This is a genomic window from Rhodovastum atsumiense (genome assembly GCF_937425535.1).
GTDB classification, from domain to species: Bacteria; Pseudomonadota; Alphaproteobacteria; order Acetobacterales; family Acetobacteraceae; genus Rhodovastum; species Rhodovastum atsumiense.
On record NZ_OW485605.1, the window covers coordinates 54,969 to 107,406 of the forward strand.

General features: G+C 68.3%; 67 protein-coding genes and 1 tRNA gene (1 of these 68 running past the window's edge). 21 read left to right on the plus strand and 47 right to left on the minus strand.

From position 1 onward, the window contains the following. Window positions 1–289 precede the first annotated feature (289 nt). The 4 genes from NBY65_RS31910 (at window position 290) to NBY65_RS31925 (ending at window position 6,845) form a co-directional block, all read left to right on the plus strand. Complete coding sequence (locus NBY65_RS31910) at window positions 290–1,741, plus strand: ATP-binding protein (protein ID WP_150041201.1); 1,452 nt, start codon at window positions 290–292, stop codon at window positions 1,739–1,741. A 241-nt stretch (window positions 1,742–1,982) separates the two neighbouring features. After that, window positions 1,983–4,982, plus strand: a complete 3,000-nt coding sequence (locus tag NBY65_RS31915) for a DEAD/DEAH box helicase (protein WP_150041200.1) — start codon at window positions 1,983–1,985, stop codon at window positions 4,980–4,982. A 432-nt stretch (window positions 4,983–5,414) separates the two neighbouring features. Next, entirely contained in the window at window positions 5,415–5,867 is a 453-nt protein-coding gene (locus NBY65_RS31920; RefSeq protein WP_150041198.1) for a GIY-YIG nuclease family protein, read from the plus strand. A gap of 192 nt (window positions 5,868–6,059) precedes the next feature. Then, on the plus strand, window positions 6,060–6,845 hold the full coding sequence (locus tag NBY65_RS31925; protein WP_150041196.1) for a hypothetical protein: 786 nt from the start codon (window positions 6,060–6,062) through the stop codon (window positions 6,843–6,845). 50 nt (window positions 6,846–6,895) lie between these two features. Here NBY65_RS31925 and NBY65_RS31930 read toward each other — a convergent pair whose 3' ends face one another. The 34 genes from NBY65_RS31930 to NBY65_RS32095 form a co-directional block, all read right to left on the minus strand. Then, a complete protein-coding gene (locus NBY65_RS31930) occupies window positions 6,896–7,114 on the minus strand; it encodes a hypothetical protein (RefSeq protein ID WP_150041194.1) in 219 nt (72 codons plus the stop codon). A gap of 10 nt (window positions 7,115–7,124) precedes the next feature. Then, window positions 7,125–7,529: a hypothetical protein gene (locus NBY65_RS31935; RefSeq protein ID WP_150041192.1), complete on the minus strand. Its 405-nt coding sequence runs from the start codon at window positions 7,527–7,529 to the stop codon at window positions 7,125–7,127. Further along, window positions 7,526–7,750, minus strand: coding sequence for a hypothetical protein (locus NBY65_RS31940; protein WP_150041190.1), 225 nt, complete (start codon window positions 7,748–7,750; stop codon window positions 7,526–7,528). The genes NBY65_RS31935 and NBY65_RS31940 overlap by 4 nt, the downstream gene beginning before the upstream one ends. 135 nt (window positions 7,751–7,885) lie before the next feature. Continuing rightward, a complete protein-coding gene (locus NBY65_RS31945) occupies window positions 7,886–8,617 on the minus strand; it encodes a lysozyme family protein (RefSeq protein WP_250266043.1) in 732 nt (243 codons plus the stop codon). A 35-nt stretch (window positions 8,618–8,652) separates the two neighbouring features. Continuing rightward, window positions 8,653–8,886, minus strand: coding sequence for a hypothetical protein (locus NBY65_RS31950; RefSeq protein ID WP_250266044.1), 234 nt, complete (start codon window positions 8,884–8,886; stop codon window positions 8,653–8,655). 99 nt (window positions 8,887–8,985) lie between these two features. Continuing rightward, window positions 8,986–10,740, minus strand: a complete 1,755-nt coding sequence (locus tag NBY65_RS31955) for a hypothetical protein (RefSeq protein ID WP_150041187.1) — start codon at window positions 10,738–10,740, stop codon at window positions 8,986–8,988. A 104-nt stretch (window positions 10,741–10,844) separates the two neighbouring features. Beyond that, window positions 10,845–11,102: an ABC transporter C-terminal domain-containing protein gene (locus NBY65_RS31960; protein WP_150041185.1), complete on the minus strand. Its 258-nt coding sequence runs from the start codon at window positions 11,100–11,102 to the stop codon at window positions 10,845–10,847. Between the two features lie 159 nt (window positions 11,103–11,261). Continuing rightward, entirely contained in the window at window positions 11,262–12,605 is a 1,344-nt protein-coding gene (locus NBY65_RS31965; protein WP_150041184.1) for a phage tail protein, read from the minus strand. A gap of 81 nt (window positions 12,606–12,686) precedes the next feature. Beyond that, the gene (locus NBY65_RS31970; protein ID WP_150041182.1) at window positions 12,687–12,971 is read right to left on the minus strand and encodes a hypothetical protein; all 285 of its coding nucleotides are present in this window, start codon (window positions 12,969–12,971) and stop codon (window positions 12,687–12,689) included. Beyond that, window positions 12,971–13,411, minus strand: coding sequence for a hypothetical protein (locus NBY65_RS31975; RefSeq protein WP_150041180.1), 441 nt, complete (start codon window positions 13,409–13,411; stop codon window positions 12,971–12,973). Before NBY65_RS31975 ends, NBY65_RS31970 begins: the two co-directional genes overlap by 1 nt. Window positions 13,412–13,415: 4 nt before the next feature. Continuing rightward, window positions 13,416–14,642, minus strand: coding sequence for a hypothetical protein (locus tag NBY65_RS31980; protein WP_150041178.1), 1,227 nt, complete (start codon window positions 14,640–14,642; stop codon window positions 13,416–13,418). Beyond that, window positions 14,639–15,391: a hypothetical protein gene (locus NBY65_RS31985; RefSeq protein WP_150041176.1), complete on the minus strand. Its 753-nt coding sequence runs from the start codon at window positions 15,389–15,391 to the stop codon at window positions 14,639–14,641. The genes NBY65_RS31980 and NBY65_RS31985 overlap by 4 nt, the downstream gene beginning before the upstream one ends. A gap of 4 nt (window positions 15,392–15,395) precedes the next feature. Further along, window positions 15,396–16,553 carry a baseplate J/gp47 family protein gene (locus NBY65_RS31990; RefSeq protein ID WP_150041174.1) on the minus strand — a complete coding sequence of 386 codons (1,158 nt, stop codon included), beginning with the start codon at window positions 16,551–16,553 and terminating at the stop codon, window positions 15,396–15,398. A gap of 3 nt (window positions 16,554–16,556) precedes the next feature. After that, window positions 16,557–16,934, minus strand: a complete 378-nt coding sequence (locus NBY65_RS31995) for a hypothetical protein (protein ID WP_150041172.1) — start codon at window positions 16,932–16,934, stop codon at window positions 16,557–16,559. A 2-nt stretch (window positions 16,935–16,936) separates the two neighbouring features. Then, window positions 16,937–17,542 carry a phage baseplate assembly protein V gene (locus tag NBY65_RS32000; protein WP_150041170.1) on the minus strand — a complete coding sequence of 202 codons (606 nt, stop codon included), beginning with the start codon at window positions 17,540–17,542 and terminating at the stop codon, window positions 16,937–16,939. A 27-nt stretch (window positions 17,543–17,569) separates the two neighbouring features. Continuing rightward, window positions 17,570–19,015 carry a hypothetical protein gene (locus NBY65_RS32005; RefSeq protein WP_150041168.1) on the minus strand — a complete coding sequence of 482 codons (1,446 nt, stop codon included), beginning with the start codon at window positions 19,013–19,015 and terminating at the stop codon, window positions 17,570–17,572. A 15-nt stretch (window positions 19,016–19,030) separates the two neighbouring features. After that, entirely contained in the window at window positions 19,031–19,222 is a 192-nt protein-coding gene (locus NBY65_RS32010) for a hypothetical protein (RefSeq protein ID WP_150041166.1), read from the minus strand. 2 nt (window positions 19,223–19,224) lie between these two features. After that, a complete protein-coding gene (locus NBY65_RS32015; RefSeq protein WP_150041164.1) occupies window positions 19,225–20,058 on the minus strand; it encodes a hypothetical protein in 834 nt (277 codons plus the stop codon). 16 nt (window positions 20,059–20,074) lie between these two features. Then, window positions 20,075–22,168 carry a phage tail tape measure protein gene (locus NBY65_RS32020; RefSeq protein ID WP_150041163.1) on the minus strand — a complete coding sequence of 698 codons (2,094 nt, stop codon included), beginning with the start codon at window positions 22,166–22,168 and terminating at the stop codon, window positions 20,075–20,077. Further along, window positions 22,165–22,623, minus strand: coding sequence for a phage virion morphogenesis protein (locus NBY65_RS32025; RefSeq protein ID WP_150041161.1), 459 nt, complete (start codon window positions 22,621–22,623; stop codon window positions 22,165–22,167). Before NBY65_RS32025 ends, NBY65_RS32020 begins: the two co-directional genes overlap by 4 nt. Window positions 22,624–22,819: 196 nt before the next feature. Beyond that, on the minus strand, window positions 22,820–23,167 hold the full coding sequence (locus NBY65_RS32030) for a hypothetical protein (RefSeq protein WP_203330496.1): 348 nt from the start codon (window positions 23,165–23,167) through the stop codon (window positions 22,820–22,822). An 11-nt stretch (window positions 23,168–23,178) separates the two neighbouring features. Beyond that, window positions 23,179–23,619 (minus strand): hypothetical protein, encoded by a 441-nt coding sequence (locus NBY65_RS32035; protein ID WP_150041159.1) that lies wholly within the window; start codon window positions 23,617–23,619, stop codon window positions 23,179–23,181. A gap of 51 nt (window positions 23,620–23,670) precedes the next feature. Continuing rightward, window positions 23,671–25,218, minus strand: coding sequence for a phage tail sheath protein (locus NBY65_RS32040; RefSeq protein WP_150041158.1), 1,548 nt, complete (start codon window positions 25,216–25,218; stop codon window positions 23,671–23,673). Window positions 25,219–25,286: 68 nt separating this feature from the next. Then, a complete protein-coding gene (locus NBY65_RS32045) occupies window positions 25,287–26,093 on the minus strand; it encodes a hypothetical protein (protein ID WP_150041156.1) in 807 nt (268 codons plus the stop codon). Window positions 26,094–26,111: 18 nt separating this feature from the next. Next, window positions 26,112–26,771, minus strand: a complete 660-nt coding sequence (locus tag NBY65_RS32050) for a hypothetical protein (protein ID WP_150041154.1) — start codon at window positions 26,769–26,771, stop codon at window positions 26,112–26,114. 267 nt (window positions 26,772–27,038) lie between these two features. Continuing rightward, a complete protein-coding gene (locus NBY65_RS32055) occupies window positions 27,039–27,419 on the minus strand; it encodes a hypothetical protein (RefSeq protein ID WP_150041153.1) in 381 nt (126 codons plus the stop codon). A gap of 6 nt (window positions 27,420–27,425) precedes the next feature. Next, the gene (locus NBY65_RS32060; protein WP_150041151.1) at window positions 27,426–27,800 is read right to left on the minus strand and encodes a hypothetical protein; all 375 of its coding nucleotides are present in this window, start codon (window positions 27,798–27,800) and stop codon (window positions 27,426–27,428) included. A gap of 2 nt (window positions 27,801–27,802) precedes the next feature. Next, on the minus strand, window positions 27,803–28,798 hold the full coding sequence (locus NBY65_RS32065) for a DUF2184 domain-containing protein (RefSeq protein ID WP_150041149.1): 996 nt from the start codon (window positions 28,796–28,798) through the stop codon (window positions 27,803–27,805). A 14-nt stretch (window positions 28,799–28,812) separates the two neighbouring features. After that, the gene (locus tag NBY65_RS32070) at window positions 28,813–29,262 is read right to left on the minus strand and encodes a structural cement protein Gp24 (protein WP_150041147.1); all 450 of its coding nucleotides are present in this window, start codon (window positions 29,260–29,262) and stop codon (window positions 28,813–28,815) included. After that, on the minus strand, window positions 29,262–30,449 hold the full coding sequence (locus NBY65_RS32075) for a DUF2213 domain-containing protein (protein WP_150041145.1): 1,188 nt from the start codon (window positions 30,447–30,449) through the stop codon (window positions 29,262–29,264). The genes NBY65_RS32070 and NBY65_RS32075 overlap by 1 nt, the downstream gene beginning before the upstream one ends. Window positions 30,450–30,460: 11 nt before the next feature. Further along, window positions 30,461–32,380, minus strand: a complete 1,920-nt coding sequence (locus NBY65_RS32080) for a phage portal protein (protein ID WP_150041143.1) — start codon at window positions 32,378–32,380, stop codon at window positions 30,461–30,463. 7 nt (window positions 32,381–32,387) lie between these two features. After that, a complete protein-coding gene (locus NBY65_RS32085) occupies window positions 32,388–33,641 on the minus strand; it encodes a PBSX family phage terminase large subunit (protein WP_150041141.1) in 1,254 nt (417 codons plus the stop codon). Next, complete coding sequence (locus NBY65_RS32090) at window positions 33,619–34,161, minus strand: terminase small subunit (RefSeq protein WP_150041139.1); 543 nt, start codon at window positions 34,159–34,161, stop codon at window positions 33,619–33,621. Before NBY65_RS32090 ends, NBY65_RS32085 begins: the two co-directional genes overlap by 23 nt. 146 nt (window positions 34,162–34,307) lie before the next feature. Continuing rightward, on the minus strand, window positions 34,308–34,733 hold the full coding sequence (locus tag NBY65_RS32095; protein ID WP_150041138.1) for a hypothetical protein: 426 nt from the start codon (window positions 34,731–34,733) through the stop codon (window positions 34,308–34,310). A 437-nt stretch (window positions 34,734–35,170) separates the two neighbouring features. On the opposite strand from NBY65_RS32095, the gene NBY65_RS32100 reads away from it, so the two are divergent. Then, complete coding sequence (locus tag NBY65_RS32100) at window positions 35,171–35,425, plus strand: hypothetical protein (RefSeq protein WP_150041136.1); 255 nt, start codon at window positions 35,171–35,173, stop codon at window positions 35,423–35,425. A gap of 64 nt (window positions 35,426–35,489) precedes the next feature. On the opposite strand, the gene NBY65_RS32105 is transcribed toward NBY65_RS32100, so the two are convergent. Next, window positions 35,490–36,365, minus strand: coding sequence for a hypothetical protein (locus NBY65_RS32105; RefSeq protein ID WP_150041125.1), 876 nt, complete (start codon window positions 36,363–36,365; stop codon window positions 35,490–35,492). A 206-nt stretch (window positions 36,366–36,571) separates the two neighbouring features. On the opposite strand from NBY65_RS32105, the gene NBY65_RS32110 reads away from it, so the two are divergent. The 15 genes from NBY65_RS32110 to NBY65_RS32180 all read left to right on the plus strand — a co-directional run bounded on the left by NBY65_RS32110 (window position 36,572) and on the right by NBY65_RS32180 (window position 45,309). Next, window positions 36,572–38,539 (plus strand): AAA family ATPase, encoded by a 1,968-nt coding sequence (locus NBY65_RS32110; RefSeq protein ID WP_150041123.1) that lies wholly within the window; start codon window positions 36,572–36,574, stop codon window positions 38,537–38,539. After that, window positions 38,536–39,096, plus strand: a complete 561-nt coding sequence (locus NBY65_RS32115) for a 3'-5' exonuclease family protein (protein WP_150041121.1) — start codon at window positions 38,536–38,538, stop codon at window positions 39,094–39,096. Before NBY65_RS32110 ends, NBY65_RS32115 begins: the two co-directional genes overlap by 4 nt. A gap of 13 nt (window positions 39,097–39,109) precedes the next feature. Further along, window positions 39,110–39,184: transfer RNA gene (locus NBY65_RS32120), tRNA-Ile, on the plus strand. 132 nt (window positions 39,185–39,316) lie between these two features. After that, complete coding sequence (locus NBY65_RS32125; RefSeq protein ID WP_150041119.1) at window positions 39,317–39,727, plus strand: hypothetical protein; 411 nt, start codon at window positions 39,317–39,319, stop codon at window positions 39,725–39,727. Continuing rightward, the gene (locus NBY65_RS32130; protein ID WP_150041117.1) at window positions 39,724–40,404 is read left to right on the plus strand and encodes a hypothetical protein; all 681 of its coding nucleotides are present in this window, start codon (window positions 39,724–39,726) and stop codon (window positions 40,402–40,404) included. Before NBY65_RS32125 ends, NBY65_RS32130 begins: the two co-directional genes overlap by 4 nt. 11 nt (window positions 40,405–40,415) lie before the next feature. After that, window positions 40,416–40,748, plus strand: coding sequence for a hypothetical protein (locus NBY65_RS32135; protein ID WP_150041116.1), 333 nt, complete (start codon window positions 40,416–40,418; stop codon window positions 40,746–40,748). 257 nt (window positions 40,749–41,005) lie between these two features. Then, window positions 41,006–41,560 carry a helix-turn-helix transcriptional regulator gene (locus NBY65_RS32140; RefSeq protein ID WP_162530566.1) on the plus strand — a complete coding sequence of 185 codons (555 nt, stop codon included), beginning with the start codon at window positions 41,006–41,008 and terminating at the stop codon, window positions 41,558–41,560. 41 nt (window positions 41,561–41,601) lie between these two features. Beyond that, window positions 41,602–41,865 (plus strand): hypothetical protein, encoded by a 264-nt coding sequence (locus NBY65_RS32145; RefSeq protein WP_150041113.1) that lies wholly within the window; start codon window positions 41,602–41,604, stop codon window positions 41,863–41,865. Between the two features lie 126 nt (window positions 41,866–41,991). Next, complete coding sequence (locus tag NBY65_RS32150) at window positions 41,992–42,438, plus strand: hypothetical protein (protein ID WP_150041111.1); 447 nt, start codon at window positions 41,992–41,994, stop codon at window positions 42,436–42,438. A gap of 84 nt (window positions 42,439–42,522) precedes the next feature. Further along, on the plus strand, window positions 42,523–42,717 hold the full coding sequence (locus NBY65_RS32155; RefSeq protein WP_150041110.1) for a hypothetical protein: 195 nt from the start codon (window positions 42,523–42,525) through the stop codon (window positions 42,715–42,717). A gap of 153 nt (window positions 42,718–42,870) precedes the next feature. After that, on the plus strand, window positions 42,871–43,233 hold the full coding sequence (locus NBY65_RS32160; protein WP_150041108.1) for a hypothetical protein: 363 nt from the start codon (window positions 42,871–42,873) through the stop codon (window positions 43,231–43,233). A gap of 476 nt (window positions 43,234–43,709) precedes the next feature. Continuing rightward, a complete protein-coding gene (locus NBY65_RS32165; RefSeq protein WP_150041106.1) occupies window positions 43,710–44,330 on the plus strand; it encodes a hypothetical protein in 621 nt (206 codons plus the stop codon). A gap of 91 nt (window positions 44,331–44,421) precedes the next feature. After that, the gene (locus NBY65_RS32170) at window positions 44,422–44,730 is read left to right on the plus strand and encodes a hypothetical protein (RefSeq protein ID WP_150041104.1); all 309 of its coding nucleotides are present in this window, start codon (window positions 44,422–44,424) and stop codon (window positions 44,728–44,730) included. Between the two features lie 202 nt (window positions 44,731–44,932). Further along, a complete protein-coding gene (locus NBY65_RS32175; RefSeq protein WP_150041103.1) occupies window positions 44,933–45,142 on the plus strand; it encodes a hypothetical protein in 210 nt (69 codons plus the stop codon). Window positions 45,143–45,168: 26 nt separating this feature from the next. Beyond that, complete coding sequence (locus tag NBY65_RS32180; protein WP_162530565.1) at window positions 45,169–45,309, plus strand: hypothetical protein; 141 nt, start codon at window positions 45,169–45,171, stop codon at window positions 45,307–45,309. A 7-nt stretch (window positions 45,310–45,316) separates the two neighbouring features. Here the strand turns inward: NBY65_RS32180 and NBY65_RS32185 are convergent, their stop codons facing one another. After that, window positions 45,317–45,724 (minus strand): tautomerase family protein, encoded by a 408-nt coding sequence (locus NBY65_RS32185; protein ID WP_150041208.1) that lies wholly within the window; start codon window positions 45,722–45,724, stop codon window positions 45,317–45,319. 98 nt (window positions 45,725–45,822) lie between these two features. Here NBY65_RS32185 and NBY65_RS32190 point away from each other — a divergent pair, with 98 nt between their 5' ends. Continuing rightward, a complete protein-coding gene (locus NBY65_RS32190) occupies window positions 45,823–46,671 on the plus strand; it encodes a LysR family transcriptional regulator (RefSeq protein ID WP_150041101.1) in 849 nt (282 codons plus the stop codon). Between the two features lie 97 nt (window positions 46,672–46,768). Here the strand turns inward: NBY65_RS32190 and NBY65_RS32195 are convergent, their stop codons facing one another. The 11 genes from NBY65_RS32195 to NBY65_RS32245 all read right to left on the minus strand — a co-directional run. Continuing rightward, window positions 46,769–48,214 (minus strand): hypothetical protein, encoded by a 1,446-nt coding sequence (locus NBY65_RS32195; protein ID WP_150041099.1) that lies wholly within the window; start codon window positions 48,212–48,214, stop codon window positions 46,769–46,771. A gap of 217 nt (window positions 48,215–48,431) precedes the next feature. Then, window positions 48,432–48,806, minus strand: coding sequence for a hypothetical protein (locus NBY65_RS32200; protein WP_250266045.1), 375 nt, complete (start codon window positions 48,804–48,806; stop codon window positions 48,432–48,434). Window positions 48,807–48,851: 45 nt separating this feature from the next. Then, the gene (locus tag NBY65_RS32205; protein ID WP_150041095.1) at window positions 48,852–49,301 is read right to left on the minus strand and encodes a hypothetical protein; all 450 of its coding nucleotides are present in this window, start codon (window positions 49,299–49,301) and stop codon (window positions 48,852–48,854) included. Then, window positions 49,298–49,903 carry a macro domain-containing protein gene (locus NBY65_RS32210; RefSeq protein ID WP_162530564.1) on the minus strand — a complete coding sequence of 202 codons (606 nt, stop codon included), beginning with the start codon at window positions 49,901–49,903 and terminating at the stop codon, window positions 49,298–49,300. Before NBY65_RS32210 ends, NBY65_RS32205 begins: the two co-directional genes overlap by 4 nt. 31 nt (window positions 49,904–49,934) lie before the next feature. Next, entirely contained in the window at window positions 49,935–50,399 is a 465-nt protein-coding gene (locus tag NBY65_RS32215) for a hypothetical protein (RefSeq protein ID WP_162530563.1), read from the minus strand. Beyond that, a complete protein-coding gene (locus NBY65_RS32220; RefSeq protein ID WP_239002806.1) occupies window positions 50,396–50,749 on the minus strand; it encodes a hypothetical protein in 354 nt (117 codons plus the stop codon). The genes NBY65_RS32215 and NBY65_RS32220 overlap by 4 nt, the downstream gene beginning before the upstream one ends. A gap of 30 nt (window positions 50,750–50,779) precedes the next feature. Then, on the minus strand, window positions 50,780–51,064 hold the full coding sequence (locus NBY65_RS32225) for a hypothetical protein (RefSeq protein WP_150041092.1): 285 nt from the start codon (window positions 51,062–51,064) through the stop codon (window positions 50,780–50,782). Continuing rightward, on the minus strand, window positions 51,061–51,450 hold the full coding sequence (locus NBY65_RS32230) for a hypothetical protein (RefSeq protein WP_150041090.1): 390 nt from the start codon (window positions 51,448–51,450) through the stop codon (window positions 51,061–51,063). The genes NBY65_RS32225 and NBY65_RS32230 overlap by 4 nt, the downstream gene beginning before the upstream one ends. Then, the gene (locus NBY65_RS32235) at window positions 51,447–51,719 is read right to left on the minus strand and encodes a hypothetical protein (RefSeq protein ID WP_150041088.1); all 273 of its coding nucleotides are present in this window, start codon (window positions 51,717–51,719) and stop codon (window positions 51,447–51,449) included. The genes NBY65_RS32230 and NBY65_RS32235 overlap by 4 nt, the downstream gene beginning before the upstream one ends. Further along, window positions 51,716–52,195: a hypothetical protein gene (locus NBY65_RS32240; protein ID WP_150041086.1), complete on the minus strand. Its 480-nt coding sequence runs from the start codon at window positions 52,193–52,195 to the stop codon at window positions 51,716–51,718. The genes NBY65_RS32235 and NBY65_RS32240 overlap by 4 nt, the downstream gene beginning before the upstream one ends. Continuing rightward, window positions 52,192–52,438, minus strand: the 3' portion of a protein-coding gene (locus tag NBY65_RS32245) for a hypothetical protein (RefSeq protein WP_150041084.1). It continues 128 nt past the right edge of the window; 247 of the gene's 375 nt are visible here — the last part of the coding sequence; its start codon lies beyond the right edge, outside the window; the stop codon is at window positions 52,192–52,194. The genes NBY65_RS32240 and NBY65_RS32245 overlap by 4 nt, the downstream gene beginning before the upstream one ends.

Below are 52,438 nucleotides of genomic sequence, written 5' to 3' on the forward strand. Positions count from 1 at the left end.
ACCCTGATTCCCGAGGCGGCCATCCGGCCGCCGCGAAATGGCCGGTGGTTATGGATACCGGGGCGCACGAACGCCCATGACCAGCGAGACAGCCTTGCAGACCATCCTTCCCGTCGAACTGACCGCCATGTCGGCCCGCACCGTCGTCCTGCGTGCGGCCCGAATAGCTGGCGCCTGACCGCCACCGGCGGTCCGCTCCAGGTATCGGCTCCCGCGTCACATCGCGGGAACTCATCGACGGCAGCGCCCCCCGCGGAACGGGAGCGGCGCCTTGCGGAAGGTCGCTTACATGCAGTGGTTCGAAGTTGACCGCAATGGGCTGGCCAAGATTCTCGAGCGCAAGGGCAAGGAGTTCGTCCTCTACGAACTCGTCCAGAACGCCTGGGACCAGCAGGTCGCCCGGGTCGACGTCCGGCTGACCAAGGAACCCGGGGCACGCGTGGCGGTCCTGCGGGTCGAGGATGACGACCCGGACGGCTTCGCCGACCTGCGGCACGCGTGGACGCTGTTCGCGGAGAGCGGCAAGAAGGGCAACGCTGAGAAGCGCGGGCGCTTCAATCTCGGCGAGAAGCTCGTGCTCGCGCTGTGCGAGGAGGCCGAGATCGTCTCCACCAAAGGGGGTGTCCGCTTTGACGCGGACGGGCGCCACCATCTGCGGCGTTGCCGCGAGCGCGGCTCCGTCTTCGAGGGGCGCCTGCGGCTGACCAACGCCGAGTCCGACGCATGCTGCCGGGCAATGGGGCGCCTGCTCGCACCGGCGGGCGTGGAGACGACGTTCAACGGCACGGCGCTCCGGCCTCGTGAGCCGGTAGCGACGTTCGAGGCGTCGCTGCGCACGGAGGTCTCGGACACCGAGGGCAACCTGCGCCCGGCCACCCGCAAGACGGTCGTTCGCGTCCACCGCCCGGCCCCGGGCGAGACCGGCACGCTGTACGAGATGGGCATTCCCGTCGTGGAGACGGGCGACGGCTACCACGTCGACGTGCAGCAGAAGGTGCCGCTTGGCTTCGAACGCGAGCACGTGCCGCCCGGATATCTGCGGACTCTGCGCGCACTCGTGCTGAACGCTGTCCACGAGCAGCTACCCAAGAAGCAGGCGACGTCCGTGTGGGTGCGCGAGGCGCTGGGCACGTCGGGCATCAGCGCCGACGCGGTCCGCTCGGTCATTCGCCACCGCTTCGGCCGGAAGGCGGTCGTGCATGACCCGTCCGACCTCGAAGCCAACAAGCTCGCCATCGTCAAGGGCTACACGGTCGTGCACGGAGGGCAGCTGTCGGGCGACGAGTGGAAGAATGTCCGGGCTGCGGGCGCGCTGCTTCCCGCTGGCCAGGTGACACCCAGCCCCAAGCCCTTCTCCCCCGGCGGGAGCCCGCTCGTTCTGGTGCAGGAACACGTGTGGAGCGCCGGCGAGCACTCCTTTGCCGCCCTCGCCCGCAGGGTCGCCCTGGCAACCATCGACGCGGACATCGCGGTCAAAATCGCGGACGACCCCGGCTGGCGCTTCGATGGGTGCTACGGCAAGCGGCGCCTGATTGCCAACCGGGCAGCGCTCGGCAGGAGGTTCTTCGAGGAGGGTGCCTCGGAGCGCGTGCTGGATTTCCTGCTGCACGAGCTCGGCCATGAGTGGGCTCCCGACCACCTGAGCGAGGACTACCACCGGGCGCTCACCAAGCTCGGGGCGCGGCTGGCGTTGGCGGCGGCGCGCGAGCCCGGCCTGCTGGAGCATTCCGGGCAGGCGTAACCTTCGCAAAGAGCAGGGCCGCCCTCAAGATCGGGGCGGCCTTCTCGTGTGTGGTGACAGAAGCGGATGGCGAACCCTGCGCGCTGTTGAGTAGGCGCGTCGGAGGTTGTCAACAAATCTCGTAACGGCATCTCCATATCCACAGAAGAATTCCGTTCGCAAACGGAAATCCTCTTGTTCCGCGAAATCGCAGGTACCGATTTCTCTTCCATAGAGCCGAATAGCCGCCTGGGAGGCTACGATGCAGGTTGGTTACAACGAGCACCGCGCGCGCTGGGAGGCGACGACCAAGTACGGAACGTCCGAGGGCGACGCCGCGCGGTCGGCCGGGATGGCCTGGGACCGGACGTACAAGGTCTGGTGGACCCGTGATGCCGAGGCCGCCAAGGCGCTCCGCGACGGTGCTGCGGATCCGGTCGCCGAGAGCCGCCCGGTCGTCCTGGTGTTCTCCGAAGCCCGCAACCGCTGGGAGGCCCGGACCAAGTACGGCTGCGGTGACGCCGCGCGGGAGGCAGGGCTGCACTGGGACCGCGAGCGGAAGCTCTGGTTCACCGACGATGCGTCCGTCGCCAACAAGCTGCGCGCCTACGCCGACGAGGCCACGCAGGCCCGCCTCGATGCGGAGACGGCCCAGGTCCGGCACGCCATCGAGGCGAGCCGCGCACAGTCGGCCGACATCGAGCTGCCGATCGCCGAGGGCAGGTCGTATCTCCCTTACCAGCGCGCGGGTATCGCGTTCGCCCTCGCGCGCCAGAACACGCTGTTCGGCGACGACATGGGGCTGGGCAAGACCGCGCAGGCAATCGGCGTCGTGAACGCCGACGAAAGCCTCAAGAGGATCCTGGTCATCTGCCCGGCCTCGCTGACCCGCAACTGGGTCCGCGAGTTCGGGATGTTCGGCAGCCGCACGTTGAGCGTCGGCATCGCCGACATGAAGACGGTTCCGGCGGCTGACGTCGTGGTGGCCACCTATGACGCCTTCAGCCGCAAGACGGCCACCGCCGAGGCCCTGCGCGCGGTGGAGTGGGACGCCCTCATTCTCGACGAGGCGCACTACCTCAAGAGCAAGGACGCCGCGCGCACGGTGGGCATCCTGGGCGGGAAGAAGAAAGGCGCCGATCAGGCCGTCGAGGGCATCCGCGCGCGCCGCCGGCTCTACCTGACGGGCACGCCGCTGACCAACAGGCCCGTCGAGCTCTGGCCGCTGGTGCACAGCTTGGCGCCCGCGACGTTCGGTGATTTCTGGTCGTTCGCGCGGCGCTACTGCGACGCCCGCAACGACGGCTACGGATGGAACTTCAACGGAGCCTCGCACCTGGACGAACTGCAGGACTTGCTCAGGCAGACGGTGATGGTTCGCCGCCTCAAGAAGGACGTGCTGACCGAACTCCCTCCCAAGCGCCGCCAGATCATCGAACTCCCGGCCGACGCACCCGCCCTCAAGGCCGCGCTGACCGCCGAGAGGAAGGCGACCGAGGAGGAGGCGCGCATCAAGGAGCAGCTCGCCGAGTTGCGGGCCAAGGTGGAGCTGGCCAAGGCCAGCGAGGACCCGCGCGACTACGAGCGCGCTGTCGCCGCGCTGCAGGCGGGCCAGTCGGTCCCGCTGCCCGACATGTCGCGCGTCCGCCACGAGACGGCGGTCGCCAAGGCGCCACTGGTCGCCGACCACGTGCGCGAGGCGGTCGAGGCGGGCGGCAAGGTCATCGTGTTCGCCCACCACAAGGACGTGGTGGACCTGCTGAAGAGCGCCCTGGCCGACCTCGGTGTCGTCGTGCTCACGGGCGACACGCCCCCGGCGAAGCGCCAGGACGCCGTGGACGCCTTCCAAAACTGCGACGATATCCGGGTGTTCATCGGCAACATCCAGGCGGCCGGGGTCGGCATCACGCTCACCGCGTCGGCGCATGTGGTGTTCGCCGAGCTTGACTGGGTGCCTGGCAACCTGTCGCAGGCCGAGGACCGCGCGTGGCGCCTCGGGCAGCGGAACGCGGTGCTCGTGCAGCACATCGTGCTCGAGGGCAGCCTGGATGCGACCATGGCGGCCACGGTGACGGGCAAGCAGCGCGTCATCGACGCCGCCCTCGACAAGATCCAAGACCCCGAGGAGCGGGCGCGCCGCATCGCGGAGGAGCAGGCTCGCATCGAAGCCGCCGTGCAGGCCGGGGCGGCCTCCGACACGGATACCGACGATGCAGGGGCGGCCCGCGCGGCCACGGCCGACAGCACTCCCGAGGACGTCGCGGCTGTGGCGGCTGCCCTTTCGCCAGAGGCCGTCGCTGCCATCCACGCGGGCCTGCGGATCCTCGCGGGCCTCGACCGCGACGGCGCGCGGGAAATCAACGGCGTCGGGTTCAACAGGCTGGACACCGTGATCGGCCGGAAGCTGGCCATGCTCGACGTGCTCACGGCCAGGCAGGCGGCTCTCGGTCAGAAGCTGGTCCGCCGCTACCGCCGCCAGCTGCCCGCCGACCTGCTCGCCGTCGCCTTGGGCGAGGCAGTTGCCCCCGCAACGTCGCGCATCGCCAAGGCCGAGCCGCCCGTCGAGACCACGGCCGCCGTCGAGGTCGAAGCCGCCCCGGCGCCGGAGGCGACGAGCGAGCCCGAGGATGTCGGTCCGGCCGAAGCCGCCGTCGAGCGGCCGCAGGGCGTCGGCCCGGATGCGTCCGCTCCCGCCGCGGCGGTGACCGCCGAACCGGGCAAGCCGCCCATCGAGGCATCCCCCGGCATGCCGCTGCCCGCGACCGAGGAGGCCGCCGAGGTCGAGGCAGAGGCCGTTGCCCTACCCGAGCCGTCCGCGGGAGGGGAGGGCGCAGCTCCGGCAAGCGACGCCGCCCGGATGGCCGACGATGCCCCTGAGATTCCGGTTCCCATGCCGTTCCTGGCAGCCCCGCCGGCGACGGATGCCGGGGATCAGCCGGGCAACCCGGAGGGTGGGGAATCCTGCGAGCCCGCCGATGCCGCGCCGCTCGCTGCCGCCCTCGCGCCTACCGATGCCGCCCCGGCCGCGCCACGCCGCCGTGGGCGCCCGCCCAAAGGCGACAAGGCCATGTCGGACGCCGAACGCGCACGCGCCTGGCGGGAAGGCCGGGCAATGGGGACGGCGGCACTGCCCGTTGCGGTCCTCGAGCAGATCAGGGAACTGCAGGCGGAGATGGGCGGCACGACGGGCGACATCATCACAGCGGCCCTGGCCGCCCTGGCACGGGAGCGGGCGGCGGCGCGGGGACAGAGGGCGGCGTGAATTCCGTGACGTAAACGCTGGACGGGGAGGGAACGCCGGGGGAACGAAGGGTGCGCGGTAGCCGTGGCGCGTCCTACCCTTCCAGCCGTCCTGTGCTAGGATGAAACGGAATTCGCCTTATCATCAGACCCGATGGGATTTCCCTGCCGTGCTGAATGATGTGGTTCGTTGACCCAAACGCTGGCTGAGCAAGATGCAAGAAATGGCGGCACCTGGAGCGGATAACCTCCCACACGATTGGACACTTCGACTGACCCTCATGAGGACGCTCAATCAGCCGAAGTATGTTTCCCAGAGGCTGAAACATGATGCTCGCGAGAGAGGGCTTGTGGTATTGCGGCGGAACAAGGGAATCATGGGCAAGGTCGAGTACCGTGTTCGCCCGCCGGAAGGCAACGAGAAGCCTGGCGACCTGATTGACGAGGCGACAGCGTGAGCAGCGCGCCGGGGAATACCAGCCACCTCGTTGCCGGGGGCTTTATCCGGGCTGGAGTATGGAAGCACGATGAGGCATCCGGCTCGATTCGCTTTGAAGGCGCCAAGCCGCTGCCACGAGAACCCGGTGTGTATGCCTACGCAGTCGACGGCATCGTCCATTACGTTGGGTCAGCCCAACGCGGCCTGCGGCAGCGGCTGAGACACTACGAGATTGCCAAGACGCTTCGGACTGCCCACCGGATAAGGCAGGAAATTCTCGCGCTCCTGGCTGCTGGCCGCGAGGTAGAGGTCTTCACGATAGTTCCTCCGCCAATGAACCTGAACGGCAACTTGCCCTTCGACAGCGTGGCGGGGCTAGAAGAAGGCATTATCCGGGCATGGCGGCCAGCCTGGAACCGCCGAGGGGCGGGAGGCGATGACACCAAGTCATCAGTTTGCGACGTCTGAGGGGCGCACCGCCCGGTATTCGTCGTCCAGAAGCACGCGGACCTCGCCCCGGCGGGCAGCTGCACGACATCCCCTTTCCTTGCGCCTGCGCGATGGTATGTAAGGCGTCCGAATCAAAAAAGGCCGCTCTCAGTTTCCCGAGGGCGGCCTTTTTTGACAACCTCTGATTCCTGTACGCGAGAAGACGTGGATATGGCCTACGAGTTTCCGAAAAACCCAGCTCCACTTGCGCCTGACGCCAAAAGGCAGATGCTCAAGGAATACTATACCTATTGCCGAGAGTTGGCCCGGCAAGACCCGGAGGCGTTGAACAGGAAAGTGCCGAGGTCCGCCCTGATGGGCACCATGGACAGGATCGGGACGTTGCTGATTGAGGAGGCAAAGTCCCTTGCCGAGCAAAATGAGGAAGTTCGGGAGTTCCTGGCACAGAACAAGCCGCCTGGCATGATGAGCCACCTGCTACCCGATGACTTCAGGGCGTTCTGCCTCCTCCTCAACGGCCTCAAGCAATGGCTTGCTGCGCAGCAGAACGCTACCGACCGCTACTTGCTGGGCGGTACGGCACGGCCGCTCTGCCGCGAGATGAGCGAAACCTGCCTTGTCACTGGCGAGCGGCTCACGGATGACATGGAACTGCATCACCCGGTCCGCGACGGGCGGCCGCCGATTCCCCTCAGCAAGCAGGGTCACCGGCTTATCGAGAAGCAGACTTCGGCCACCGGATTGTCGGGTGGAGACGAGGGCGACCCGGTGGCACTCGCCGTACAGGAGATTCGAACCAAGGGGCATTTCTCCTGGAACATGCTCCGGCGGGGCTGCCGTCAGATCCTCGGCCTCGCCACCGAGGGAGGAACCGCAGGCAGCAACGCCAGCGCCAGAACTTTCGCTCGCCAGGCCATGCAGAAAGCGAACCTGAACGCAGAGGATCTCCTGGCATGGATGGACGCAAACGGATTGGGCCTGGAACGGGGAAGGTGATGTCGGCGGGCACCCTATGACCGTTCCTGCCACCCGTGAAAGCAGGCTCCTCAGTGCGCAGAGGCCGTCGCTGGCCGCGTCGCCAGCTCGATCAGCCTGCTGTCCATATCCCTGCAGGTGTCCAGCGCCGCGCGCAGCCGCAGCGCGACCGCCAGGACATCCTCATACCCGACGGCGCCCTCGGGCAGCACGGGCGGCGGCGGGCAACGGAACAGCTCGGCCTCTGACGGTGTCAGGGCGGCCTGCGGTCCCTGGGCGGCGGTGATCACCGCCGGCGGCTCACTGGGCGCGCAGGCGGCCAAGCAGAGTATCGGCAGCAGGAGAGGGATTGCAGCCAGTCGAGGGCGCATTGCGGAGGGACTCCAGGTCGGCGGCGAGCGTGGCCTCGCGGTCGCGCTGGGCGATGGCGGACGCGGCGGCGGCACGGGCGGCCGCCTCGTGCTGTTCCTCGGCGGCCTTGAGCGCGGCCGCGTTCGCGTTCGCCGTTTTCACGGCCTCGTCGCGCTCGGCGGTCAACCGCGCCACGGCAGCCGCGTCGGCGCGCGCCTGGGCGGCGAACCGGACACCCAGGAAGCCCAGCCCGAGCGCGGCCGCCACGGCGGTGGCGATGGCGATGCCCTTGAGCGAGATGCCGCCCAGCAGCGACCGGGCGCCGCTCCAGGCCGCAAGGATGGCGGTGATCATGACTGGCCTCCCGGACCGGGGCACGGGCGGTCCGGCCTGCCGCGCTCCTGGATGACGGCAAGCACGATTGAGTCGACCACGCTCAGCAGGAGGCCAAGCGCGTCGAGCTTATCCGGGGCGATCTGGAATCCGGCGAGCAGCGCGACGGCATTGAGCAATGCGATTACGGTGCTCTTCTGCGCCAGCTGCCCGAGCACGATTTCGCGGATAGTGGGGCGCATGGGAATGCCTCCCGTCCAGGCGTTGTGCGGGAATTTGAATGAAGGGCGCCCGGTCAATTCCGGCCGCCGGGCGGCTTTTCAGCCGCCGATCGTGCTGTGCCGCCAAGCAAGTGAGAGCGGCGCCCGGAAGCGCGGTCAGGCGCCTGCAGCGCGGAGACCGTCCTCGAACAGCTGGGCCTCGGCCTCGCGGCGGTCGCGCAGGCCGCGCTCGTTCGCCCCTGGCCACAGTCGCTTCATCGCCCGCACCTGAGCGGGGACGTCCTGGGGGCGCCCGGCGGCGATTGCGGACCGAATGGCGCGCATCTCCGAGCGGCGATCACCCGTCATGCTGGTTCCCCGGTTATAGACGAGGCTGACGAGCACCCCGAAGCAGTCCGCAGGTAGGGCGCCGCAGCCCGGGAAGGCCGCCAGCGTCTGGCGCGTGAACTCCGGCACCGTGCGCTTGCGGAACACGGCCATGGCAGCATCCAGCGGCACAACGGCCGCCGCCACGGACGGCAGCGCCGCCTGCGCGGCCGCGCCGCTCTTGCCGACGACCTTGGCCAGCAGGTCGACCGTCGCGGTGGGCAGCACGTCGGACCAGTCGGCCCGGAACTGCGCGGGAAACACGGTCCCCAGGTCGTAACCGATCCCGACCGTGACGCCCGACGCGCCGCCGGGCCACTTGGGATGCTGGTAATGCGCCTGATAGTAGGCCGGGCTCGTCACCTCGAACCCGATGATGGCCTGGATGGCGCGCTCGCTGGGCGCCGGGCCCCCAGGCGGCTGCGCCGGATCGGCGGCCGTGGTAGGCGGGGCGGCTGCAGGAGCAGCGGTGCCCGACACGCGCGCGAGCTCGCGCGCGTTGAGGTCGTCGGCAGTTGTCATGGATTCCCCCAATGGCCAGGGGTTTCGGGAAGGGGTCAGGCGTCCTCGGAATCCGCGCCGCCGGCGGCGAGCTGGTCGGCCAGGATCTCGACGAGGCCGCGGAACAGCGCCGCGCTGGCGGGCAGCGTGCGGTAGTCCACGGCTCCCTCAGACGTCTCCCAGGCGACGAGGACCGCAACCGGTCCGGCGGCGATGCACTCGCGGGCGGCCTCGTCGATGGCGTCCTCGAGCGGGAAGCGGAATGGCGGCATGTGCGGCACCCCGGACATGGAACCGCCGCCTCGGTGGGACCGGGCGGCGGCTGGTGGGCGGGCGACAGGGAGAGGGAAGGGCGGCTGGTTCAGGTCAGGCGGCGGCAGGGCAGCCCTTCAGTCCGCGCGCCAGCGGTCGCCCTGCATAGTGATGAGCTGTCGCTTGCCGTTCTCGAAGATGACGCAGTGCGTGTGCGACCAGCTGCTCGGTCCCTTGTTGTAGCCCTGGTCGAGCGAGCCGGTGACCCCGACAGTCCACACGCCGTCAACAATCCCGGCAGAGTGCGTGTGACCGGTGACGGCGCGCCGACCGAGCTGCCGGAATGACTTCGGCGAACCCCTGGCGCCGTTCGGCCCGAGGTCGCCGTGCAGGCCACATTCGACGCCCGCAACTTCGAAGGATTCGTCAGGCAGAAGCCATCGCGTCCGTTTGAGGGCGCCCTTGCGCTTGCGCTCCGCCGCCTCGCGGACGGCGACCTCATAGATGTTGATGTTCTCGCCCCGCTCGATGGCCTCGTGAATGCGCCAGGCGAGGTAGTGCCCGATCCTGGCGTTCGCGGGATCCTTGCGGAAGTCCGCCTCGGTAAGCCAGCGGCGCAGGTGGCAGTGATGGTTCGCGTCGGGCACGATGGTTTCGCACCAGGGGCGTTCGATGCCGAGGAAGAAGTCGGCGTCCCCATCCAACTCGTGCTCGACCGAGTTCGAGCCGTCGCGGTAGTACTGGGCCTGCAGGAAGGGGTCTTTCAGCGAGTGGTGCGACGGTCCGGTGAAATGGAGCACGTCGTGCGCGACCTGCCATCGCGGGTGTAGGGTGTCGAGAATGCCGCCGTCGCCCCAGCACGCCCTGAACATACCGCCTTCGAGGTGCTTGCGGTGGATGTCGCCCCAGACAATCCCGGCGACGTTGGCCCTTCGGGCACCATGCGGCGTGTAGACGGTTTCGAGGTCCTGGAAGCGCCCGCCTTCGTCAGCGATGAGCTGCCGGGCGAACCACGCGCCGTCGCTCGCCACCTCAACCGCCAGAGCGCCGAAGACGTGGTGGAACTCTGCCTTCTGGCCGACCTTTCGCTGGATGTAGTTCCTCTGGGTGCAGCACCCTGTCGTGTAGATGAAGCGGGCGCCATGGGACTTCATGCCCGCGAGCGACTTCATGGCGACCTTGGTGTGCGGGAAGATGCCGCTCGCGTCGCGGGTGAAGGATTCCATGCCGCTCAGCGGGTCGGCGGCGGTGATGGGCGTGGCGACCTTGCCGCACCAGAGCAGGCTATCCGCGAGCCACAAGGTCTCGTCGGACATGAAGGGCTCGACCAGCGGGTCGTACCAGAGGCTGTCGTCCTCCTTCGTCAGCCTGTGGGGCTGCTCCCATCCGTCCCTGTTGTAGGGAAGCCCGCTCACCATCAGCCGCGAGCCGTTGAGGTCACAGTAGACGCGCAGGCTCTCAATGAAGTCCCGGTGCGCCCAGGTGTTGTTCTGCGCGCCCACCAGCACGAACCGCCGCCCCCGCGCCCGGCGCTCGCGGGCCTCTGGTGGAACGAGGGTGCCGCCGGCGATCGGCTTCCCCACCTTGGGCGCGGGCGCCTCGGCGGCGATCGGCGCCGATCCCGCCTTGACGCGGACGCGCGGCTTCTCGGCCGCCGTCGCGACGGAAGCCGCCACGGGAGCTGCAGCCGCCCGCGACTGGGACGCCGCCAGTTGCCCGCGCAGGGCGGCCAGCTCCTCCGCCATGGCGCGCGCCTTCGCGGCAGCGCGCTCCCGGGAGACAGCGGACTTCGACATGCCGCGTTGTGCGGCCTCCTTGCGAACGGAGAGCGCTTTGCCGAAAACGGAGGCCCCGGCGCTCGCGGGCGACGCTGATTGTGCGAGCGACGACATCGCCCTTCCCCCCAGCGTTATGTATTGGACTTGCAATCAAGGTGGACGTTGCGAAGTCCGAAAATCAAGGGCGGCAAGGCAGAAAAATTCAGCCTGTCAACATTTTATGGCGTGCGCCCGCCGTTCTGCTGGCGGACGAGCCACTTGATGTCGGCCTCAATGGCCGTCAGCCGCGTGCCGAGGTCGGACAGCGTCCGCGAGATTTGGTCCTCGTGCTTTTCGACGCGCTCTTCGAGTTTCTCGAAGCGGTCCGTCAGCGTTTCGACGTCTCGCTGCAGCCCAGCCGCCCTGGCGGCCAGACGGACGGCATGTACGAACACGCCGCCGATGGCGACGAGCGTGGCGACCGCGTAGTGCACCACGCTGAAGTTGAATCCTGAAGAATCCATTGGGTATCGCGGCCGTTCCGCCGTCCTCATCGTGGATGAACCGCTCGTTAAATCCGGCGGCGGTTCTTATGCCGGAGGCCAGACGTGAACCGTTATGCGTGCGTGGCCGAAGGCTGGGGCGACACGCCCGCCTCAGGAAACCCGCATGATGAAGGCGAGGGCATAGAACGGAGGGCGTGCGTCAGGGATGCTGACGTTGTGCGCGTGCGTGCCGTCCGGCCAGAGGTCGTGTCCGTGCGTCTGGTTGCCGCCTGTCCAGCCGACCGAGACGTTGTGGCCGTGGGCGCCCGCGGTTTCCGTATGCCCCATACCGTGGCCGCTTTGGTCGGCGTTGTTGGAGCCGCCGACGAGGCTGCCGCTGCCGTTGACGGGCCATGTGCCGACAGGGTGGGTGTGGTCGCCCTGCGTGTCAGCGCTCGCCGAGTGCGAGTGGGACGGCATCTCGGCCTCGGTCAGCGCGTGCCCCTTGGTGGCGCCTCCGTGCGCGTGGCCGCCCTGCGCGTCGGTCGTGCCGCCCTGGGCGATGGAGCCCCCGGTCGTCCCGACGCCGTAGCTGCCGCCCGAGCCGACGATGAAGCGGTCGCGGAGGTCGGGCGTGCCGCCGCTGCCGTCGCAGAGGTGGTAGTAGGCCGGAACGGACGTGCCGCTCCACATGATGATGCCGCCAATCGGGACGGAGAAGCCGCCCGAGGTCGCCGAGCCGAGCGTGTCGTGCACGAAGGCGGTCGTTGCAAGGCGGGTGCTGCTGTCCGCGGCCGGAGGCGTCGGCGCGGTCGGGGTTCCCGTCAGCGCCGGGCTTTCGAGCGGCGCGCGCGCGCGCAGCTTGGGGCCGACGAAGGGAGCGCTCGGGTGCATCGCGACGTTCGCGGACGTGAGCGCGGTCGCCCCGTTCGCGACGGAGACGATCCACAAGGGAGCGAAGCCCGAGGTCGGCGCGGGTGTCATCTGCGAGCCGGAGGGCGCGGCCGCACCCGCGAGCACTTGCAGGGAGACCGTGCGGCGGCGGCGCGTCGGCTGCGCCTCGCCCGAGCCGCCCGGGCCAGAGAAGGGCGAATCGGGGTTGTCGGCGTTGTAGTAAGGGAGGACGGTCGCCTCGGTGTCCGATTCCGCGCCGCCAGCTTGGATAAGGAAGTTCTGCGTATAGCCGGGCGTGGTCGGCGGCGTGAAGGCCAGCGTTGCCGCGTCGGCGAGCCAGAAACTCTTGGAAACAGCGTGCGCGGTGTCGGCCGGCATGGAGCCGTATGCCGTGTTGTCCACGGCGGCAAGCTGCCAGAGGACGCCGGGCGCGACGGTCAAGGACAGCGAAGCCGGAGCGGTCGGCGCGCACGCGAAGCCGTCTGCCACGGTGTCGGAGCCGAGGACGGCTTGCGCGAGTAGGCCATCCGAGATCATGCCGGAAACCCACCCGGCGAGGATGTCGCGGTCGTCCGGGATCTCCCCAGGCCAAACGATCGGGCGCTCTGTGGTCGTGCTCATGCGATGCCCTCATGCGGAGGCGCCGACGCGCCTCGCGGCGGCCGGGGAGGTTGGTAGGTCGGCCGCGAGGCCGTCAGGATGTCAGTCGGAGGGAGGCGACCAATGCCAAAGCTCGACGCCGTATGTGCCGTCGCCGTCGAGCGAGTTGGCGCAATGGTCGCCCGGAGTGCCGAGCCGGTTCGCCGCCCACGTCAGGACGGCGCACGCGACGGAGGCCCATCGGTGCCCTGCTGCCCGGGCGCGCGCGGTGCGCTGCGAGAGGGTCTCGTTTGCGCTGCCCATCAGCAGCGCATTCGCGAAGCGGTCGAGGGCGAGCGCCAAGTTCAAGGCGCCCTTGCGGATGAAGGCGCACGCACGGCAGGACATCAGGGCGCCTCCGGCTTCTCGCCCGAAAGGATTCTGGCCTTACGCGCAGCCGTCAGGACGCCGCCCGCGACGAGCGCGTCGAGTCCCTCTTCCGTCAGCGGGTCGTTGAGGTCGATATACTGCGCCCCGCTTGCCCGGAGCAGCCAGCCGAACAGCACGGGATCCGCCATCGCCTCCTCGGTGGCCTTGGCGAACTCCTGCGCGGTGAACAGGCTGAAGAAGTCAAGCGGGGCAAGCCGGATGATGGCCGTCAGGCCGACCGTGCGCGGGTCGGGGAGAAGGCCGTCTTCGCCGCGGCGCGGGTCGAGCGCGAGCCTGGTCGCGTAGGAGACCCGTATGATTTCGTCTCCCGGCTGGACGGAAGGCGGTTGGTAGCCGGCGGTTTCCCACTCGCCCACGACGCGGCCGCCACGGACGGCCAGAAAGAAAAGGTCGCCCATTTGCCTAGCTCGCTATGTTGCGGTTGTAGACGCCAGTCGGGTCTGGGATTGGATCGAACGTGAACACGTCAGCGTCCGCCCACGTGCCGCCACGCCCGTTCAGCAAGCAGAGCCCGTAGCCGACCGGATAGGTGTTGGGGCCGAGGACGTAGCTTGCATCGGATGCCCACATCTGCGCCCAATGAACTCCGTCATATGAGTAGTCGTTAGCCCACGTGTTCGTAGAAACGTGGTAGCTAATGCGGAGCCAGTACACACCGCCAACCCAAGCAGCAGAATTCGGCAGCTTTCCATTGTCCGAATCATTGCCAATACTTCCGCTCGTCTCCGAATTGCCCCCCAGAACGTGGATAATGCCGTTGCTGTTTGCGCCGCAGCCCGAAAAATTCCCGCTTGGCCCGAAAAGGCAGATGCCAATACTCCCACAGTTGGCAGGGATACGCGCACGCACGGATGCGACGAGGTAGAAGTCGCCACCCGGCTTCCAGTAGAAGGCCGATCCGCCGAAGTCCCGAGAGACTTTCAGGAGCCCTGCGAAAAAGCCGCCCGATGACGGCGAGGGATTGATGAGGCGCAGAGGCCCGACGCCCGGAACGCCGTCAGCCAGGACGGAGCCAGCGCGCCACCCGCTCTGCGTGAACGCGGACAGGGGCGGTCGCGGGCTCGTTGCCGGGCCGGAGGCGATGTGCGCCAGGGCCGTCTCCATGTCGGCTTGCTTCACGAGGTCGGGCGGCAACTCAGAGTATGGCACGATACCCGAGGCGTTCAGGTCGGCCTTCTTGGAGAGGTCGATGTTCGCGAGCGCGGTCGCGAGGTCGGTCGCCCGGACGATGTTCGAGGGAAGCTCGCTGTCGGGCACGACGCCGTTCGTGTTGAGGTCGGCCTTCTTCGCGAGCACGGCCGTCGTCGTGGCCGCGTCTGCCTTGGACGCAAGGCCGGTGTTGACGGCTTGCACGTCCGCTTTGGTGGCAAGTCCGGCCGTCAGGTCGCCGCCCGTCGCAAGCCCGGATGTCGCCGCCGCAATTGCAGCGGAGACCTCTGAATCGGTCGCGAGGGTGTCCGGGAGTTGCGCGAGGGGAACCTTGCCCGTCGCGTCCAGGTCAGCCTTCTTCGCAAGCGCCGTGTTGTCGGCCTTCGAGGCGACGAGGCTTGCCATCCAGTTCTTGAGTTCCGCGAAGTTGCCGTTAAGGTCGGCGGCTTTCAAGATTTCCTTTGGCGCCCAGATCTTCATGTCAGCCTGCTCACGTCTAGGATGAAATCTTGGTCGAGGCGCGAGCCGCCAGTCCCTGGTGGCTTGTTGTCGATGCGGAGCCAAACGAGCGTGCCAGCGGCCTTTGTCGCGGCGACCGCCGCCCTGATGTCCGCGTCGGAGACCTCGGCTTTCACGGTCGCCCTGTCCGTCCAGCCCCACCAGCCGCCACGCCAGCTGGCACTGTTCGCGCGCCAGCCGGCGATGCGTCGGGCGCCGCCTACGGGCGAGGGCGGCCGGTAGGCCGTGACGAAGGCTTGGTGGTGCAGGGCCCGCGAGCCCCACGCTCCGGCCCGTCCGTATCCGACGGCAGACGGCATGCGCCAGCCGCCGCAATCCTGAGGGCGCCATGGCTCGACGATGCGCGGCTCGTAGCCCGTCAGGTCGAACAGGGCGCCGGACATCGCCGGGCGGGTCGCCCGGGCACGCAGGATCTCGCGCTTGATGCGTTCACGGAAGCGGCCGTCGCTTTCGCCGTCCTTGCGCAGAAGCCTGTCTCCGAGAAAGTCTGTTGAGATGAACTGCAGCTGGTCAAAGATGGCCCACTCGCTGGTGGCTGTCGCGATACGGGCCTGCCTTCGGACGTAGTCCTGGAGTGAATACACGGAGGCCCATGCCTCCGCGAACGCAGACAACAGTCCGTCGAGGATGGGCGTGTCATCCGCGAACCAGCGCTTGGGCAACACCCGCCTGATACGGGCGAGCATGTCGTCCCGGTCGCCCGTGGCCATGGCGTCAGCTCACTGTGATGGAGGAAGCCCGCACGATGCCGATGGCGCCAGGCACGATGTCGGCCGTGCCGCCTGCGATGGAGACCGCCGACACGTTGGAGACCTGGGAGGACACGCCGTAGGCGATGGCGATGATGCGGCTGTGGCGCAGCGGCTGCCCGATACCCAGGGATGCCACATGCGTCGCGATCGCCCTTTCAACCTGGGCAGCGAGCGTTGCCTTCACGGCCGCCGGCGCTGTGACGGCCAACGCGATGTCCACGTAGGTCGTCGTCGGACGGTGGACGGCCAAAGGGCCGACACCGAACGCGCGCACCTGGTCAACGGCGGCGTAGACAGATGCCAGCAGGCTGTCCGGCGGCGAGCCTGTCCCGTCGTCGATGGTGACGATGATGCGCCCCGGTGAGCTGGCGCCCGCCTCGTCCACGTTCTCGGTAATCGACCACGTCAGCCCTTGCTGGACCCCAGCCACGGCGCTGGCGATGGCGGTCGCGGTGGCTTTGGACAAGCTGCCGATGTAGAGCGGGAACCGCGCCTTCACTGCATCGTCGGACTCGGCATTGATGCCAGTGGTGAAGGCAACGGCGTTCGATGCCGTGTCGAACCCGGAGATGCCACTGCCGATGCGTGTGATGGTGCCAGCGCTGACATTTCCGGTCACCCCGGCATATTGCGCGGCCACTGGCACCGAGATGGACGCCGTGCCGACCGGAGCGAGATAGCCGCCAGGCGGAAGCCCGGTCGTGGCGTCCGGCGTCCCCAGGGCGGCGCTGTAGTTCGGGTGGGCCGTGTCGGCCGTGATGACGAATGCCTGCGAGGCGTCCTCGGTGCGGAGGATTCCGCCGACCAGCACCACGGCTGCGGTCGTCGGGGTGGCGCGCGCCAGCGTCACCGGACCGGACGCCGGGACGGCCGCAATGCGCGGCATGCCGAAATCGGCGACAAAGCTATCGACGTCGCTCCCCTTGGAAGACCCAAGGCGGGTGGCGGCAAGGATGTCGAGAGCCTGCCACTGGAGCCAGAGGGCCACCTTCGCGCTGGCCTCGACCAGCGCGCGGAGCGCGCTGCCAACCGAGAAATCGAGAAGGTTGCGCGCAGCCCCCTGGGCGGCGGCAGCCTGGCGCCGGACGAGGTCCGAGAAGCCGACGGTGGGAAGCGCCATGGGTCAGTCCCCCACACGCACGACCGCTGTCTGTGGCGCCGACGGGTCGTCCGAGAGCCAGTAAGTGATCGTGATGATGAAGGCGGTCGGGTCCGCCTCGGACTGCGCCACGGAAACGGATGGCTCGGGAGATGCGGCGACGGCGGCTTCCGCTGCCATTTGTGCGCGCACCAGGGCGGCGATGGTCCGCTCCGTGGTCGGCGATCCAATGCGCTGGCCGAGGCCCGCGCCATAGGTCACCTGGTCCAGGTAATCTCCCGCCGCGGTGTGTAGCCGCCGTACGATGCGCTGGCGGACGGCGTTGGCGCCGTCCACGAGAGCGAGGTCCCCTGTGGGGCCAACCGTGAGGTCGGCGCCCCATTCCAGCGAGAGGTCCGGCATGGCTACACCTGCTGTTCCGGCTGCGCCGTGCGCTCGCCACCCGCGCGGACGCCGGGATGGTCGTGGATGTTGTAGGTGTCGCGCAGGCGGCCGAACGTGCCGTGGGCCCCGTTCCGGTCGGAGATGTCCTGCTCAACGACGAGGTTCTTCGTAATGCGCACTTCGCTGTCGATGACCGTCTCATCCGCCTTCACGCGGAGATGCGAGGCACTGATGTGGACATTGCCGTTCTCGACGTGGATGACAGCCCCCGACGTGACGAGACCAATCTCTCCTGGCTGGACGGGCTTTCCGGTGGCTGGCGACGTCGGGACCGGGAAGCCGGTCGTCCACGTGCCAGGCAACACGGCGTAGTGCTGCCCGCTGCCCTCCAGGGGCAGGAGGAGCACTTGGTCGCCGGGCGACGGCAGGGCGACGATGCCGACGCCGTTGCCGGCCATCAGCGACGGTATGGGGAGGTCTCCCGACAGGACATCCTCGGGCTTGATGCGCACTCGGGCCGAAGGCCGGTCCGCGTTCACGGTATCGACAATGCCCCATCGGGCTTGCCCGGCGGATCCGTCCATGACGGCCGCGCGCATGAGCATGGCGTGCTGCCACGTCTCCATGTCAGTCCTCCCGGAATGGAAGTCTGCCTACTCCGCGGAATCGCTGTCGGATGAGCCGTCGCCCGGGCTTTCGGCCGTGCCACCGCTCGTCAACGGCACCGCGGATCCGCTGGACTCCGACGGGTCGGAGCTGAGGTCCACCGTCTCGCGCGGACTCGTGTTCTTGGCGCTGACTGTCTGCGTGAAGCCGCCTTCCGGCGAAACGGACCGCTCAATCTTGTCGACGTAGTACTGCTGGTCGAAGGACGACCCTGTCCCCTCGAGCTGGATCATGTGGCGGGGGGCCAGCACGAGGTCGCCTGGCATCCGGCACGAGATAAGGCGCTCGTGCTCGGTCAGCTCCTTGAGCTTGGCTTCGGCGAAGCGGATTGCTTCGTCGTCCGAACGCAGCCCGGGCACCATGTAGGTGTAGCGCGATACCCCAGCGCGCGCCGCCGGCGGTGCCGTCGTGGCGCTCTGGCGGCCTCGGCGGGCACCCGTCTGGTATCCCGGGATGATCGCCAGGGGATCCTCCTCGCCGGAATCGGCGGCACGGGGGATGATGGACAGCGGGTCGTTCGGGTCGAGCGTGCTGCCGCGGCGCCGACCGCTGCGCCCGCCGCTCGCCGACCCGGCGCTGCCCCTCCGCACGGCCCGGTATGTCCGGCCAGTGCGGGGGTCGTGCGACTGCACGAGCACCTCGACATCCTTGGCCAGCCCGTGGTGCCGATCGGTGTCCAGCGTCAGGGCGGTGAAGACCGGAGCCGTGCGGCTGGCGCTCCCCGGCGCCCCCGCCGTCAGAATGCCCGGGATGAAGCGGACCAGGAATGGGTGCTGCCTGTCCGGCTCCTGGTGCGGCCGCGAGTGGAACGTGTAGCCGCTGACCCAGATGTCATGGCCCTCCTTCTGGGCCAGGTAGACCAGGGCATCCCACTTGGTGGTCGAGCGGCTGAACTCGGACAACGCGGTCCCAGTGCCCTGGTGGTCGTAGCGTTGCCCGACGAGCGTCGTGGTCGCCGTCACCTCGGCCGTCAGCCCAGCCTCCGCCGCGTACTTCTCGGCAAGCTGGCTGTAGGTGAGGTTGGGGTTGCTTTCCTGCACGCGGGCGTCGATCAGGCGGGAGGTCAGGTCGCGCCCGTGGACATCGATTTCGCCCGTCAGCCAGTTGATGGAAACGCCATCTGTCCGCCCGACAATCATCGTGGTCCACGAGACCGGGGATGCGTAGGTCGCATCCGAAGCGAACCCGAGCTGGACCTCGAGCGGGATGTCCGCCTGGTCCGCCCACCAGCGCGCGTCGCGCTCGGGGGCGGGCCCGGACACAAGGCGCGCCGACCATGTATCGGCGCCCAGGTAGTTGTTCGTGGTCACCCGGGCCTCAAGGATGCCCATGACGGGCTTGCCGTCGGCCACGATACGAATGCGCGGGTAGCGGACCTCGGATGACGGCGCCGGGTTGTTGATTGGCGACACGCCGCTGCTGCCGTCGGACATGGCATGCCTCCAAGGCTACTGGGGCGGCAGGCCGCCGCCGCTGTAAGAGGGATCCGGATCGGGGATGGTCAGCGTCCTGAGACTTTCATCCCACGGGTCGGAGATCCCGTTCTGTATTGCGAGCCGGATCGCCTGGGTGGCGTCGCCGAGTTCGTCGGCGGCGATCTCCCACAGGGTCTTCCCGGCGACCGTGATGACCTTGGGCATGGTTACGCCCCCGCATTCGCGACGTTGGCCGCCGCGCGCCCGGTGAGCCCGGAGAGCCCGGCGAAGCCCGCCAGGCTCTTGCCCATGTTGGCCAGGGTGGACAGGCCGGACGCCCCGGCAGGAAGCCCCTCCCCGGTGGAGGCGGCTGCCGAAAAGGTGGCGTCGGTCAGCGACAGGCCAGCGCCGACCGCTCCGTTGGCGAGACCGACCGCTGACGAGATGGCACCAAAGGTCGGGCTGCCCGCCGTGATCACGCCGACAACCGGCATGAGGTCCTGGGCCGTGGTGAGCAGCCCCTGGGCGGTGGCCAGCGCCGGGCCGATTGTGTCCGTGATGCCCAGGGCGTCGGTGAGGTCGCGGCCAAGCTGCTGCAGCAGGCTGGGACGGGTCTCTGGCGCGGTCGTTGGCACGACGACGCAGGAGATCCGGTAGGGTATCAGGGCTCCGCCGAGCGTGTAGTCGAACTCGGCTCGCTGGACGACCACCTCCCGGTAGTAGTCGCCCCATACGAGGGGAACCCTTTTCCCGGCGATGCGCATGGCATCCAGGCGGCGGGCCTTCGCGGATGCGCCGCCGCCAACCAATCCGCCGCCATTCTCGAGAGTGCCGGAGAACTCGATCGGCCTGTCGGACGCCCCCATGGCATCGACCACGCGCGCCCCGTTGGCGAACTCGTGGACCGCCAGCTTTTGCTCACCGCCGAACCCGACGGACTCCGGGCTCTCGAACTGCCCCAGGCCGACGCCGCCGATCGTCAGGTCGGCGCCGCCAACGGCGGTCTGCAGGAGCCCGGTGACGCCGAGGCCAATGGCCAGGCCACCAATCATGCCAGCCATCACAGCCTCCTCGCGGTCAGACGCTCATGGGCATCGCGCCTGGCTGCACGGGAACCATGCGCGTGTCAGGCCCGCTGTAGCCCGCGCTCGGCCGCCGGGCGGCCTTGTCGAGCCGTCGCGTGACCGAGCGGTAAACCACGTCGCCGTCCAGGTAGGTGATGTTCTGGACGACGACATCCTGCCGGGATGCGGGCGGCACGTAGCTCTGCGGGATGACTGCGCCGCCACCCCCGGGGACCGGGGTCGAGTTCTGGGGCAACGTCAGCCCCATGCCCTTGAGCATTTCATCGAGAGACGGCGGACGGTCCGGCGCGCCACCCGGTCGACTTGTGCCACCCCAGCGCTTCCGGCGCTCCCGCAAGAGCCTGTCGGCCTCGCGCTGGTATTCGGCAGCACTGTCAGGAACGGCGGGCGTCCTGCCATCGACATCGGAGCGGAACTGCCTGTTGGCATCCTCCAGTTCGGAAGCCGTGTAGCTGGACCGCATCCAGCCCGGCATCTCGGGCAGCCTCTTCCAGACGTCGGCAAGCCGCTGGATTGCCACCTCGATGGCCTTGAAGCCCTTCTCTCCGGTCAGGTACTCCAGTGCCTTCATGGCCGCCTCGCCCACCGCGAAGGGCCAGAAGGCTCTGGCCAGCAGCCCGAGCCTGCTCGTCAGCCCGATGATCGCGGCCAGCCCGGCGGCGCCAAGGAGGTTCTCGGTGATCGCCCGGACATCGTCCTTGTTTTTCGTCACGTAATCGGCGAACCCGCGGACGCTCTCCGTGAGGGCGCGCATGTGCCTGATGGCATCGTCCATCATTGCATCGCCGAGGTTGGCTTTGAGGTCCGTCAGCGCGTTCAGGAGCTGCGTGACGTTGTTCTGCCAGTCCCCCTGCCTGACCTCGGCCGCCCGGTCGGATGGAGTGTGGGTGGCTTTCTCCCGCATCGCGGATTCCGCGAAGCGGCGCATGGCTTCGAAGATGACGACGATTTCCGCGGCGCCGCGCTGCCCGGTCGACGTGCCGAAGGTGCGCTGGGCGACATCAGTCGCCGAGATGCCGCGCCGACCGGAGGCGCTCCGAAGGTGCTCGTCCAGCCATTTGAACTCGTTCTGCCGGAACGCCGCGTAGTCCTTGAACGCCTTTGCCGGGTCGACGTCGAAGCCGCCGCCCTTGTTGCGCGTCACGCCTACCGCGTTGCCGTGCGCGTCCGTGTTGATCCAGCCGTTGCGAATCATCTCGCGCATGGACACCTGCGAGATGCCACGGCCGCTGCCGAGCTGCCGCACGATTGCCTGCAACGACGTGGCGCCGCGACTGCCCTGCCCCCCCGCGCTCATGGCGTTCAGGAACTCGGGCATCCACCCGTAGCGGGCTTCCCAATTCATGTCCTTGAGCGTCGCTGCACCAAGGATGGCACCGCCCATGTTCAGGGTGGTCGCGTTGACCTGCCCGTGCGAGAGGGCCGTGGCGATCTGGATGCCCTGCAGCTCCTCGAGCGCCCCGTGCAGATTGACCGTGTGGTCGGGATTGAACAGGCGCCCGGTCTTGTCGACCCAGCGCATGGCGTTGAGGCTGTATTCGGGGCTCGTGCGGACACCGGACACCTGGGCCGTCGTGGTCAGGTCAAGCAGGCCGGGCGCCAGCGCGCGGGCGGCCGTCAGGTCGCGCGTCGCGCCGAAGGCAGCCGACACCGTCTCCATGGTACCGGCAACGGTGCTGTCGCCCCGGCCGTTGCGGACGATGTCGCGCGCGAGCTGGCGCACGTCTTCAATCTCTGGCTTCGACAGGCTGCCGAGCGACAGGCCAATCATGGCGCGCCGCTGCTCGCCGGCGGCGTGCATGACCTCGGCGGCAGCACTCTGCGCGGCCGCCAGACCGCCCAGGGCGGCAAGGCCGTCGCCCGTTGCCCTGATGGCCGAATGCACGCCCCGGAAGGCGCTGGCAAGCGAGTCGACCGACGAGCGCAGGCGCGTCACCTGCGAGGTTGTCTGGCCCAAGGATGCATTGGCACCCTTGATGTGCATGTTGACGGTTTGGAACCTGTTGATGATCTGGCTTAGGTTCGCCTGCACATTGTTGTTTATCGCGATGTCGACGGCGATTTTGTAGGAGGAGACATCAATCATAACTGCCTGTCCCCGCCAATTTCCTTGGTCGTGGCGTCACCGATTATTTTCGCAACATCCTTCGCCTTGCCGATGGCGGTGCGGCCGAATGTCGGCCTTGGCGGGGTGCGAAACGTCCCGTTTTCAATCCATCTCGCATACTCGAGAGTGCTGCCCACAATGGCACGGCTTGCGTCAGATTGATGCGACACGCTGTCGCGCAATTCGCCCCCGGCCAGGAGGGGCTCGTTGGGTGCATACCCGCGAGCCTTCCGTTCTTCCATCGTCGCCTCAGCCAGCGGCTTCCATGCCAGGAGTTCGCCAATTGATGGCTGGTAGTGCCCGAACTGGCCCTTGATGTCTTTTTCGAGCAAGCGGGCGCAACGATCCAACGCCCTGGCCTGAGCTGTCGTCACCCGCCTGGGCACGCTGGAGAACTGCTTGACGAAGGAATCCATGTCGCGGAAGGTTCGCATTACTTCTTCTCCTTCCAGCGGCCACGCTTCCAGTCAAACTCATTCCCGTCAATGATTCCGAAGCCGATGGCGAAGGCTGTTCGCTCGTCCTCATCGAACGCGTAATCTTCGAACTCGGACCTTGGGACGCCGAATGCCTGATGGGGACCGAATCCGTTCTTGATGAGCCACAGCGCGCGGTAGATGACGGGGTCTTCTACGATGCGCCTGATATGGCCAAAGGGCCTTCTTTGGTCTCCTGAACCGCCTGCTCGGCAGCCTCCCGCGTTTCCAGGATTTTCTGCGCGCGGTAGACCATCACGGCCGCGACACCCGGCGTGTCGAGGGCATCGATCGCGCGCTCAAGCTCGCCCTCGGTGCGCGGGAGCGGGTTGGGCACACCATCGATGTCGGCGACCATCGCGGCGCATTCGGCCATCAGACAGTACTTGGGGTTGTCACTGCCTTCCGGCCCCATGGCCTTGAACAGGCGGAGCTGGGCAAGGGCGTTGATCGGCCGCAGGGTCAGCTTGCGCCCCTTGGCATCCGTGATGACTTCGGCCATGGCCATGCTCCTCAGCGGACCTTGATCTTGTCGCCGGCGAAGAAGTCAATGCGTTGCTCGACCTCGCTGGACGGCTTCCAGCTACCGGACTTGCCCAGGGAGATCGCGGCATTCGGGAACTGGAAGACGGACTCCTTCCCGTCCTCCTCGGTCACGTACTGGAAGATGGATGCCCGGTTGCGCAGCACACCGTTGGCCCACCAGCCAGAGGTGATGAATGCCCACCAGTCGTCGGACGCGGACCCCCGGCGGGAATACGTGATGGTGCCCTCGAAACCCATGGGCACGTGCTTCTCGATGGGGGATCCCTCAAGCCGCTTGACGCGCGGCTTGTCGATCACGGGGTCCGCCGTGAAGTCGGTCACGTTCGGGACCGTGAGGTCGCCCCAATCCCCGCGGATCACCACCCGGCTTTGGTGGCCGAGGTCGAAGCTGTCGTTGTAATCGGCCATGTCATCCTCGTGATGAATGGCGGCGGCCTGTCGCGGCCGCCGTCCGTTGCGTCAGACACCGAACCGGTTCGGGAGCTTGGCGACCGAGACCGTCTGGCCGCCCTCGAGGTTCGTGATGAACTTCTCGGCGATGGCCGTGTACCTGGCCGAGACGTCCTGCTGGACGTAGCCAAGCCCGACGCGGTCCTCCGGGTTGTTGCTGGCGTCACAGACCACGGCGAACGGACGGGAGCCGTCCGAGCGGAGGGACAGGATGCCCTGCTGCAGCAGCGCTTCCAGGAACGACAACGTGGTGGAAGCCCAGTTGCGGAAGAGGTCCGGCGTGGCGGGTTCGCCGACATACGCGCCCGCCGCCGCCGCCAGGGTCAGCGCCAGGTAGTTGGTCATCCGCGTGTAGTTGTCGCCGTTGATCGCGGCCGTTGACGACGTGTTGTGGCCTGTCCGGCAGGCCCAGTAGCTGCCGCCCGGGACCGGGTTGCAGATGACATCGATGCCAGCCTGGACCAGCTTCTGGATCTCGGCGTAGCTGTAGGTTGCCCTGCGGGCCGAGTTGGCGGTCCCGGACCGCTGGGAGCCAATGACAGCGGCCAGCGGCTGGTTCAGGGACGAGCGGTTCGGGGCCAGGTTGGCCAGGCGCCCGGCCGCGAATCCTTGCGGGCTGACCAGGCGGACCGTGTTGTTCACGCTGTCCGACCACCAAATGTAGTCGCCAAGCAGCATCTTGGAGTGCACGCTGTCGATGCCGATGGCCGCCTTGGCCGCGATGGCATTCGCGACGGTATCGCCCGCCGGAGTCACCAGGACCATGTAGACCCGCTCGGACTGCCCGAAGGCCACCTGCGACGGCCACTGGGTACTGTCGTCGGCGTCCGCCAGGGTGGCGATGCCGCAGCCCACCCCGCGCAGCGCATACATGCCGGTCCGCGTCTCGCCGTCCTCGCCGACCAGCGTCTGCGACGTCACACCGTCCGCGCCGTCTGTGCCGCCGGACAGGGTGACGCTCGCCGCTGCAGGGGCATCCGTGCCCGGGCCCGCGACGGCCGTCACCAGGTGCGACGGCCCACGCGACAGGTCGGTGCCGTTGTTGATGGCCGCCGCCGCGGCGGCCCAGAAAGCCGCCCCCGTGCCGCTGAGGTTGTCGAAGCGCTCGGTGTCGACGCCAGGCAGGCCGATGACGATCGCCCAGGTGCCAGCCCTGGAGCCCGTGGTCAGCGTCGCGACCGTCTTGTTGCCAGTCGTGCCGGTGTACGCCGCCGTCAGCGTCAAGCCGCCAAGCACGCCTGATGCCGCCTTGTCGGTGCCATCGGTCACGCGGGTGCATACGATGTCATTCGCGCCTTGCTGGGCGGCCGTCGCAACGACGGTTCCGAGGTCGTGCTTGCGGGCGACAAGGCGCCCGAAGACCGCCTCGAAATCGGACAGGGTGGACACCGCCACTGGTTCACCAACCGGGCCATACGACGCGGTGCCCACGATGCCGAGGCGCCCGGTGGGCACGCCGTTGACCGGGGCATTCTGGGGCTTGATGACCTGCACGTAGCTGTCGGCCACGTAGAGCGCGGTCGTGTTCAGCGTGCCGTAGTCGACAACCTGGGGCATGTCGGTTCCTCACTCGCCCAGGGCGGGCGGATGATGCTGATGGCGGTGGCGGATGCGGCTCGGGGTCGCTACGGGATGAGCGGGGGAGCCGAGTTGACGGCGACCTCGGGGAAGAGGGCCTGCTGGAAGCTCTTGGTCTGCACGGAGGGGTAGTCCACCGTCAGCCGGAAGTGCCGGATCCAGAGCGACGCCTTCATCGCCCTGTCATCGGCCGACGTGCCGCCGTAGAGCAGCCGCCCGCTCGTGCCGCCCGGCAGCGGCAGGAAATCCTGGTCGTCGAGATGCCCATCGATGGCTCGCCCGATGGCGTCGCGCGCTTCCGGCGACGGAGCCCATACGGACAGCTGGAACGCCTGCCGCTGCCTGCGCCTCTCGAGCGTGGCGACCTGCGGCATGCCGACGCGCACCGCCAGGTCGTCGGACGACTGGAATGCAATCGTGGCCCCTGTCGCCGTGGCACCCGGCGCCAGTGCGGCCAGCGATGCAGCGAGGGACGCAGGGGTGTCGCCGGCGGCGGCTTTGACCACGTAGGCGGCACCTCGCGCCCGGGCACCGACGAGCAGCCCCGGCGTCGAAGAGCCCAACAGGCTGGCCGTTGAACCCTCGACGACCGCATGGAGCGGTGGCGCTTGCCTGGCCACCGGCTTCCACACGCGCTCGAAGCGCGTGGTCAGCGATGCCATGTCGGGCAGGGGATAAACCGTCACCTCGGCCTTGTCTTCCCGCAGCCCCGGGTTGACCTCCTGAGAAACGGGCCAGCCGCGACCGATGTAGATGTCCTTCCCGGTCACCGACGGCGCGTCCATGCCGTTCGGGTAGACCGCTTCGGTGATCATGGCCGCCAGCGCCATCTCGACGTCGACCAGATCGGCCATGGCTTCCCCCGGCCACCTTCAGGCGGCGGATTGCTCTGCGGTGAGGCGATAGCCCAGGTCGGTGAGTTCGACCGCGGAGATGGTCAACCTGCGGCCTGCGGCGTCCACGAGCAAATCGTTGGTGACAAGGTCGACGCCATCGGGAGCGGGGAGCAGGACCACATACCAGGGCTGGCGGGTCTCCCCCTGGATCCCGCTGGCGGGCCTTTCCCCCTTCGAGCCGAGCAACAGGCTGCATGGCCAAGAGGTCATCAGCAGCTGCTCGTCCGCCTTGGCATCCGTCATGTAGTTGGACTGCAAGCCTGGGCGGCGCTCCTTGGCGGGGCGGACGACCGACACCACGGCGTTGCACTCAACTACCACCGGACTTTCCAAGGGCTGCTTCGCTACCAGAAAGAACGTACCCTGTGATCCAACCAGGTAGTCTCCGACCGCCATTCCCGACGCGTCGCCGAGCAAATACCAGATGGCTTTCCCGTAAAGATTCGGCGCTGAAAATGCATAGGCGGGCTTGGCATCAAACCGCACGTTTACCGTGTCGATCTGGCTCCCTGGCGCTACCGGGTTGGCCACGCCATGGGGCCTGAACAGGGAATAGCCCTCCCCCAGAACATCGGCGGCCGCCCCCAGGCCCTGCCAAATGGCGGACTGGATTTCTTCATAGAGGGTGCCGCTCATTGCTTGGTCCTTGAAGCTTGGCAGACACGCCTCTACCTAACGGCGGTGATTGCACAAGAAAGCAAATAGGTTTGGAATGGCACGAAACGCAGACGGCACCGAGACGCCCCTCATCTTTAACAACCCTACCGAAACCGAGGAAATGAAGCGGCTGCGCAAAATTGTCACTGATGGTCTGGGCGAAAGCGAATGGGAATTGCGCGGTCTCTCGGAGGGACCGAATGAGGAATGGACTGGCGTTTTCAGAAAAAAGAGGCAGCCGTAACTTCAAACGATAAACGCCCCCGGGATGTAAACTTCCAGGAACGGGCCACTCTCGATCCCGAGTGTCCAGCAGAGCTGAAGGCGCTTCTCCCGATAAAGGAAGCGCCTCTCCTCCATCTCTCGTTCGTTTCGTTCCCAAACGGCGGCCTTCTTGGTGCCAACCTTGGTGCGCATGGCGGGCACGTCCGCCTCCAGCTGAGGGAGGACAGCAAGATACACAGACCGCACAACGTCGATGTAATCGCCCGTCAGGCTGGCGAGCGCCGCCGACACAGTGTCGGTCACGCCCTGCCTGGGTGGCCCGTATCCGCAATAGCGCCGGATCGCCACCACCTCGGCGGGCGTGAATGGCGTGCCGCCTGTGGCGGTGGTCGAACCGGACATGTCGGGTCACCCCTGGATTTGCGGTGCGATTGCCGCAACGGCAGAGGCGGCCTGCGTGACCGTCGCCGCCGACTGTGGCGGGGCGGCTACCACCGCCGGTGTGGCGGCGATAGCCTCGGCGACGGCCTGTTCGGACGCTCGTGCACGCCCACGCTTGGTAGGTTCCTGTCCAGGCGCTGGGGCAGCCGCAGGCGCGACCGCCGGAACCTCGGGGTCGAACTCGATCTCGACGTCGCCCGCCTTCACCCAGGCCGCATAGACCGGGTGCTGCGGGTCGGCGAGAACGAAAGTGCGCGTCTCCCCCGGTGCGACGACCACGGACTGGCCGCCGACAACGTTGAAGACGCGCGCCCCTCGCGCCTTGTTGCTGACCGTGGCCATGGTCAGCACACGCCGTCGAGATACCCGATGGCCTTGGGCAGGCGAACGTCCGTGCCGCCGAAGCGGAAGACGCCCGGAATCTCGAACTCCATGGGGCCCACCTGCCAGACGGGCAGGAAGCGGTGCGGCATCGGCATGTGAAGCTTCACCACGTCCGGGGCCTTCCGGTAGGCGACGATCCGCCCCGTGCCGCCCGCGCCCGCCGTGTCCAGCCCGCGCACCTGCCGGATGGTCAGCGGGCGCCCGGTCTCCGCGGTGTAAGGGTTGTGCTTCTGGAACCACTCCAGGATGGTCATCTGGGCGAGTTCCGAAACACGGACCGCGGCGATCATCTGGTATGCCAGCACCGGGAGCAGGCAGGTATCCGGCAGCTCGACGGTCTGCGTCCCCTGGAAGATGCCGACGAACAGATTGCGGAGGTCCGCCATGATCTGGTCGGGCGTCTTGTTCGCCCACAGGATGCTCGCCGCGCTGCCCGCAACCGCCCCGTTCTGCGTGCCGACGGCAGAGGCCGGGCTGGCGGTGACCAGCGGGCAGTTGAGCAGCCCGGTGTAGCCCTTCTCGGCATCGCCGAACAGCGCCGCCTGGTCGATGAACTCCTCGGAAATCCGGCGGGCCACGCTCGCCTTCTCGCTGTTGAGCGAGATTCCAAGCACGGCGGCCTGAGCGATTTCCTCGAGGTTGTACCTGTAGCCGATGCCCGCCATGTTGACGGGAGCCTGGAAGATGTCGCGCTTGAGGTCGGTGTGCGGGATATCGCGCGCCTTCCCGTTGATCCACTGCGCGGTGCCGACGCCGTCGAGGCTGAAGTAGGTGACGCTCGGCGCCCACTCGTTGCCTTCCGTGACCACGGGGATGAGCTCGTGGTAACGGATGTGCGGATAGCGGATCCGGTAGACCTCGCGCTCGATGGTCGCGAGCTGCGGGATCAGGAACGCCAGCGCGCGCTGGCTGTCCTGCATCAGCGAGACCTGGAGGTCCGCGATGTTCTGGTTCATGCCTGAGGACCTCTTTAGTTCAGCCGGACCTTCGCCAAGCCGCCGGCGGCGGCGGAGCTGTCGAAGATGGCATTGGGGATGGCCGTGTCGGATGCCGCCACGTTGGTGAGGGCGCCGGTGGACGAGTAGTAGACGGGCTGCCCGGCGGTGACCGCCGCGGCGACCGTAACCCACACGACGCCCTTGACGAGGACGGCGGCCGTGTCGCCGAGCCCGTAAGCGTCGTTGTTCACCGGGCGCACAAGCGGGTCGACGACGGTGATGCCTCGGAAGGCCCCGGCGTTCACGTCGCCGACGTCAAGGATGCCGTTGTCGGCGACGCCCTGCAGCGCAACAGCGCCGAACTGCATTCCGTTCGGGCTCTCGACGACGCGGGAGATGACGACGGTGCTGCCGGAATCGGCAACGAGGCCCGCGAACGCCGCAGCGTGCTGGCCCTGGTAGGCGGTCTGGACGGCAGGCATTAGTTCGTCTCCTGGGCCTTGTGGGCGCTCTTGAGGTACTCGACGTACTCGCGGTACGCGTCGGCGCGCCCCTGGATGGAGTCGCCCACGGTCACAGGCGCCTGTGTGCGGATGGCATCGCGCACCGGGTCGGGGGGCGCGGCGGCGGCGGATGCAACCAGCGTGTCGAAGGCGGCCACCACATAGTCGTCAGATCGCCCATCGACCGCCTTGTCGCCGAGGCGCTTCGCGACAGCGGCCCGCCGGATGTCGGCCTCGGTCTTGCCCGCGAAGGCGTAGTCGCTCCCGAGCAGCTTCCTGGCGCTGTCGATGAGTGCCGAGCGCGCTGCGATGGCCGCGTCGAACGCGGCGACATCCGGGATGCGGGCCGCCAGGGCAGCGATCTCGCCGTCCTTGGCTTCGATGGCCGCCTTGTGCGCGGCGGCCAGCGCCGCCATTTCGCCATCCTTGGCTTCGATGGCGGAGCCGTGTCTTGCGGCGAGCGCGGCAATGTCGCCCTCGGCCTTGTCGGCCCTGGTCTTGGCGTCGCGGAGCGCCGCCGTGAGCGCCTCGACGGCCTTTGCGCCGTCGGCAGTGGTCTGGATGGACGCGCCGTCCACCAGGATGGTCAGCAGATCCATCTTGGGTTCCTCTTTGTGGTGCTGAAGGACCGCAGTTGGCGAGGCGTCGCCGATGCGGCACTGCGGACCCGCCCGGCCTGCGTCGACGATTGCGACATGGTTGAGCGCGATGTCTGCGAGACGGGCGTCGAACGCCTCGCCCTCAGGCGTCTCGCCAGGTTCGAAGACGATCTTTGCCGTGTAGCCTGCGGAGAGCTCCCGCTTGCCGTCGCGCACATCGGCGATGGCGTCCGCGTCGGCGACGAGCAACGGCACCCGAAGGAAATCGCCGTCACGCGCCACCTCACCACCCGTGAAGCCGACAGTGACGGCCTTCCAGTTCCTTGCGTCGACCATTCCTGGCGGATGTTCGACCGTCACCGGGCGGTAGGCCGCGCTCGCCATGGAGTCAGCCGAGAAAACCTCGTCGGCCGGGCGGAGGACGCGGACCGTGGCGAGTTCGGGGCACCCGACCTCCCTGCCAGCGTAAACCTGGATGCCTCGCCTTGCGACGCGGACATCCGCGACAAGGTAGCCGTCCCTGGTCACGCGGGTTCCCGCGAGTTCCACGCTATCAACAAAGTCCATGTGGTGAACTCCTACGAGCCAGCCGGCTCTTCGCGGACTCTGGCCAGCCAGTCCTCGTTGACCTCCGCGAACCGCTCGGCCCCAAGGACGAGTGGGCCGTCGTATGGCTGCACGGAGGCCGGATCGACGTCGCCGCCTGCGTAGGTGATGGTCACGTGCGGCTGGAAGCCGTCGTGGTCCCACGAGGCCCCGGCGGCGATGATCTGCCGCCAGCGCTCCGTCAGCGCGCCGCTGTCGAACCGAAGAACGACCGCCCCCTTGTCTCCGAGCGCTTTCACCTGGCGCTTGCCGCCCGGTGCCACGGAGACGGTCTCCCAGTCGCTCCCGACCGCCGCCCAATCCAGTGGCTTGCGGGAGAATGCGACCGTTACATGCAGGTCGTCGGCCTCAAGCGTCGAGGCAAACCCATGGGACCGGGCCCATGCGATGATGTCGGCGGCGTTAAGCACGGGGCGGCTGACATAGAGCGTCCTCGGGCGGCCTGCGGCGTCTCCGGCCTCGATCGGCCTTGGAGACGGCCTCGGTTCCGAGGGGGCCTGGGCGCTTGCAGAGGGCATCGTGAAGTCGGGATCGCGACGAGCCTCGGACTGCTGCAGCGCGTCCTCGAGGGCGGGGAATTCCCCTGATTGCACGAGGCGCGAGCGCTCGGCCTGTGCCAGTGCCCGAACGGGGACAAGGCCGGTCTGCCGGACGACCTGCGTGCGCTGCGCGTTCTTGAGCCCGATGTCCGCGCGCTCGGCGTCGGTCATCTGCCACAGCGAATTCCACGTATAGGAGACGGACCGCTTGCCGACCCCCGCGTGCCGCTTGATGGCCTCGTCCAGCCTGCGCAGGCCAGGCGACAGCTCGGTTCGCTGCCTCGCGGATATGGAATCGTAGTAGTGGCGGATGTCGGCTTCGCCCGTGCTGTTCAGGCCGCCAGGAGCGGTTCCGAGCAGGCGGGATACCGGCATGTCGGCCGCGCCAGAAGCGATCTCCAGGAAGGTGGAGATGACCTTGGGCATGTCGGCCAGGGACAGCTTCTTCTGTTCCCATGCTTCCTCGGCATCGAGGAGCATCGCTCCGACCAGGCTCTTGGCCTGGTTCGCAAGGGAGAACCGCGCCAGCGTCCGGCGCCTCCAACCCTCGTCGACCGCGTTCTGCGTCAGTCCCTTGACCTTGATGACGTCGACCTTGGCCTCCTGCACCATGGCCGCGAGACCCTGGTTGGATGCCACGGCGTCGCGAATGGCGTCGTAGAGGCGCTGGAGGACCGGAAGCCCCCAGCCGTCGACCTGCCTGCTCAGCTCAAGGCGGGCCTGACCGAGGAAGCGAACCACCCTCGAGGGATGTATCCGCACGCCCCCTGCGGTCGGTGACGACATCATGTAGTACTCAGGCTCGCCGAAGTACGGGGACACCGGATCGCGGTCGATGTTGCCCGCCCAGAGTTCGTAGCGGCTCAGGACATGCAGATACCTGATGTCTCCGCGCTGGATGGAGGCGACATCGAGCTCCTTGGCCGGATCGGCATCCTCGCCGACGCCGATGTAGATTCCGGCGCCGCCGTAGAGGCGGGCCAGCTTGAGCACGTGGTTGACCCGCTCCCTGACGCGCAAGTCCTCCTCGGCGTCATCGACGGCAGCCACGGCCCTCGCTGGACCGTTCCATGTCCGCCATTCGCGCGTCATGTCGTCGGCAGGGGCGTCGATGATTTTCCCGGCCAGCCAGTCGGACTGATACATCGCGTCCAGCTGGAACTTGTCGAGCCACTCGTTCGCGAAACGCCCGTGGGTGGCCTTGTCGCGTTCCGTGCCGAGTCCGGACACCAGGTTCCGCAGGCTGTCGGACAGAGCCGCGTCCGCCGAGATTGGATCAAGACTGCCTTGGCTGATGTGTGCCAGGCGGCCTGCGGCGGTCGCGTCGATGGCGTCATAGAGTGCGTGTGCCATCGCGCCCTCAAACCCAGTTCATGCTGGTGTCATAGGTCGAATCGCCGAGCATCAGTTCGGTAAGCCCCCAAATGCAGGCGTCCGCGTGGTCGGGGGACCGCTTGCCCTGGTAGCCGGCGGTGCTGAAGTGGCAGAGCTGCTGCTCCAGATCCGGAAAGGCCCCGGCATGGTGCACCTTCTTCTGCTCGTAGAGGGCGGCTATCGGCTCGGCGCGCTGCAGCTTGCCGTGGGATGCGGTCACCAGCTTGACTGGTGCGTTGCGCCTTGCCGTCTGGATCGTGCTTTCGACCATCGCCCCGCCGAAGTTCTTCTCCGCGACAATGCGGTCGGCGCGCCAGGCGTCGAAGGCGTCGAGCGCCCTCTTGGCCCAGCCGTCCGGCGAGAAGCGCCCCGACAGGTCCTCGAGGACGACTGCGATCCCGTCGCGGCCGAGGCCGACCACGACGATCCCGATCTCGTCGGAGCGCTTGTCGTCTGGCCCGGAGCAGCCCGAGGGGTCCACGGCGACCACGATGCGCGCCATGCGTGCGCGCATGGCCTCGCGTGCGGCGATGTCCTCGACGGCTGGCTCCCGGAGGTAGGCCAGCATCTCCTTCGTCCAGAGCGCGCCGACGACGTTCTTGCGGCACTCCCCAAGGTAGACGTTGGCATATGCGTCGAGGTCCGTGGCTTTGAGGTGCTCGACCAGCGGGAGCAGCCTTTTGGGGAACCACGGGTTGTCGTAGTAGTTGACCTGCTGGACGATGGCGCCGGGCGGCGGGGACAGGACGAACTGCTTGTAGGTTTCGTCGGTCTCAAGGTCCGGGTTGAAGGTGATCCATATCTCCGAGCCGTCCCGCCGCATCACGGTCGGCAGGAGTGCCTCCCAGGATTCCTTCGATACGACCTGGGCCTCTTCGACCCAGGTTATGTTGACACCTTCGGTCGACCGTATCTTGTTGCTGTTCAGGTGCATCCCGGCGAAGATGAACTCGGTGCCGTTAGCGCCGAAAATCGTCTTCTCCTGCACCGTGTAGAGATGCCGCAGGCCGAGCATCTCGATTTGGTCGGACAGGAGCTTGTGGACGGACTCCTTGATCGACGTCTGGTACTCGCGGGCGCACAGGATTCGAAGAGGGCGCTGGGCGCCGAGTATCAGCAGAGCGCGCGCCACGCTCCACGATTTTGAGCTGCCGCGCCCTCCGTGCAGAACCTTGAATGGGGCTGGCTCGAACAGGAAATCCAGCTTCGCCGGGAACTCAATCGCTGCTGCCGTTCCCATCAGGCGGCCTCACGAACCGGATCTCCAGCGAAGTCGGGATGGCGCCGCCGCCAGGGCCGCTGTGTTCGAGGTCGACCTTGTCCTTGAGCTGGCCGAGGTGACGGAGCAGCGTCTCGCCGTTCGACGTCTTCGAGGACAGCTTGAGGATGAAGTTGCCCGCCCGGTCGTAGCTCCACCCCTCGATGGGAACCCGCTGCTCAGGGGTGAGCTTGGCGAGGTCGGCCGGGCAGGTGATGTCGGCGTAGTCCAGCGGGTCGTAGCGGGCGCGCCGGAATAGGTCGGCCACCGCGGCGTCGGCGGTTGCCTTCATGCGCGTGAGGCGGTCCGCCATCGCATCTTCGATGGCCGCTTTCACGTCCGGGTAGCGCATGATTTGCCAGGCGCACCGCTCGGCCGTGCTGGGCTCGTATCCGGCGCGGATCGCCGCCTGAACCGCGTTGAGATCCTTGAGATACTCGGCGACGAAGAGGGCGCGCCTGTGGTCGTTTGGCGCGCGGCGGCGGCTGATGTTCTTCGCCATCGGTCACGCTCCCGGGCGGCTGTATGCCCGCCCGGCGGCGGGTAGGGGGATGCGCCGGCCCGCCGCTTCAGGGCGGCTATTACCCGCCGTGTCTGCGCGGGGGAGGACCGCGGTGGCGTGGGCGGCGCAAGCTGGTTGGTGTTGTGTCAGCCCTGCGGAGCTGCGGTCGCCGAAACAGCGACCAGGGGCGCCTCGACCACGACGGCCGGCGCGGACACCGTGGCGGCCGCCGGAGCGGACGCAGCCGCCTGCAACGCCGCGAGGGCGGCCTGCGCGGCGCCCAGCTCGGCGCGCACGGAGGCCAGGGCGCTGCCCACGGCGCCGTTGATGAGCGCCTGCAGCTCGGCGGTCGCCTTGGCCTTCTCGGCGGCGATGCCAGCTTCCGCGGCGGCTGCGCGCTCTTCGGCGACGGCTTTGGCTGCGGCCACCTTCGCGGCCAGCGCCGACCGGGCGCACCGGACGGCAGCGATCAGCGCCGGGGTCGTCGCGGTGACGGCTGCGCCGACGGCGAAGCCAGCGGCGACCGGGATTCCGTTCGCGAACGAAAATGCGGCGATGTCGAGCGGCAGCATGATGTCCATCCCCTATGCAGCGGCCGAGAGCGTGGCGGGCCGCCTGAATTCTCCCGGGCCGGTGCCCCGGGCTCCGTGCTCGTCGCCCCTACAGCGTGGCCCACGGCGGCGCCGCCCGGTCCCCTGGCCGCCCAGGCCCAGGGGCGGCTCAATGGTGCGACCGCGGGGGAGCCGCACGGTCGGCACGGCGGAAAAGGGGAAGGCGGCCGCGCATGCGCTGGCCGCCTGGAGTTTGCGGGCTGCCTGGCCTGGGAGGACCGCGGGCGTCCGTACGCACGAATGAGATGATAGCAAAAACTACCCGATTTCTGTTGCAGCCGTCAAGCACTGTCGTGCGCCGCCTACCAGGAATATTGTAAATCTGTTGACTCCTGGCACAACCGCGCACATATATAAGGTACGCGGCCGTTCGTGCCCTTGGCCGCAGGAGGTGGAAGATGACTCGCGACGAAATGGGTGGGCTGAATCTCGCTGTGGGTGCCGGTGTCGGCCTCGTCGCGGCCGGGCTGTTCGCGGGCATCCAGGCGGTCGCCGAACGGCGGCGCGCGGAGGCGGAGAACCGGGCGGCCTGGGAGGCATGGCACGCTCGCGAGTGCGCGCGGCTGTCGGAAGAGAGTCGGCGGCGCACGAATGCGCACTGGTATCTCGCGCTGTGCGACCGCGCGGACATGATTGCGCGCGGGTGGGACTGACCAAAGAGAAAGCCGCCCCGAGTGGCAGGGCGGCTGTGGTTACGCTTGCGGTGGACCGCGAGCGTCAGGTCGTCTCCCCGATGCGGGCTGCGGCTTCCCACCCTCGGCGCCACTCGGCCTCGGCAGCGGCGTTGGCATCAGCCACGGGACCGCGCCCGGTGCGCCGCTCTTGAGCGAGTTGGCGGATCTCCTGGATGCGGCGCGCCTGCGCCCGTGCCTGCTCAGCAGCCGGAGCGGAGGGGGCGTCGGCGCTTCCGACGGGTGGCACATCGGGCAGCAGTGCGGTGCCGTCGAGATGCCCGGCGATCCTTCCGGCCGTGCATGCCGCCACGCGTGCCAGGGATGGGCGGGAGAGACCGGAGAGCCACTCCTGCACGTCAGGCACGATGCGGCTGACGGCAGCCGGATCCGGTGCCATCCCCTCGGCCAATGCGGCCGCCACACTACGGACAGCGTGCGCGTGCGATATGCGCGATGCCCGTCGCTCGGTGTCAGAGTCCCGAGCTGGGGCAGCCGGTTGCGGCACGGGGGCAACTGGCGCGCCGCCGCGCATGCCGTCCAGCACTGCGCCAGCGGTCCTGCCAACCGCGCCGGCGGTCCCGGTGACTGCCGCCCCGACGAGGCCAGCCGCCCCGACGACCGCGCCGGCGGCTCCCTTGGCGGCCCGGACGGGCAGCCTGCAGCACCACGCGGCTGCCGCGACGGGGCTCTCGACGGCGAACCGTGCCGCCTTCCATGCCGCGCGAGGTGCCTCTGTCACGCCATCAACGAAGCCCTCACCGAGATCGACGGCGGCGTGGCCAACCGGCATCAAGACGTGCTCGTACGCCTGCTCTGCGATCCACTTGCCACCACGCCACACGGTGCGCGTGACGCCCCGGGTGACCGTGCGGAACGCGGCGGCGACCGCCGCGGCCACGCGTGCAATGATTCCGCGCATGCTTTCCTCCCTTATGCTGCGCTCTCCAAACGTTGAGCGCTGGCTTGCAAGAGACCAGATGCCCGTTTCGTTGACGTAGCGGGAAAGTCGATGTATCAAGTCGCCATGGCACATCTCATAGGCAATCGCGCGGCCTTGTAGCCGCCCAAAAGCCTCGGCCGCCCGCAACGGGGCGCGCCGCCCCGCACACCTGCGGAGTGCCTGCTATGCCTTCCGACGAAGACGACGTCGAAGACGTTGATATCGCCACCATCGAAGCTCAGATTGCCGCGGACCTCCGGCTGCCGCCCGACCCGGCGCGTCTGCTCGTCGACGCCCTAACGGCCGCTGCAATCGAGCGCGCGCCCGACTGGGCGAACGCGTCCATCGTAGTCGTACGCTCACCGTCGGACGAATGGACGTCAGCACTCGCTGATGTGGTCGAGACCAAGGCGTGCGCCATCCCCAGCGTCGGGGTATGCAAAGTCCTCAAGCGGCCTGACCGCTTTGGAAGTGACCGGGCACGGGTATCCCCGTCCGAACACACTGACGCCATCAATAACGCCATGCGTCTCGGCAACAAGGACGGCATGCTCGTGCTCGTGTCGGCACGCCTGGACACGGATTTCCCCTCCGTGCTCCTGCGCGCCGCCCAGGCAACGCTCGACTGCTCCGAAATCACGAGCGCCGTCGTCGCCTCTGTCGTCGCCAAGATGACCTCTGGAGACGCTGCAGGCGTGCCCGACGACGTGGCGCGCCACCTGACACCCGTCGTGATGCGGCTGGCATGGCGGCCAAGCATGGCGTCCGCGGACTACGTGCGCCGCCTCGGGGAACTCGTTGAGCGCCCCAAACACGCACGTTCCGAGTGGACCTTGGCCCGCCTGCATGGCTGCGATGAAGCGGTTGCGTGGGGCAATTCTACCTGCCGCGACATCGCCGACTGCCAGGCCGGACGGCTGGCGTGGAAGGACATGGACCGCGGCGCGCTGCTGTGCGGGCCACCCGGCTGCGGCAAGACCACGTTCGCGGCCGCGCTCGCTGCAAGTGCGGGCGTGCCATTGATTCCCGCCAGCTACAGCAAATGGAAAAGCGGCGAGGACGGCAAGGGCAGCTACACCGAGATTATTGGCCGCATGCGCCAGGACTTCGCGCTCGCGCGCTCGCAGGCGCCCTGCATTCTCTTCATCGACGAAATCGACTCGCTCATCGGCCGCGGTCAGGCGGGCCACAACGAAAGCTGGTTCGCCCCGCTGACGAACGCGCTCCTCGCGGAGATGGACGGCCTTGCATCTCGCGAGGGCGTCATCGTGCTCGCGGCCAGCAACTTCCCCGAGCGCGTTGACCCCGCCCTGCGTCGCGCTGGCCGCCTCGACCGCGTGCTGCGCCTGGGCTTGCCGGACGCCCCGGCGCTTGAGCGCATCCTGCAAGAGCACCTCGGCGCCGATGCGGACGGCCTCGATCTTTCCCAGGCCGCCCGCCTTGCCTTGGGCGGCTCCGGCGCTGACTGCGAGCGGTGGTCCCGCGGCGCTCGCCGCCGTGCCCGGCACGCCGGGCGCCGCCTCGTGCTGGCCGACCTGATCGCGGAAATCCGCGACAACGAGGGCGGCAAGCGTTCACCGGAAATCCTGCGGCGGGCGGCTGTCCACGAGGCGGGGCACGCCGTCGTCATGATGCAGCACGGCCGCCGTGTGTGGCACGTGGGCATCCGAGCAACTGGGACGATGGCCGGGGCCATTGAAAGCGACGCCCCCAGGATGGCCACAACCGCCGCCGACGTCCGCGCGGTCCTCGTCGACCTGATGGCCGGGCGCGCCGCCGAGGAAGTCCTGCTCGGCGAACCGGGTGGCGGCGCAGGCGGCTCGGCTAGCTCGGACCTCTCGCAAGCGACAGTGATCGCCGCGTCGGCAGAGGCGGCCTGGGGGCTCGGAGGTCGGCTGACGTGGATTGCGGACCCGACCGCAGAGAATGTCGGCTCGCTGCTCGGGCTAAACCGCGCGCTCGCGGAGCGCGTCGAGGCGCGGCTCGCCGACGCCTATGCCGCCGCCATTGATGTCGTTCGGCGGCGGCGCGCGGAGGTCGAGGCCGTCGCCGAGGCACTGGCGGTCCGTGAGGTATTGACGGGCGACGAGCTGCGCGCGGTCGTCGCCGGGGCGGCGGGAAATGCCTGCGTTCCGAAGGAAGTTCTGCAATGAGCGTGTTCTTCATCGACTTCGAGGCGTCCTCCCTCTCCACCGACAGCTACCCGATCGAGGTCGCCTGGGTCGGCGAGGACGGCAGGGGCGAGAGCTACCTGATTCGCCCTGAGCCGGACTGGTGTGATTGGTCGCCCGCGTCCCAGAGCATCCACGGTATCACGCGCGCCCATCTGCAGCGCGACGGCCACGAGGCGGTCTGGGTAGCGAACCGTCTCATCACCGTCCTCGGAGATCCGGCTGCCCGCGTCTATTCCGACGTGCCAGGCCACGACCAGATGTGGCTCGACGAGCTGCTCGCCGCATCGTCGTCGGCTCCCCGCATCCCTTTGCGAGATGTCTACGAAGCGTACGCCGCCGCGTGCCGCCCGTTGCACGCCGTGCTCGCTGGCGACGACCTTGTAGCGACCGCCAGGCAACTCGTGGCCGCCGCGCAGGTCGAGGAAGAACGCCGACAGCGCGTACATCACCGCGCGCTCGAGGATGCCATGTCGCTCTGGCGGACGTGGGCCGACGTCCGGCGGCGAGCGGAGGAACGGGCAGCCGGAACGAATTGAGGGCGGCAGAGATCGGCGGGTAGCTCAGCGGCAGAGCCGACAGCTCATAACTGTCCATGCGCCGGTTCGAATCCGGCCCCGCCGACCAGTCCTTGTCTCCACGTCAAAAACTTTCCCGGCTTGCGGCCCTTGAACCGAGCCGAGCCGACTGCACAACATTATGTGCACGGGCACGCAGACGGCGAATGCCGCGGTGCCCTTCAAGAGATGGGAGGGCGGCATGAAGATCGTCGACTTCAAGACATTCTGCAGCCTACCGGATGGCACGGTCTTCCAGGAACTCACGCTTGGCAGCACGTGCCTCGGGCCACTGAGCGTTCGCCATCGGGCGCATGGCGGCCAATATCCGAGTTTTGACTACCAGCAAGTCGGAGCTTCCGTGTTCGCGCGCGAAGCGTTCGGCGACGCTCCACAGCCGCCTGGCGAGAGCGAGTTCGCGGCTGTCCACCCGGACTGGGTCGGCGACTGGGGGTATTACGACTACACCCGCTCCTACCTGATCTACGAACCAGAGGACATCCGCCGCATGCTCTGCCTGCTCCGGGGCACCGACGACGGTTGCAAAGACAGGTTCGACGCCATCGCGGTGCCGGACGCGGCCATCTGGCCGGAAAAGGGGAGGGCGGCATGAGGAGCTCGACCGCTTGGCACATCGTCGCCGGCCGTGTGGAGGAGGTAACCATCCCGGCCGAGGGCTTTGAGATCGACCTCGGGCTTGCGTGCAACGGTTATCGCCTGCTCCCGGGCAACGAAGACGACAACTGGCGCGACTTTACGCTTGGGAAGGTCGCCGAGATTGCCACTAGGCTGACCCCGTGGGCCGAGTGGTGGTGCTCACCGAACCTGCCGCTGCACGAAGAGATCGGGGAAGTCGGCGGCGTCGCATACGGGCAGCCGCAAGTTGGATTGGTACGGTCGTGCTGGCGGCCAGAGTTCTCCATCTCGACGGCGTTCCACGAAGCCTGGCACTTGGCCGAACCATGGTTGACCTACGAGGAGGCCATGGCCGTCCAGGCGGCAACGAAGCGCGGCCCGGAATGGCCTACGGACTACCTCAGGCGCGAGTGCGAACGTTCGGCCAGGGCTTTCCAGAACTGGGCGATGTCAACACTGGAGACGGGCGGCGGCCGACCGGGCCGCGGGGCGCCCATGCATTACAAGGCGTTCTGGTCCGTCTATTCCGGCGAGGTCGGGCAGCGCGCGCTGGCCAAGCGCGGCGTCGTCCGCCCGGAGCGCAGGCCGCCGCCCGCGCCCGTCAAGGTCATTCAGTGGTGGCGGGGCGGCGCCATCAACACGGCAACTGTGTGAGGGAGGACATCATGGCACGTTGGGTTGCTCCGAAGGGTATGGATGCCGCATCCCGTTTGGCAGACACCATCCTGTATCCCGCCATGCCCTGGAAGCTGAACGTCATCGCGTACGGATCCGATGGCTTGGTCGCGCGGGTGGATGGCTCCGCTGTCGCGGCCATCATCGAGGGCAAGCTGTCAGACGGTCGCTGGCACCTCTACGAGCTGAACCCCGAAATCACCTTCCACGCCTGGTTCATGGACGGCCCGCTGCCCTTCGACGACGAGGACATCGAAGAGGATCTCGGCATCCATGACTCCCAGGGGGTCGCACGCGTCATGGAAGGCTTCCTGACCGACTGACCACCGAATTCCGTTTGCATCACAAATGGCCCGCCCAAACCGGAGGCGGGCCTTTCTTTTTCCGGGCGGCTGCCTAGACCTTATCGAGCTTTCTCACAGCCAAAGTGTTCGCATTTACGAACGCTTTGGCTGTTGCACCATCTGCGCTGTACCTGGACGCGGGAAGCGGGGGAATGTGTCGCTCGGCCGTCAAAAGTGGAGCATGCTCCACTTTTCAGGCTCGGCACAACGTAGGTAGCCTCGGACAGGAGACAGAGATGATCACTCAGGCAGTGGGTTTGGCCGACATCGCGCGGGGCGATGCGTCGCCTGCCCAGGCTGGGGAGGTTTTGCGTTTCATCTTCAGCGAGCCGACGCCGGACCTCCTCAGGGACGCGTACTTGGCATTGCGTGCCTGGGTGTGGAAAGCGCTGGACCAGCGCCGCCGGGATCCGGAGCTGAGGGACTGGAACGACATCCTGGGGGCCGCCTCGACCTTGATGCGGCGCCACGGGCAGGACGCGCTCGGGTCGCGGATCGACGCGCTCCACGAGCTGGTCGCTGAATCCATCGCCGTCGCCGACACATACGAGTCGGTCGACATCACCCGTCGCCTGCATGTCGCCAGGGTGCTCGAGTTCCTTGCGGAGAGCGGCGGCCAGGCGAGCCAGAGCGCCATCGGCGAGCGCACTGGGCTGGCCGAAGCCAACCTCACCGACGTCCTCAACATGATGTCGGCCGCCGGACTACTGGAGCGCTCGACGCTGGGCAAGGAAGCGGTGTTTGCATTGTCCCGCGCGGGGGAGGCCGCCCAGCAGAACCGGGCCGCCTGACCAACAGCCGGGCCCGCCTCCGTGCACGAGGCGGGCCTCTCATGGGAGGACATCATGTCGTCGACCTGGGGCGCCCCATCACCGCTCACGCCAGCCCAGAAGTTCATGCTTTACGACGCCGCTGTCTCCGCTACGGACGCACGACGGTCTACGCGTGGGATGTCGGCAACGACCGGTTCGCGCGCGATCTCGGGGACTCCCTCGTTGATCTCGGTTTCCTCGAGCGGACCGCCGGCGACGACAACGCCAAGTGGGAAGCCTACGTGCCGAGTGAGGCCGCCCGACGGTTCTTCATCGCCGCCTGACCGTCGGCCGCCGCCGTTCTTTCCCAAAGCCCGCCCCGAAATCCCGAGGCGGGCTTTCTTGTGCCTCGCCAACGGCGGCCAAACCCTCCCTTGAGGCGCAACGAACGCCTGGGGGAGGACATCGCAATGCGCAGGACCATAGCCGACACGCTCAAGGCAACCTTGCTTGCATCCCAGCCGCAGCTCTCGCCGTCGGAGGACATGTCCGTGCGGGCGCTGCTCGTATGGCGGAAGGACGGCATGCGCTGGCAGCTGCACCGCTTCCAAGGCGACCAGCGGCTGACGGGCGGCGCCCAGGTCGAGGGAGAGGTCTGGGGGAGTACGCGGGTGGACATGCCCGATGATGTTGTCAGGCTGGCGGCCGCCGACATCCTGTTTGAGAAGCAGGCCGCCGGCGACGCATCGCCGTGCCTGTCGCAGGACGACTGGCGGGAGGCGGCACAGACCGCGTGGCGGGAATGGGTGGAGACCTACGCCGGGGACTTCGCGGCGGCCGTGAAGAAGGACATCCGGGATTCACAGGGGCTCGCCGACAATCACCGCCCGGAGCCCCGGCGTCGGTTCGGCGGGTGAGCCCTACGAGGACCGCTTCCGGCCTGGAGTAGGCTTTCAGTTTTTCGTTCGCATCACGATAATGCCGCCGCAAGGAGCTCCACGATGACCCGAGCCGTCGAGTTCACCGAGGTAGATGAGGCGACCCTGGCCACGCGGCGCGCCCGCATGAAGGCGGCCGCGGAGAAGACCCGCGCGATGGCCCGCGAACAGGACGACGCCGAGGCGGTCGCGGAGGCGTTGTCCGGCAAGGTGTCCGAGCCGATGACCGTCGCCGAGGTGGCGCGGCGGCTGCCCTGAATTCCCCCGGCCGCCTGATCACCGAGAGGCCCGCTTCCGAACCGGAGGCGGGCGATTTTCTTCCGGGCGGCCCTTGAATTCCGCACCCCCGAATGCCGCACATCCTTTCACACAAGGCCATCAAGGCCCACTGGGAGCACCGCAATGGAATACGTGAGCCTCCAGCACACCGGCGCCTGGGTCGCCGCGCGCGCGACCGCCGCGGGCCTGTCGCCAACCGTCGAGCGGCAGCAGGACGGCCGTACGGAGACGGTCGACGTGCGCCTGGGCTACACCGCCAGCGTGCGGCTGCGCGTCAACGGCGTCGGCGTGCGCCTCGCGACCCGGTACCGCCGAGATGACTTCGGCGAACGGGCCGACCGACCGATCGAGGCTGGCGACGTCGTGGGGTTCCTGCGCATGGTCGATGGCGCCATCGCGGATGCCCTGTCGCCACGTGAGCAGCAGAGGGCCGAGCATGCCGCAAGGGCCGCCAGGGAGGCCGAGAGGGCCGCCGAGGCCGCCATCCGGTTCTGACCGTCGCCCCATCCCCTCACCAAGCCGCCCGGTCGCTGCCGGGCGGCTTTTCCATGTCCGGCCGGCGGTGACGCCCCGAGGTCACCGACAAGCCTATGGCGCCACCCATCAGCAGGTGGGAAGCAGCGTTCATAACGGCATCATCTTGACTTTTCGGAAGACCTTTGATCTACTCTGGCGATCATGCTGCACACAGGTTTCCTGATCGCGATACGCTGACCTGACCGCGCAAGCGGTCGCACCAGCCTTTTGTCGCGACATCAGGAACCCTCCCCTCCAATGACCACCGTCATCGACACGGCCGCAGCCGGGCTGCATGCGCGTCTTCGCGCCAGTCTGCCGCTCCCCGAACGCGCCCGCCCTCAGGCCGCCTGACGCATTCCAGCCCGCCCCGGGTCAGGGGCGGGCTCTCTTTGAACGTGGCGGCCGCGCTGCGCGCCGCCCGGTGTCCAACCCAACCCAAGGAGTCCATCTCCATGCACACCACCGAAGCCGTCGCCGCGTGCGTGTACCCCCACCTGGAACGCCTCGGCATCGGCGAGGCCCAGATCGAGGCCGACACGCACGAGGTCACCGTCGCCTATCGCGGCAACTGGGCGTCCGTGCGGCTGCCGAACCCGCCGCGCAGCATGCCCGCCGAACTCCGGGAAGAGATCCTCGCCGCCTCAGCGCCGTCCTTCGCGTTCGGCGGCGAAGGCAAGAGCACCCTCGGCGCGCTCAACGGCACCGCGTTCCCCGACGCCGACGCGGTCGCCCGCTGCCTGCTGTCGCACCTCGAGGGGCTGCCCAAGCTCACGCTGGCACAGGCGCGCGGCGGCGCGGCCGCAGACCGCGTGCTCGCCGAAGTCACCCGCGCGCTGGCGGAGGCGTGCCCGCGGGCGAACTGGCGCCGTGGCGATAACGACACTGTGTGGGCCGACCTGTTCGACGGCGGGTTCGCAGGGGTGCAGGCCCTGCCGCTCTGGGGCTACGTCGCCCGCGCGCGCAACGCCCGCGGCGAAGACATCAAGCACCCGGGCCGCGTCCACAACGGCCTCCGCAGCGCGGCCGAGGAAGCCCTCCAGCTGCTCGGCATGCCCAACAACACCGCCGCCTGACCACCGCAGGCCCGCCTCTTGCCGGAGGCGGGCCACAGCTTCCCGGGCGGCTGAAGCTGCCCGGTTCCTCATCCTTCGCGGAGATCCCACCATGCTGTCCATCCACTCGCCGGACCTCCTCGCCGCGCTTGCTGCCGAAATGGCGCCGCTCGGCGGCTATGTCGCCAGTGACACCGACATGCTCTCTGTCGCCGTCGGCGGCACGTATGCCGCCCTGGCACCCGACGCCATCCAGCCGATGGCACGCGGCGTCCAGGTAACGCTCTGGCTCGAATCCTTCGGCGGACATCTCCGGTCCGACCTCCGCCGCCTGCATGTGCGCGGCGGGCACCCGGAGGACGTCGCCCGTGCCATCGTCGGCACCATCACGGACGCGCTGCCGAAACAGGACGCAGCCTGAGTCATCCCAGGCACCGAACCCGGGAAGGGCCGCCTCCGACCAGGGGCGGCTCTTCCGCCGTGCCCACGAGCCCAGAACAGCCTCAGGGAATCGGTCAAAGCCCGAGCAAGGCCAAGGCCATGCTGGCCGAAACCGCCGACCAGAGACTCGCCCGCTGTGCGGACCCCGGCCCTCTGCTACCCTCCTGCCTACAGGAGACCCCATGGCCAACGACGGCATCCTCGACCAGAAACGACGCGCCGATGAGAAGCAGGCGTCGCGGGACCGCGACCAGCAGAGGCTGGCGGCAGGCGAAGTCACGGCCGCCGAGCTTGCCAGGGAGAACTCATTCTTCCGGAGCTTCGACCTGGAGAAGTTCGCCATTGAGTCAATCGGCGGTCGGCCGCTCCGGCGCCGGCGGCCCAAGGGCTGAGGGACGGCCGCGGCCCCGGGACGGACATGTCAACACTGCGCGCCGATCCTGCAGTGGCGCGGGCGGCGCTCTGCGCGGGTGCTGGGGCGGTGCCACGCTGCCTGCACCGCAGCGTCAGCCACGACGTGCTGCGCCTCGACGCCTATGCCTTCGGGGAGGCCGTGTAGACCGTCCCTAGCCCGGGTTGGCCGCAGCCCACCGGGCGTTCTGCGTGCGACCGCCGTAGCCGTAGGCGTCACCGTCCACGGCGTGCACGAGGACGTAGCTTTCCTCGTGCAGTGGCCCGAGCAGTGCCGCCATACCATCGAAGGCCGCGCGCACGAAGGCCGCCGTCTCACCCTTGGTGTTCGTGCCGGCGGTGATCTTGATGTCGAGCCAGAACGCGGCCTTGCCGTCCTCCACCGCCGGGCGGCGGCCGGCGACGAACCAGCCTTGCGGGTCCGCTGGCTCGACGAGGACGGCCGTCACGCCCGGGTCCTTGCTGAGGCATTCCCGCCCGAGCCGGGCGGCGAGGGCGGCGATCGCGCCGCGCAGTTCGGGTCGAGGCGCGGGTGTGACGTAGCGGACCTGGATCATCGGCATCGGATGCGTCTCCTCATTGGGATCGGCCGCATCGTGGCCCGCCCCGATGGAACGCGGAACGCTATGAAGATAGCTTCTCATCATAGTAGAATATTATGATGCTCGACCTTGAATCCGTCCGCCTCTTCGTCCTCGCGACCGATTTCGGCAACCTCACCCGCGCGGCCGAGGCGGCCGGCACGGTGCAGCCTGTCGTCAGCCAGCGCCTGAAGGCGTTGGAGGCGGCGCTCGGACGGCGGCTGTTGGAGCGCACGCCGCGCTTCGTGCGCCCCACCCCGGACGGAGCCGCCTTCCTCGAACGCGCCCGTGCGCTCCTCGCCGCCCACGACGCAGCAGTGCGGTTCACGCCGACCCCTGCCGTGCGTTTCGCGATCGGCCTGAGTGAGCACGCCATCGGCGTCGGCCTGGAAAGCGTGCTGCGGCGGGTGCGGGCGGCGCTGCCCTGCGGCGCCACGGTCGAGGTGCGGACCGGGCAGTCGCAGCCGTTGCGGGCCGCTTTCGACGCCGGCGAGATCGACGCCGTGGTGATCCGCCGCGAGGCGGGCGGCAGCGAGGGCGAGGTGTTGGGAACCGACCCGCTTGGCTGGCGCGCGGCGGACGGGTTCAGGCTCTGCCCGGGTGAGCCGGTGCCGCTGGCGACGCTCGCGCCTCCCTGCGGCGTGCGGGCCGCGGCGCTGCGCGCCCTCGAACGGGCGGGGATCGCCTGGCAGGAGGCTTTTCTCGGCGGAGGTTGCGCGGCGCTGCTTGCTGGCGCGCGAGCGGGGCTGGGGGTGGCGCCCATGGGACGTGCCGCTTCCGGCGATGCGCCGGATGCCGGGCCGACGCTGGGACTGCCGCCGTTGCCGGCATCGGAAATCGTGCTGTTCGGCCGGGCGGGCGCGCCGACCAGCGCGGCCGCATTGCGCGCCGTCGCGGCCGGGTTGCGTGCGGCGTTGCTTCCCAGATAGGCGCGGCTTTCCGCTGCCTATCACCCCCGATAACCCGCATTTCCGCAGCCCGGGCACGGTCTTGGGCGGCCCAGGATAAGGCCGCCCTCCCGCTTCCTCAGCTGCGCATGAGGCGACGGAAATGCGTCTTCTGGGCCTGCCGCGTCGTCAGGGTCTTAGCCATGAGGTCATCGAGCGCGCGGACGCGCTTGGTCACCTGGTCGAGCAGCGCCGCAAGGATGGCGTTCCCGTCGCCATAGAGGGCATCTTCCAGACGTTCGAGAAGGCTGTTCGCCTCCCGGCCGTCCGCATGCGTCAGCGTCGCCTGGACGACGTAGCCCTGCGCCCAGGGCGCGCTCGCCTCCATGAACTCCAATGCCTTACGCGGTTCGTAAGCGGCGACGTCCTCGAGGTAGACGCGGAGAACCTCAGGGTCGATCTCGATACGACGCGGCGTGCAGACCACCTCGGCGACCAAGCCGCTCCCAAACTCGCTCTCGCCATCCCCTTCGAGTTCCCTGATGTACTGCTCATACAGGGGACAGGCGAACGCGACATTCGTGCCGGCCATCAAGGAGAACTGGCCCTCGCCCTCTCCGACGCGGATGCCTCCGCCGAACGGCACTCCCTGCTCCCAGCGCCGGGCCGAGCGGTCGAAGAAGCGCGCGGGCGGCTCGCCCGGCCTGTCCTGAACCATTGTCCACGGCTCGGCGACCAGGACAGCGCGGATCTTGTCCCTGTTCCTCACCAGGGCGAGCGAGACCACCTCGTAGACCTGAAACCGAACGCGCCCGATCTCCCGGCTGATATAGACCGGGAAGCCGGAGGGGTTCCGCTCGTGGCGGTAGCACTCGCCCTGACCCGAGGCGACGCGGCGCATGAAAAGCCGCACGGAGGGTTCGTGGCCGAGGTCGACAGGGTCATCAGGCAAGGCGACCATGCCGTTGGTCGCCGGGTCGTAGATCACCCCCATTCGCCCGCTCGCCTCGAAGAACTCCTTGAGGTCGATCAGCTCGCCGCCTGTCCCCTCCCGCGCCCTGCCGAAGTAAGTACCCAGCGCGATGAGGTCAGCCGCGAGTTCGTCATGGGGGGCGGACGTCTCTTCGTTGAACGGGGCGAGGTAGTCTGCCACCGCCACGCCGAGGTCCTCCAGAAGCGGAAGCTCCTCCTTCCCCGCCAGCCGGGCGACCGTCCGGACGATCTGGACGTAGCGCTGGAGCTTCTTCGAGATGTCCCGTCTGGCGGCGGCACCCTGAACCAGTTCGCCGATTGGCGTCATTTCCCTGGCCGTGAGCATGTAGCGAAAAGTGCCGCTCGCTTCCTCCACCAGCCCCGCCTCCTTGCAGACGGTCGAGGGCTGCAGACCGTGGGTCCGCACCATCCTGGTGCAGACGGTCATGGCCGCGAACGCCTGCTCGGACGAGAGTCTCCGCCTGGCGCCCACCGGCATGTCGCCGCCGTGCTCGAGCCTGCGAGCGGCGGAAAGGACGAGTTGGCCGAGCGGGCTGCTGGCGGCGGTGGCTGCGTCGGTACGGAGCATTTCGACGATGTCCTCGATGGTCACGGTGACCTCCTATTGCTGAACGGGGTCATCGTCCGAGACGGGGGCGGAAGAGTCACGCTACGCTACGAAATTTTGTTGGCTTCTAATCCGTAGCGCATTCTGCTGGCAATCCGTAGCGCAGTCCGTAGCGCTGTGTGCGACATCCACCCGCCAGCGGCCACGCCGGACCGAGCGGCCGCCGTGTCGGCAAGGTGGCGGAGGTCCCACAGGATGCCGATCAGGCCCATCGGCGGGCTGCCTGGGCGACGGCGGCGGCCAACGCCTCCTCGGCGGCGCGCATTGCCGCGCCCCGGTCCACGTAGAGGTCCGGCGACCCGCGCGTGTGCGCACGGCAGGGAACGACGTAGTAGCCCCACCACGCCCCGACGTCGAACACCTTGGCGGTGCCGCCCGGCGTCTCCAGCCGCCACTCGCACTCTCCGCCGTCCCCGGAGCCGAGCCGCAGGAGGTCCCAGGTCGGAGGCACCTGCGGATCGGTGACGCCGCCCTCGGCACGCGCGCAGGCCCGCACGGCGCTGGCATCCAGCACGCGAATGATGTCGTGGAACATCGCGGCCACCTTCCCCCTGTCTCGCTGCCTTGCGGCCCTCAAGGAAATCGGGCACCCCGGCGGCAAGCCACAAGAGCGGCTGCCGCCTTACCCCACCTGTCCGGTGCCACGCATGCACCTCGGCGCCGTAAGCCGCTGCTCGGGCCGCTGCGGTCCTCGCGCGGCTTCCACCTCGCGGCGGTCCTGCGCCTCCAGGCAGGCGTCTCGCGGACGGCGGCGCTCCTCCTGGCGCTCCTGCCACGCGGCGAACTCCGCCGCGTAGTCGTACGCGAGCGGCTCCTTGGCCGCCTCCTTGCTCCCGGTCGCCGTCAGCGTCATGTGCCAGATGTCACGGCCCTCCTGGCCATCTGCGGGAGCTATCAGCCCGCGCGCATGCAGAGCGACTACGGTCGCGACAGGAACCCCCGGGATTGCTGGCATGCGGCCAAAGAAAGCGCAGTGCAGCCCTCCAGCCCCGCGCTGCCAGATCAGTGGGTCTGGGCGGTCCCGCAGGAGCGCCAGGAGGAACCGCATGCCATCCGAAAGCTGCTGTTTCATGCAGCCGCCCTCGTCAACCCCCAGCGGGCGCACTCGACATCGACGAGACGCCCCAGCGCATCGCGCCAGCTGGCCGGAGGCGCGCCCTCCGCATGCCGAATGGCCAGCGCCATCTGCCGCGCGGCCACCTCGGGCGGCAGCCGTCCGACCCCCGTGCCCAGGCCCGTGCACGCGATGGTCGTCCCGGCCGGGAGCGGGATCCGTCTCGCGGCACCGATAGCCGCGTGCATCGCAAGGTAGGCGTTGACCGAGCCGCGGATGTCCCGTGGGGACTCCATGGTCGGCGCGTAGAGCAGCCAGCGGCCCGTCACCAGATCGCCATCCGCAGGCACGGCCACTGCCGCCCCGACAGGCAGGAAGCCGCCGTGTTCGGATGCAATCGCCGCCCGCACGCGCCCCTCGACGCCGGGAAGCATCCTGGCGATGGCAAGGTCGACACCGCCGTCCATCATGCCGAACGAATTCCCTGCAGCAATGAGGGCATCCCAGCCGGTTGGCTGCAGGAGGCCAGCCGTCGCGGAGACGCCATCGCGGCCCTCGAGAGCGCGCGTCAGCGCGCCGAGGAATGCGGCATGCGGGTCCACAAAGTTGAACTGATACATTCTCGTTCCCTCCGTTTCTTCTCGAGCCGCCTCACTCGACGTGCGCGCCGCCCACAAGCATCTCGGCCGCCATCTGCGCATCCGCGCGCGAGGCCGCCAGCACGACGCACAGCTGCCCCAGACGCGCCACAACGGCGCTCCAACCCTCGCCGCCCGGCATGCGCTGAACGGATGCAAGCAGGCTCTGCTCACCCTCCGGGCCGGCGGTGAGCACCCAAACGGCAGAGCCGTCGTGGGCCCGAACGACATCCCAGCCACGCTCGGCGTTCCCGGTGACCGGTGCCGCCGCCAAGCCAGCCAGAGCGGCCACCACGTCGCGGAACTCGGATCCGGCGCGCCGGACCTCCGCCGACGGCGCGCGCTCCCCACCGATACGGCGGACAGCCGCCACTGGCACGGACGCGAGCGCGGCAAAGAAGGCCAGCGCCCTGGCCACCCGGCGGCCGAACCCTGCGTCCGGGCGGCGAACCTCGGCAACAGCATGACGGGCGGTCATGGCGGCGTCACCTCGTACTCGAACTCGCCGCGGGGCTGGTCCTCCTGGCTGTCGTCGAGCTTGCTGATGTCGAAGTAAATGACGGTCCACCCGGGCAGCTCGGCCTTGATGGCCTGCGCGATGGCCAGCCCCTCGGCGGCGTAGGCGGTCTCGTCGAATGGCACGGGCGACCCGTCCGGCAAGTGGTCGATGCACGCGCTGTATCCATCCGCCCACGTGGCCAGCCGTTCCCGCAGGGCGCCGCTGATCGGCAGGTCTTCCGGATCCATCATGCAGCCGTCTTTCCACCACAGCCCCGAGCTGCAGTGGTCGGGCATCACGCGCACCCAACGGTCCTCATCGTCAGCCATGTCTGCCTCCAGCATCTCACCGCCCCCCGATTATGCCGGTTGCGGCAACCCGAACAGCCTTGGACGCCTTGCCAACACTGCCGGCGGCCCCGCATCCGACGCCGCCGGCGCGCCGCTGCCGCCCTCTTCCTCCCCGTCGTCCAGCAGGTGGACGCGCCACCTGCACGACTGCCGGACCGCCTCCGCCAGCGCCGCGGCGACGGCCTCCGCGGACGCGCCGTCGTGCAGGCCGGACAGCAGGCGCTGGGCCCGGCCGACGGCGCCCGGCCGGGGCGTGAGGACGACAACGATGGCGGGGGCGTCCTCATCGGTCATGGGGCGGCCTTCGCAGCCTCGGCGGCGTCGCGGATGATGGTGGCGATGCTGTCGCGGATCTCCTCGAGCACGTCGTCGTCCACAAGCCCGAGTTCGTCGCCGATGCCCCGCCGCGTGGACAGCTCGTCGAGGATGTCGGCCGCCGCCGCGTCCGCCCAGTCGCCGTCCTCGGCCTCTTCGGCATCATCGGCAAACGGAGCCACTTCGCGAACCTGGACCGCCGTGCCGTCGGTCAGCCGCACGACGCCATCCGGGTACGCCTCCAGGACGGCCGCGTGAACCTCTGGCGACACGAAGGCGGTGTAGGGGCCGCTCATTTGCCCCCGGCTGCCTTCGACGAGGGCTGCAACGGCATCACGGATGTCGTGAATGTTGACATGGCTCACGATGAACCTCCGTTCGTCCGGGCGTCATGCGCGCCCAGGGCGTTCCTCGGGTCGAAGCTGTAGCCCCGGCGATCAAGCCGGCGGTCCGCGAACGTGCGGGCCGCGTCGGTCCAGTAGGCCGCCCGCCCCTGCCACCACACGGTATCGCTTGGCGCCGGAAGGTCCGCCTCAGCGACGACGTGGATGGCCAGCTCGTCCCAGCCGTCGACGCACCAGACGCGGGCGACCTCGCCCTCGCGGCGGACCTCAATGACCTTGCCGCCAATCATGGCGCGGTCCTCCTGCCCGTCCTCGCCCGGAACGCCGTCAGCGCGTCGTCCGCCGCCGCCCAGGCTTCCAGTGCGCGCGCCTCGGCCCGGTCGGCGGAACGGGCTGCCTTGCAGGCGTCAGCGACAGCGCGGGGGTCCCGCAGGGCGCCAGTCTTCCACTCCCGCTCAACCGCGACTTTGCGGTGCCAGGCCGCATACCTGGCAGACGTCGCCGCATTGAGTGCCGCCAAGGTATCCCTAGCCGCAAAGAACAGCGTGCGCCGTTCCACGTCGTCTGCATCCGGTGCGGGCGACGTGAACCCCTTCAGGATGGCGCGCTCGACATCCCGTCGTGCATCCTCGCGAACGCTGCCTTCGGCGTCCCGAATGGCACGGCCGATGGCGTCCGGGCGCTCGGCCAGCTTGCGCATGGCGGAGATGGCGCCGCGCATCGCGGCTTGGTCGGCACGGCACGAGGTAACGGACTTGGTGCTCATGCCCTGGACGTCCTCTCCGTTACCGAGACTCCAAGCAATTTGGCGATCCGCTCCACCACGGCCTCAACTGCATCCATGCCGTCCCATCCAACCGAATCATGGTCCACGGTGCAGACTCGGCGCGCACCAAACCGGATGTGCAGAGCCTCCCCACGACGTGTGACGGTGAACCCGGGCAAGTCCTGAACGCCCAAGTTGTTGGGTGCACCGTTGCGGATGACGGCGGCCATGTTGTCTCGGAGA

What these genes read in the sequence shown, in the direction of transcription:
- NBY65_RS31910 (WP_150041201.1), top strand. Translation starts at nt 290, where the DNA reads ATGCAGTGGTTCGAAGTTGACCGCAATGGGCTGGCCAAGATTCTCGAG.
- NBY65_RS31915 (WP_150041200.1), top strand. Translation starts at nt 1,983, where the DNA reads ATGCAGGTTGGTTACAACGAGCACCGCGCGCGCTGGGAGGCGACGACC.
- NBY65_RS31925 (WP_150041196.1), top strand. Translation starts at nt 6,060, where the DNA reads ATGGCCTACGAGTTTCCGAAAAACCCAGCTCCACTTGCGCCTGACGCC.
- NBY65_RS31935 (WP_150041192.1), bottom strand. Translation starts at nt 7,529, where the DNA reads ATGATCACCGCCATCCTTGCGGCCTGGAGCGGCGCCCGGTCGCTGCTG.
- NBY65_RS31940 (WP_150041190.1), bottom strand. Translation starts at nt 7,750, where the DNA reads ATGCGCCCCACTATCCGCGAAATCGTGCTCGGGCAGCTGGCGCAGAAG.
- NBY65_RS31945 (WP_250266043.1), bottom strand. Translation starts at nt 8,617, where the DNA reads ATGACAACTGCCGACGACCTCAACGCGCGCGAGCTCGCGCGCGTGTCG.
- NBY65_RS31950 (WP_250266044.1), bottom strand. Translation starts at nt 8,886, where the DNA reads ATGTCCGGGGTGCCGCACATGCCGCCATTCCGCTTCCCGCTCGAGGAC.
- NBY65_RS31955 (WP_150041187.1), bottom strand. Translation starts at nt 10,740, where the DNA reads ATGTCGTCGCTCGCACAATCAGCGTCGCCCGCGAGCGCCGGGGCCTCC.
- NBY65_RS31965 (WP_150041184.1), bottom strand. Translation starts at nt 12,605, where the DNA reads ATGAGCACGACCACAGAGCGCCCGATCGTTTGGCCTGGGGAGATCCCG.
- NBY65_RS31970 (WP_150041182.1), bottom strand. Translation starts at nt 12,971, where the DNA reads ATGTCCTGCCGTGCGTGCGCCTTCATCCGCAAGGGCGCCTTGAACTTG.
- NBY65_RS31975 (WP_150041180.1), bottom strand. Translation starts at nt 13,411, where the DNA reads ATGGGCGACCTTTTCTTTCTGGCCGTCCGTGGCGGCCGCGTCGTGGGC.
- NBY65_RS31980 (WP_150041178.1), bottom strand. Translation starts at nt 14,642, where the DNA reads ATGAAGATCTGGGCGCCAAAGGAAATCTTGAAAGCCGCCGACCTTAAC.
- NBY65_RS31985 (WP_150041176.1), bottom strand. Translation starts at nt 15,391, where the DNA reads ATGGCCACGGGCGACCGGGACGACATGCTCGCCCGTATCAGGCGGGTG.
- NBY65_RS31990 (WP_150041174.1), bottom strand. Translation starts at nt 16,553, where the DNA reads ATGGCGCTTCCCACCGTCGGCTTCTCGGACCTCGTCCGGCGCCAGGCT.
- NBY65_RS31995 (WP_150041172.1), bottom strand. Translation starts at nt 16,934, where the DNA reads ATGCCGGACCTCTCGCTGGAATGGGGCGCCGACCTCACGGTTGGCCCC.
- NBY65_RS32000 (WP_150041170.1), bottom strand. Translation starts at nt 17,542, where the DNA reads ATGGAGACGTGGCAGCACGCCATGCTCATGCGCGCGGCCGTCATGGAC.
- NBY65_RS32005 (WP_150041168.1), bottom strand. Translation starts at nt 19,015, where the DNA reads ATGTCCGACGGCAGCAGCGGCGTGTCGCCAATCAACAACCCGGCGCCG.
- NBY65_RS32010 (WP_150041166.1), bottom strand. Translation starts at nt 19,222, where the DNA reads ATGCCCAAGGTCATCACGGTCGCCGGGAAGACCCTGTGGGAGATCGCC.
- NBY65_RS32015 (WP_150041164.1), bottom strand. Translation starts at nt 20,058, where the DNA reads ATGGCTGGCATGATTGGTGGCCTGGCCATTGGCCTCGGCGTCACCGGG.
- NBY65_RS32020 (WP_150041163.1), bottom strand. Translation starts at nt 22,168, where the DNA reads ATGATTGATGTCTCCTCCTACAAAATCGCCGTCGACATCGCGATAAAC.
- NBY65_RS32025 (WP_150041161.1), bottom strand. Translation starts at nt 22,623, where the DNA reads ATGCGAACCTTCCGCGACATGGATTCCTTCGTCAAGCAGTTCTCCAGC.
- NBY65_RS32030 (WP_203330496.1), bottom strand. Translation starts at nt 23,167, where the DNA reads ATGGCCGAAGTCATCACGGATGCCAAGGGGCGCAAGCTGACCCTGCGG.
- NBY65_RS32035 (WP_150041159.1), bottom strand. Translation starts at nt 23,619, where the DNA reads ATGGCCGATTACAACGACAGCTTCGACCTCGGCCACCAAAGCCGGGTG.
- NBY65_RS32040 (WP_150041158.1), bottom strand. Translation starts at nt 25,218, where the DNA reads ATGCCCCAGGTTGTCGACTACGGCACGCTGAACACGACCGCGCTCTAC.
- NBY65_RS32045 (WP_150041156.1), bottom strand. Translation starts at nt 26,093, where the DNA reads ATGGCCGATCTGGTCGACGTCGAGATGGCGCTGGCGGCCATGATCACC.
- NBY65_RS32050 (WP_150041154.1), bottom strand. Translation starts at nt 26,771, where the DNA reads ATGAGCGGCACCCTCTATGAAGAAATCCAGTCCGCCATTTGGCAGGGC.
- NBY65_RS32055 (WP_150041153.1), bottom strand. Translation starts at nt 27,419, where the DNA reads ATGTCCGGTTCGACCACCGCCACAGGCGGCACGCCATTCACGCCCGCC.
- NBY65_RS32060 (WP_150041151.1), bottom strand. Translation starts at nt 27,800, where the DNA reads ATGGCCACGGTCAGCAACAAGGCGCGAGGGGCGCGCGTCTTCAACGTT.
- NBY65_RS32065 (WP_150041149.1), bottom strand. Translation starts at nt 28,798, where the DNA reads ATGAACCAGAACATCGCGGACCTCCAGGTCTCGCTGATGCAGGACAGC.
- NBY65_RS32070 (WP_150041147.1), bottom strand. Translation starts at nt 29,262, where the DNA reads ATGCCTGCCGTCCAGACCGCCTACCAGGGCCAGCACGCTGCGGCGTTC.
- NBY65_RS32075 (WP_150041145.1), bottom strand. Translation starts at nt 30,449, where the DNA reads ATGGACTTTGTTGATAGCGTGGAACTCGCGGGAACCCGCGTGACCAGG.
- NBY65_RS32080 (WP_150041143.1), bottom strand. Translation starts at nt 32,380, where the DNA reads ATGGCACACGCACTCTATGACGCCATCGACGCGACCGCCGCAGGCCGC.
- NBY65_RS32085 (WP_150041141.1), bottom strand. Translation starts at nt 33,641, where the DNA reads ATGGGAACGGCAGCAGCGATTGAGTTCCCGGCGAAGCTGGATTTCCTG.
- NBY65_RS32090 (WP_150041139.1), bottom strand. Translation starts at nt 34,161, where the DNA reads ATGGCGAAGAACATCAGCCGCCGCCGCGCGCCAAACGACCACAGGCGC.
- NBY65_RS32095 (WP_150041138.1), bottom strand. Translation starts at nt 34,733, where the DNA reads ATGCTGCCGCTCGACATCGCCGCATTTTCGTTCGCGAACGGAATCCCG.
- NBY65_RS32100 (WP_150041136.1), top strand. Translation starts at nt 35,171, where the DNA reads ATGACTCGCGACGAAATGGGTGGGCTGAATCTCGCTGTGGGTGCCGGT.
- NBY65_RS32105 (WP_150041125.1), bottom strand. Translation starts at nt 36,365, where the DNA reads ATGCGCGGAATCATTGCACGCGTGGCCGCGGCGGTCGCCGCCGCGTTC.
- NBY65_RS32110 (WP_150041123.1), top strand. Translation starts at nt 36,572, where the DNA reads ATGCCTTCCGACGAAGACGACGTCGAAGACGTTGATATCGCCACCATC.
- NBY65_RS32115 (WP_150041121.1), top strand. Translation starts at nt 38,536, where the DNA reads ATGAGCGTGTTCTTCATCGACTTCGAGGCGTCCTCCCTCTCCACCGAC.
- NBY65_RS32125 (WP_150041119.1), top strand. Translation starts at nt 39,317, where the DNA reads ATGAAGATCGTCGACTTCAAGACATTCTGCAGCCTACCGGATGGCACG.
- NBY65_RS32130 (WP_150041117.1), top strand. Translation starts at nt 39,724, where the DNA reads ATGAGGAGCTCGACCGCTTGGCACATCGTCGCCGGCCGTGTGGAGGAG.
- NBY65_RS32135 (WP_150041116.1), top strand. Translation starts at nt 40,416, where the DNA reads ATGGCACGTTGGGTTGCTCCGAAGGGTATGGATGCCGCATCCCGTTTG.
- NBY65_RS32140 (WP_162530566.1), top strand. Translation starts at nt 41,006, where the DNA reads ATGATCACTCAGGCAGTGGGTTTGGCCGACATCGCGCGGGGCGATGCG.
- NBY65_RS32145 (WP_150041113.1), top strand. Translation starts at nt 41,602, where the DNA reads ATGGGAGGACATCATGTCGTCGACCTGGGGCGCCCCATCACCGCTCAC.
- NBY65_RS32150 (WP_150041111.1), top strand. Translation starts at nt 41,992, where the DNA reads ATGCGCAGGACCATAGCCGACACGCTCAAGGCAACCTTGCTTGCATCC.
- NBY65_RS32155 (WP_150041110.1), top strand. Translation starts at nt 42,523, where the DNA reads ATGACCCGAGCCGTCGAGTTCACCGAGGTAGATGAGGCGACCCTGGCC.
- NBY65_RS32165 (WP_150041106.1), top strand. Translation starts at nt 43,710, where the DNA reads ATGCACACCACCGAAGCCGTCGCCGCGTGCGTGTACCCCCACCTGGAA.
- NBY65_RS32170 (WP_150041104.1), top strand. Translation starts at nt 44,422, where the DNA reads ATGCTGTCCATCCACTCGCCGGACCTCCTCGCCGCGCTTGCTGCCGAA.
- NBY65_RS32175 (WP_150041103.1), top strand. Translation starts at nt 44,933, where the DNA reads ATGGCCAACGACGGCATCCTCGACCAGAAACGACGCGCCGATGAGAAG.
- NBY65_RS32180 (WP_162530565.1), top strand. Translation starts at nt 45,169, where the DNA reads ATGTCAACACTGCGCGCCGATCCTGCAGTGGCGCGGGCGGCGCTCTGC.
- NBY65_RS32185 (WP_150041208.1), bottom strand. Translation starts at nt 45,724, where the DNA reads ATGCCGATGATCCAGGTCCGCTACGTCACACCCGCGCCTCGACCCGAA.
- NBY65_RS32190 (WP_150041101.1), top strand. Translation starts at nt 45,823, where the DNA reads ATGCTCGACCTTGAATCCGTCCGCCTCTTCGTCCTCGCGACCGATTTC.
- NBY65_RS32205 (WP_150041095.1), bottom strand. Translation starts at nt 49,301, where the DNA reads ATGAAACAGCAGCTTTCGGATGGCATGCGGTTCCTCCTGGCGCTCCTG.
- NBY65_RS32210 (WP_162530564.1), bottom strand. Translation starts at nt 49,903, where the DNA reads ATGTATCAGTTCAACTTTGTGGACCCGCATGCCGCATTCCTCGGCGCG.
- NBY65_RS32215 (WP_162530563.1), bottom strand. Translation starts at nt 50,399, where the DNA reads ATGACCGCCCGTCATGCTGTTGCCGAGGTTCGCCGCCCGGACGCAGGG.
- NBY65_RS32220 (WP_239002806.1), bottom strand. Translation starts at nt 50,749, where the DNA reads ATGGCTGACGATGAGGACCGTTGGGTGCGCGTGATGCCCGACCACTGC.
- NBY65_RS32225 (WP_150041092.1), bottom strand. Translation starts at nt 51,064, where the DNA reads ATGACCGATGAGGACGCCCCCGCCATCGTTGTCGTCCTCACGCCCCGG.
- NBY65_RS32235 (WP_150041088.1), bottom strand. Translation starts at nt 51,719, where the DNA reads ATGATTGGCGGCAAGGTCATTGAGGTCCGCCGCGAGGGCGAGGTCGCC.
- NBY65_RS32240 (WP_150041086.1), bottom strand. Translation starts at nt 52,195, where the DNA reads ATGAGCACCAAGTCCGTTACCTCGTGCCGTGCCGACCAAGCCGCGATG.